Here is a 53,553-nt window from a genome sequence, read left to right on the forward strand (position 1 = left end):
AACGCTCGGTCTAAATCCCCTTCCACCGCTCTTTGATTTATTCCCGGTCTTCAAGTTCGGTAATGGGAGCTTCCAACTGCCCCCTCTCCTTATGAGAGACCGTATTCACCTGTCAGGTTGATTGTAAAACTTGTTCCGCTCAGAGTCAAGTTTTTCCCTACAATTATTGGGAGCAGGAGCTTCAAGCAATTCCCTTTCAGAGCTCCCAATCCCAAAAGCCAAAGCAAACTACACTAACTTGGGCAGCTGAAGCTCTAAAACGGAATTGCCGTATGCCGAATTACACAGGCGTCTGGTAAAATTTGAAGTAAGGAGGAGGAATTGAGAGTAAGAACCGGAAGGGAAATCCGTCCGGAGAGCAGGCTTCTCGACGACCTGCTGAAAGAGATTGTTAAAGAACGCCTCAAGCACCGCATCTACGTTATAAAGTGGGTGCTTGTGGATACCAAGGGTTACTCCCTGTCCGACTACGACAGGTTTATCAAGTGGATTAACGACTTCCCGAAGGGAAGGAGAATCCACCCCGGCCTGCTCATAGACATTCTTACCGACCTCGGAATTCCCTACCAGGAAGTCTTCGAGGAAGCCCTCCGGAGAAGGGCACGGATTCTCAAGGAGAGAGAGCAGATTACCCATCTCTGATTACCCCGTCCATACGTTTTCTCCCAAAGCGGACTCTCTGCCACACGGCAGAGTCCGCTCCCTTTTCTGTAACGAGGGCCTCTTTTCTGAGGCGGGGCGGAAGCTCCTTGAGAACAGTTTCAAGGTCATCTACACCGACGGTAAGGAAAAGCTCCCCGGAGTAGTAGTCGAAGTGAAACTCACCTACTACTCCGATGCTCCTCAACTTCCAGAGTTCCCTCTTGAGCTTCTTAACCCGCTCTTCCTCGATGTTCGCCAGACGGATAACGCACCGCTTTTTCCTCGTCCTCAGTCTCAACTTGCCCTCCCAAGGTAGAGGTTTCTAAAGACCCGCTCCATGTTCCAAAAGCTCGCGGGACTGTCCTTGAGAGCAAAGCTAATCAGTAGGCCAATCGGGTTGACGTTGACCCTGGGACCGTAGCCCGAACCCGGCCGCAGGGAGAGAAGCTCGTAGATGTAGGCCGGGACGAACCAGTAGGAGCCGTAGATGTCCTTCAGGGCCTCGTACCGCCCCTCAACCCTGCCGAGGATTCCGGTGTCGCCGGCAAGCTTCATGACAGGGGCCGCAAGCTCTTTCAGGGCTTTGAGTATCCGCTGAAGCTCTTGTTTGTCAAGCCTTTCGGCCAATTTGTTAGTACTCCCTAACTTCGCCGCCTTTTGTTTGTCTTTTAAAACTTTAGGGTCTTTTCCCGTAGTTTCCGGTTTCTGTCGTTGGGTAGCGGTTTTACCGGTGACTTCCGCACATCTTCCTTCCCTCTCTCTTAGCTTTTTGTTATTTGACGAATTTTGAATATTATGTTTCTCTCCACCACCATATATATTATTAGATGTTGGTGGATATATAGATGTAGTAATTCTTTTCTTAGATGTAGTAAGGGACTCTTGGGCTTTTGGCTTACTTCCTCCTGCCGGTTTTTGGTGTCCGTCTATTGGGGAATTTTTCAGGTTGGTGTCCGTGTATTGGGGAATTTGGTGTCCGTCTATTGGGGAATTTTTAGGGGGTGTCCGTCTATTGGGGAATTTCTCTGAAAGGTGGCTTCGTGTTGGAGATTTTTCAGGGAGAGCAATGCTCCACTCCTTGAGGAAGGGGTGGGAGAGGGAGTAGAGCTGTGCTATCTCAAGGAGAGTCTCGTCCGGCCAGTGAACGGGGGAGCGGACGAAAAACTCCGTCCCTTTCCTTGAGGTTTTAACAGAGAGAACTCCTCTGCTTACGAGCTCCTCTGTTAGTTTCCCTACCGACGCCTTGTCTATCGAAATGGCTCTGGCTATACTCCTCGTGCTCGCAACTGCTTTACTGGTCTCTTTATCTTTGAGGTAGTGCAGGTAGAGGTAGAGAGCCTTGGCCTGTGCCGAGACGGGGAGCAGGAAGGCAATCTTCGGAACGGGGAAGAACCTGTTGTCGGGGTAGATAAAGGAGAGGTCCTGAGGCAGAACCAGCTCTACCTCGGTTCTTCCGCCCCTGCCCCTTTTTCCCTTTATCCACCTGACGAACTTATCGGGGTGCTCTCCTCCCGCCTCAACTACCGCAAGGCGATTGAGAGTTTCTATCTCCTTAAAGAGTTCCTCTATCCTTGACTTGCTCTTTGTTGAAAGGACTCTCCGGAGTTCCTCGGTGGTGGTTCTGGCTGTGCTCCCGTTAAAGCAAAGGGCATAGAGGTAGCCCATTCCGATTAGGAATCTTGCCTTCCACTTGAACCTGCTCCCTGCCTTAAAGAGAGCAGTTGGATACATCAGGAAAGAGGGGTTGGCGGCCCTGAGACGGACGGTAATGGTGTTGACTTCTTCAGGTTTGTGGCTTACAATTTCTTTAGGCATTTGTTGCCTCCTTTGTTTTTTGGGCATTTTGCCCTCCTTGTTTGGTTTGAGGTTTTCCCCGGCTGCCACCGGGGAAAACAATTCTTCCCTACGATTCTCCACAATTATACCAAAGCTCCCTTAGCGGGAGCTTCCCTTTTTTTCCAATCCACTCAGTATTCTCTGTAGTTTTAGAGCATATTGCCTATTATACTTTGGCGTTGTTGAGTGGTAGGTTGCTATGCCCTCCCAGCTCCAGCCGTGCTTTTTCACTTTGTTCACAAGGATTTGGCAGGCCTTGAGGTAGCTTTCGGGGAGCAGGAAGGCCTTTTCCGGGGGAAACCGGTGGACTGCGTAGTTAATCTGGAAGGGCCCGAGGTCGATGTTCCTGAAACCTCTCTTTATCAGTTCCCTTGCGGTATAGACGCACAGCTCGTAACTCTTACAGTCGTAGGAGTTCTCTCCCAGCTTCCGGAGCCACGGTATCTCAACTCTCACCGGGGAGTTTATCCTGATTACGTATGGGTAACCTGCCCTGCCCACTTCGGCCTTTGATATTGCCCACATCACTGCGTAGGGAACCGGACAGAGGGCGACCGCTTCTTTAAGAGTTAAGGCCGACGCCGAAGGGAAACCTGCGAGCAAGCTCGTCAGCAACAGCAGCAACAGCCTCACTCTCATTTAACCCCTCCTGAGCCATCTTTATAGCCAGTTCCTCCATGAAGAGGGCTACTCGATGGGAGTCTGTGGTAAAGAGCCAGTCGTGGAAGGGAGTAATGACCGGTAGGAGGACGGCACTCTTGTTTTTCCTGCCTCCGTAGTTCTTGAGGGCGAGGTGAAACTCCCTCTTGGGCCTGAGAAGCTCATCAACGCTGTCGGGGTTGGAGGTGTCGAAATACCTGAGGTCTTCTTCCCTGAAGGGAATCAGCCCTTTCTCTCTCAGCTCCTTCAGGTCTCCGTAAGGTTGGTTCATTGTTATAAAGATGAAGGTGCTCTTCAGGATTGCCGAGAGGTCAACTCCCCCTGTTTCTCCCGTGAAGTCCTTGAGATACTGGGAAATCAAGACTGCACCTGTCCCCAGTTTTCTGTAGGTTCTGAAAATTGTAACGAAGAAGTTTGCAATCTCCGGAGAAGAGAGAAAGCTCCAGATTTCGTCCCCCACAAAGCACTTGTGCTCCTTCCTGTTCCTGTAAGAGTAGTAGTTGACGTAGGAGAGGAAGACCATCAGGAGCGTTTCTACGAGGGCGGTGTTGTCCTGAACAGCTCCGAGCTCCAGGATAGAGACCTGAGCGTCTTCGTTGAAAGAGGTAGGGCGGTTGAAGAACTTGCCCAGCCCGTCTTCCTCGGTGTAGGCCGCAAGGATTGAGTAGAACCTCTGGGCCGTCTCCCTCTGGGTCTGAGTGGTGCCGAAGTCCTTTAAGAACCTCCTGAAGTCCCCCAGCAGGGGAACGGAAGAAGTCCCTCCTCTTCTCAGGAACTCGCTCACAGCTTCTGTGAGGACTCCCTCCTCGACGACGGTGAGCTTCCTGTCCCGTCCCAAAACTGCCCGCAGGAACGAGAGCAGAAGCCTGAGCTTCTCCGCCCTGTACTCCTTCTCCTCGTCGCTGACGGCCTTTATGGTCGTCCCGTCAAAGACGTTAAACGATACCGGATTCTCCAATGTGACTCTGTAGTAGTCTCCCCCTGCGTACTTGCAGAGCTTCACGTAGCTGTCCTGTTTGTCTATTACCCAGAGCTTTACTCCCTGGGCTATGAGGTCGGAAATGAAGTAGTTAGCCGTGTAGGACTTACCGCTTCCCGTGTCCCCCGTGATGATTGCGAGCCAGGCGTTGAGCATTGCGTCAAAGAGGGAGAAGTTAACGAGGTCTCCCTCTCTGGTCAGGAAGAGGGAGGAGGGCCTGCTTTCTGAGCCCGGAAACCGAATGGGCCCGAGGGTGTAGGAGTAGTCGCAGGCGTTAGAGAGCATGGTTCTCCTGCGGTATTCTGTGGCGTTTATCCTTGCAGGCAAGGACTGCAAGAGGGTGTGAACGGGCGTGTACCTGTCCACCTCTACCTCGTCCTCTCCAAAGAGGGAGACCTCCTGTCCGTCTTCCCCCCTCACCTTGACTCTCTTCAGCCTCTTGAGGTAGCTCTGGACCTCTACCGGAGTGCCTCCGTAGAGGACTCCGTTGAAGTCAAAGAAGATAGGGCGGTCTCCCCTGTGGATTCTCCTTTCAAACTCCATCAGCTCGTCGTATTTGTCCTGAACCTCTGCATCTTCCGGAGACTGGCGGTAGGCGTTCTTAATCATTCTCTTTGTGATTAGTTCGAAGCTCTTTCCGAGAACCTTCTGGGAGAAGTAGATTGAGAAGTTGAGAACGCAGTCGCCCTCCCAGTAGTCAAGGAGGAACCTTCCCATCTGCCCTACCGTGAACTGGGTCAGTTTTTTGAACCTTATCGGGTAGGCCGGAGTTTCGTCTATCCTCAGGTAGGAGAGGCGGTTCACCTTGTCGTTTACCACCTCGCAGTATGACTGAGAAACAGCGTCTGGAATGGACTCAAATGCCGGCGGGTTTACCAGGTAGCTCTTCCTGGGGTTGAGGACGAAGTAAAAGAGGGAGAGGACTTCTTCTTTCGTTGCCTCCCTTGCCTTTACTCCGACGCTTTCGAGGGCCGAAATCAGCTTCCCTGCTGCGTTTCTTACAACCTCCTCCGAGTCTTCCTCTCCGTAGAAGGGAAGAAGCTCCCTTACCGCCGCAGGGATTGAACCTTTCTCGGGGAGGGAGGAAACGGTTATGAAGAGTCTGGTTCTCCTGGGAACCGGGATTCTTCCCTCTGCACCGGAAGCTCTCTCTTCAATCAGGGAGATTACTCCCCGGGAGAGCTTCCGGAACCTCTCGGGCCTTTTCTGCGTGAGCTTTTCATACTCCCTGAGGAACTCTTCCACCTTACGGTCCCTGACTACCGTGATGTCAACTTTCAGGCCGTCTTCGAAGTCGGACAGTGCAGAGGTTACCGTCTCGCTGATTCGGTCGAGCTCTTTCTGTGTGAGCCCGCCGTTTTCAAAGGGAGCTTCAACGAATAGGACTCTTGCAAACCTCTCGTCGGTCGTCTTTAGGGTTCCGTTCCTGAACTCCTTGGCGTGAAGCTCTTCCCGCAGCGGCGGAGAGCTTTGTAGCGACTTGAGAAACTCTTCTACTTTCAAGGCCGGTCTCCTTGACTGTTGTCCGGTCGATTTATAATTATAGGGACAAGCTGGCAGTTTCGCTGTCAATCAGGAGGAGGAGAAACATGGAGAAGATGAAGAAGGTGAGGTTCAAGACCGTAGAGATTGAAAGGGGAGACGGCGTATGGAAGGTTGAAGGGAAAGCCTCTCCTCCCGGCTGGGAATCTCCCTTTGTCGGAACAGTATCCACGCCGACTAATCTCTCTTCCTTCTATGTCGTGGCAGAGCTTGCAAGGCTCTTCGGAGAGCGCTCGACGACTTACTTTTCCTACCTTCCCCCGAAGCTCAGAGAGATGCTCAGAACCTCTACAGAAGAGGTGATTCACACCCTCTACAAGGACGATAAGAACCGTCAGGTGGAGCTCAGGATAGTGGAAAAGCCCCAGTACTCGTTAAGGGCAAGTCTAATGTTCACCGACTACTCCACCAGAAAGGAGAGGACTTCCGTTCCCCTCAACGACCTTGACCTTTACAAGTTCAAGGAGTTCATAAAACCCGACATTAGAAAAACGGCTGTAGTTGATACCGACGGAGAGGTTCTCCTCTTTGAGAAGACCGAGGACGGGGGAGTGAAGGTGGTTAACCCCTACGGGGAGGAGATTTTCCTCGAGCCCGACGAGAGGTGCGTGGTTGCCGCCTCACTCAATACCCTCCTTTCAGAGCAGGTCCGCTACTGGGAGTTCGTCAACAACGTTAGGGCCGAGTTCCTCGAGACGGCCCTTGAGGAGGTTCTGGATAAAACCGACGAAACTGCCCTCAAGAGATTCCTATCTGAGTGCGACACCAAGAGGTGCAGGAAGCTCCTTGAACTCATGAAGGACCCCCTGTGGAAGGAGAAGCTCAGAGAGCTTCTTCACACGAAACCCAGAATGGTTGACCCTGTTATTGAGTTTGCCCGCAGAGAAGGCCTCTCCGAAAGGGCAGAGGAACTTGCCCTCGCCCTTGAGGCGGGAAGGGGAGTCTGGAAAAGGAGAGTAAAGGCCATTCGACCCTTAAAAATTTTTAAAGAAAACTACTCTCCGGAAGAAGCGGCCGTATCGTTCTGGAACGATTTCTCAAGGGAGCTTCCCCAGCCCAGAATGCGTTTCGGCCGCTACTACATGAAGGAAAGCATTCAGAACCCGATACCGGTTCTGTTTCTGCTCTCGATTTTTGAGCCCGACTAAACGAGGGAGAGGAAGGAGATGCTGGAGTATGCCTATGCCAAAGAAGAGAGGCTGTCTGAGTTTAGGTTCGGCAACGTTGTTGAGCCTTCGTTTCTAATCGATTATCTCCCTCCCAAGGCCTGTAAAGGAGGAATGAAGAGGCTCGAGGAGATTAGGAAGAGCAACGACTGGGAGCTTCTCCTTGAGTCTTTCACCCGCTCGAGAATCATCAGGGCGATTATTAAGGCCGGATACTCCTTCTACACAGATGAGCTTCAGCGGAAGAGGAGCGCCCTCTACCGTGAGCACTACGGCCTCATCTGCGAGGCCGTGAGCAGAGTAAGCGGGTTTCTCTCTGAAGATTTTGTCTCCGAGGCCACGGTCGCCTTCCTGGAGGCCCTTGACAACATTGTTCCCGGGAAGTTAAACGGTGCCAAGCCGACCACTTACGTCTTCGCTCATATCGTCAGCCGCCTTAAAGAGTTCTGCACTTCCAAGTCCGGGCTGACCGTCTATACCTACCTCAAGAAGCTCTGCGGATACGAGAACGCTTCAGAGCTTCTTGAGCAGGGACTGGTCAGAGTCAACGGAAGAGTGGTCAGAAAACCCTCCTGGAAGGTCTCCCTGACCGATGAAATCCTCGTGGGGGACGAGAGGGCCGCAAGTCCCTCTTCCTGCCTCGGGGAGCCCTCTACCCCGGCTTCACAGGAAGAGGAGCTCCTCTCTTCAGACTTCTGGAGGGTTATAAGGGGAACCGTCGGAGACGTAGGGGCGGAAGCTCTTGCAATGTATGCGAACGGTTTCAGCTTCAGGGAAATAGCAGAAGAACTCGGCCTCTCTATTTGGCAGGTCTCCGAGTTTATCAGGAAGGCGAGGAGGGAGAGGAGCCTTGAGGAGCTTCTTGAGTGAAGTTCTCTCTGCGGGCAGGTTTGCCGTAGTCTTGCCCGACCGGATTTACCGCAACCAGCTCTTCCGCTCCATCGAGGACGGTTGTCTTGTTACCCGGGCGTTCATTAAGGTTCCCCTTGAGGAAGTCAGGTTTTTCTTCTTTCACGACCTCGACCTTTTTCGCTTCCGGAAAAGGGGCCGCTACGGCAGGTTCATCTCCTTTCGCTGCGACGGGAAGCTCCTACGGGGTAGAGTCCTCTCGGAAGACCCGTCCTGGCTCCTCATAGAGCTCGGGAGAGTGCCTTTTCTCTTCAGGAAAGGCAGGAAAGGTTAGAAGTACTTCAAGGCGCACTTCATCAGCTTTATGGCTTCTCTTCTTACTCTTTCAAGCTCCTCGTAGTCTTTAAACAAAAGGTTTTTTGCCTTTGCAGTAAGACGCTGGTTGAGCTCCGGATACTTTACCAGTATATCGGGCGTTATGGGACCGATTTTTTCGAGAAGCTCAATCATCTCCTCGAAGAACTCCTTTTTGCCGCGTTTCATAAACAATGTGTCATGAATTATGGCCTTGGTTGAGCCGAAGCTCTTCTTTCTCAACGTCGGGAAGTCTCCCTCCCCTTTCTCGTGCAGTATCTCCAGGAGATTTGCTATTAGCGGTATAAAGCCGTGAGGAATGTAGATTAGTCTGAACTTAATCTCCTCTATCAGCGATTTAGGGGCTATTCTCAGTATCTCTCGGAGAATGCTTTCCGACACGAAGAACTTTGCCTCTGGACAACTCCTGACGAGGGAGAGTATCTTCTTCGCTGCCACTTTTACGTTCGCTCTTGACATTCCGGCTCCCTGTTAACCTTTTGTCCGTTCTTTGTCTGTCCTATGGCTGTTTTTCGGTTGGTAGAATGTAAGTGCTTGGTATACTGAAATTATAGGCAACTACTTTCAGGAGGAGACATGACCCGAACCCGAACAACTGTCCGCCGCAGGAGAGTGGAGCAGCTCCTCCCGATGACGGGACTGACGTCCAAGGCCGTTCAGGAGCGATTCGGACTTCCCCTTCCTCTTCTGGACTTCCTTGACGAGCTGGAGAAAGTTCTGAAGAGAAAAGTCTTGTCGAGGGAAGAATACGACTACTACCGCAGGCACCTCTTCACGCTTGCTATTGGGGTGAGGGAGACAAGTGAGGAACTTGCGGAAATATTTGAGGAGCTTCTGAAAAAGCTTGACGAAAAGGACGTCGGCAGGGAGATAACGCTGACGGAATACACCAAGAGTCTCTCATACTCGCGGCGGAAGGCTATCAGACACTTTACCAGCTTTCTGAGGAAGAGGTTCCGGAAGGTTGCTCCTCTGGTTATCGAGTACGAGGTTCCGGAGAAGCTCGGGCCTGCTGTGGACACTTACGGCCACTTCCGCCTCCACCACGCTCCGGGGAAACCTTATAAGTTCTTAATTGTCGGGAAAATCTACCGAAAAGACAAGGATAGGGCTTTTATTCTCGAAAGAGAGAGAGTGGTCGGGGAGATAGATGTTGAACCTTGAGAAGATTTTAAGCGTAACGAACGGTCATCTGAACGCAGAGAACTCGCTGGTTTTCCCTCTGTTGAGAAGGTATTATCTGAAGGGTTACCGTGTCGTCCTGCCGGGCAACACTCCCGACGGAACCGTCAGAGGGCTGCTCTTTTGCAGGCCCTCTGACGGTAAGGTGAGCTTCCACCTCTACGGGGTTCACTTCCACCAGCCCTTCCGTAAGGACTGCCCTGTTATCGTTGTGAAGTCTTACCTGGACTTTGTCGCAGTAAAAGAGGTAAGCGGGGAAATAGGGGTCAATCCCGTCCTTGCGGCTGCCTCAATCGAGGAGGCAGCTGTGAGGTATGACCTGGAGGGATTCAAGGTTGACAGGCCGGTTTACGGAAGGTTTCTGCTCCTTCCCGTAGAGGAGTTCGGCGGGCTGTGGAAGATGAAGCTCAAGTATCCTAAGACGTTCCGATACCGCCTGCTCCGTCTTATGGAGCAGGCGGCGGAACTTGAGAACGAGTTTTTGAGGCTCTCTGAGATTTAGAAGCCCTCAAACTCCTTGGCTATGTCCTTGAGGGGGTTTGAGGAGCTTCGGTCGGTTTTCGGTTCGGGCTCGGGTCTCCGGGCCGGTTTTGGGCGTTCCGGAGTTTCGCGACGCTCCTGCTTCGGAGGAGCTTCATTCCTGCGGGCAGGGTCGGAAAGCTCGCCGGAGAAGGCAATCTGCAATATCTCTTCCCTGTCGAAATTCGAGAAGGCCCACTTAATCAGGGCTTCCACGAGGGAGCTTTTGAAGCCCTTGGGCACTAAAGAGAGAAGCTCCCTCGTTTCTGCGTCTATGTATAGCTGTATAGGTTTTCTGTCTTTCTTATCCATTCAGCACCTCCAAAAAGCCCCTTACGTTCGAAAACTCAGGAGCTTCCGGGATTATCAGGGCCATCTCTTCCTTAAATTCCTCGGGGATAAAGTATCCACCTCCACCGGCCACAATCCGGGAGCTGGCCCTTGTCCAGCTCTCCCCGAGCTCTTTCTCGATTTCGGAGAAGAGCTCTTCAGCGTAGAACTCTTTTTCGCTCTCTATAATCGAGGAGAAGTCGTACTCCCTTCCGAGGAGCTTAATCTTCCCTCCCCGCTTCATCATCTCGTTTGCCTCAATTTCCGAGATGAGCTGGCCGGTCTCTTCTCTGATTCTCTGAATCACGTTGCGTATTATCCTTGAAGTTCCGTAGCCCGGGAAGCCTCTGAAGAATTCCTTTCGAGGCTTCCCGTTCACGTAGAACGATAAGTCGACAGTATTAAACCCTATGTCGACCACGAAAACGGCTTCGTCGGTTTTCTTGGGGAAGACGTCCCTGTATATTCCGTACCCCTGAGGGAAAACGTAGACTTCGGAGAAGGAGTATCTCTTTCCGTTGATTTCAAAGCTGGAGATTCTCTTCTTGAGGGTTTCTATGTGCTCTCTTTTGTAATCGCTGATGGCGACCGATACCGCAATGGCGTCAAATTCCTGCCCGGAGTCTCTTATCATCTTTGCAATGAGAAGCGGGGCGTAAGTGGGAATAAACCCTTTTTTGCGGGTCGAAATCGGTTTGCCGGCGAAGAATGCCTCTTCGCCTACAAGATACCTGACCCCCTCGAATACCATCTCGTCGGAAGTCCCCTCCACCTCTACTTCCGTCTTGAGGGCGGGGCCGAGTCTGACGACTGCTGTAGGGAACTTTCTGAGCTGAAGCTCACCGTCCTTGAGAAAGCCGTATTTAGTGTCCCCGTAGCCTATGTCTGTTATTAGGGCTTTCATCTGCACCTCCTTCCCAGTGGTTTTCCCTACGATTATACATTGTTTTGTAATGTTTGGCAATGTGTTTGTTTGTTGTTGTTTGTTGTGTAATGTGTTGTGATGTTGTGTTAGGCCTGCAATGTGGGGTGTTTTAAGGGGCACCCTTTCTCCCTACGCCTCGCCATGTTTTTGTTGCTTTTTGTTTGTTGTTGTTTGTGTTTAGTTGTGTTTGTTTGTTGTTGTTGTGTTATGTGTTGTATTGTGTTGTTATGTTGTGTCGGGAGCTTCCGTCTTTTTGCTCTCGGAGCGAAGCTCTCTGCGGAGCTTCCACAGAATCCTTTTCAGCCTCTTCTTGCTGACCTCTATTCCGAGCTTCTGGAGCTTCGCCTCCAGGAGGAAGAGGTAGTACTTGTGGAAGATGTTGGTTCCTCTCTGGTAGTCGGAAAGAATTATGGCCTTTATCGCTTCGGGCTCCTCTTCCTTATCAACGTGGACATAAATAGTTTTTCCGCCGTAACCGAGGAGTTTCAGAAGCTCTTCGATTATCCTATGCTCCGGAGGAAAGGTGACGAACCTTGCGTCGGGAACTCTTACGATTCCGTTCTCTGCGAGCTCAAGCTCTCTGTTCACAACCTCGACGAGCTTCTCGATGAACTTCTTCCTACTTATGCTCACTTTTCCTCCCTGTTTCCGAAAAATCCCGATAGTTTTCCCTATAATTATAGGCGGAGGTACCGATGGCGATAAAGCTCATAGGTTCCGGGGATTTTCTCTTTGAAGGCGGTCGTCAGACTCGCTCCGGGGCTCCTCCTTTTGAAGGCTTAGTCTCCCTGTCCCCGGAGGAGCAGGTGCAGCTGGCCGTTATCCTGAAAAGAAAAGGCGAGAAGGAGTATCTCAGGGCCGGAAGCGTCGACTTCGCCTTTTACTTCAAGGAGAACGGTTCCTGCAACCTGGTTATCCGGGACTATGTGGACAGGAGAACCTCTTACTTCCCCCTCTCTCCGGTAGAGCAGGAGGAACTCAGGAGAATGATTCTCGTCTCCCTTGACGGCACGGACCTTTCCCTCTACCTGGAGGGAAACCTGATAGAGAAGGGCCACGGGGAAGAAAGGGTAAGAGTAAACGGCGTTCTTGTCCCGACCGAAGAGTGCTGGAGATTGGCCACTGCTCTTGAACTCGGGGCAAGGTACAGCTTTCACACTGGTTCGCTCTCAATAGAGGCGGGCTTTTCCTACGAAATCAGCAAGTATGTTCTCTCTTCGGAGAGTGCTCTGAAGCTCCAGGCGGTTTTTGAGTCCGCCTCTTTGGAATTCAGGCCCTACTTCGTGGGGATATGATGAAAACTGCGACTCTTGAGTCTGTTCTCAGAGGGTTTGAAGCTCTTCTCTCCATTATCGAGGACGGCCGCTCGCCTACTCCAGAGGTTTACGCAGAGTACTACGAGAAGGCTTCCGGCAGGTGCGAGACCGTCGCCCTTGCTGTTATCGAGAGCTTCCAAGCTTTTGGGAAGCTCCTTGAAGAGGTAATAGAGGGTGAGTGCAGGCTTTCGCAGAAGCTGGCAGAGCTTGTCGGGAAGAGAGGCTTGACCTTTGCGGTTGAGCTTTTCAAGGATTGTCTGACCGGAGTCTGGAATAGAAGAGCACTCTCTTACTACTTTGCCAAGGTTGTCCTGCCTACTCTCTCCGAGAGGACCTGGAGCCTCGCCTTTATAGACCTCAACAACTTCAAGAAGATAAACGACACCTACGGTCATCTGGAAGGGGATAGAGTCCTCCGCGAGTTCGCCCAGCTCCTTTCGGGGGCCTTTTCCGGGAAGGGAGAGCTTGTATGTAGGTACGGAGGAGATGAGTTCGTTGTGGTTTCTCCCTGCTCTCCGAAGGAGATGGGACGGAAGCTCGAGGAACTTCTTGCCTTTTCGGACTTTGCCGTCGGCGTTACGGCGGTGAGTCCGGGAGATTCCCTCAGCAGCGTTATCGACAGAGCCGACAGGGCAATGTATCGCTCAAAAAAAACGAGGAAGGTGGAGTACGCATGAGACCCAAGTTCTTCTTCCAGAAGATTTACCGCCCGGACGGCTCTCTTTTAGGCGTAGAGCTTTTCGTGAGGGATTTCACGGTCTCTCCGTTTACCGACCTCTTTATTTTCCACTGCGCCCTTGAAGAGGTGTCCGTCAGGGACATTCCGGTTCCGGTTCACATCAACCTGTTTGCCTCCTCGGTCAGGTTCGTCCGCTGGGACGAGATAGCCGAAGTTTTCGGAAACCGTATCGTCGTAGAGCTGGTCGAAAAGGACGTGCAGCTGCACCTGACTGCGATGGATTCCCTGGTCCACTCCGGCATTACCTACGCCCTCGACGACTTCGGGAACGGCTCGGCAAACTACTCTGTTCTCAGGGAGCTTCACTTTCCGGTGGTAAAGGTTGACGTTGAGTTTACTCCCGAAAGGGTGATTCAGGAGCTTAAAGAGACCTTCGGCGTCCCCTGCGTCGTTGCCGAGAAGACGACCTCGTGCCCCTACGCCGACGCCCTTCAGAGCTTCAAGCTCCACCGCCCCGAACCCATAGAGAACCTGGAGGAGAGCCTTGCCCTGGAGATTCAGAAAAAGGCCTAAGGTCTTCAGGAGCGATAGGGAAATAGCGGAGTGGGTGGGCTACCCCTACCAGAGCGGGGACGTCTTCCTCGGATACGGCCTCTCCCTTGAGAGGAGAGGCCCTGAAAAGTGGGAGCCCGTCTTTGTCTTCGTTCCCCGGAGCCTCTCTGTGGCCCACGGTCTAATTCACGGTATGACCAGGCACGGTAAGTCCCGCCTCCTTGAGAGGCTTGCTTACAACGACATTCTGGAGGGCCTCTCGGTAGTCGTGATAGACCCTAAGGGAGACTCGGGACTCCTTGAGACCAACCTCTCTGCCTGCATAAAGGCAAACAGGCTCAGGGATTTCATGTTCTTCTCTCCCATTTACCCTGAGCTCTCCCTGCGGGCAAACTTCCTCTACGGGCTTACTCCCGACGAAATCGTTGACGTCGTTATAGCAGGCCTTCCCCAGAGCAGGGACGAGTTCTTCATAAAGATTGCAGAGGAGACCACCAGAGCGATAGTCCACGCCCACTTTGCCCTCGGCAGGGAGGAAATCAGGTTCGTTGACATCTTCTCAAACATTCCCCAGGAGGAGCTCAAGAAGATTGAAAACGAAATCACGGAGAAGATTGCAGAGGGAGTCAAGGAGAGGGAAGACGCAGAGCTCTTGATGAAGGAGATTGCCAACTCCCCGAGGGACTACTACTCCAAGGTTGTCTCCACTCTGAGGACCTCTATATCGGCCCTCTGCGTCGGGCCAATCGGGGAGCTTGTGGGCAAGGCAAGGGGCAACCCCATATACGAGAGGCTAATGAACGGAGAGCCGATGGTTCTCCATGCCTACCTCGGCTCCCTCCTCTCAAAGGGCAGGGCCTACGTTCTCTCAAGGCTTCTGCTCTCAACGATGGTTATCTACGCAGGACGCTACAACTCGGCCAATAAGAAGTTCAACCCCATGCTGAGAGTCCACGCCGACGAGGCCTCAAACGTTTTCTTCCACGGTATTGAAGACCTCATAAACAAGGTGGGCGGCACCAACTTCTCCTGCTGGTTCTACACCCAGTCCTTCAACGACATAGTGGCAAGGGTGGGGCAGGAAGTAGCGGGAATGATGTTTGACAACACCCACACGAAAGTTGTCTTCAAGGTTGACGACGCCAACACCATAAAGAGGCTGGTTGAGATAGTTCCCGAAGTGGAAAAGCCCCGCTACTTCGTCAGGGACGGCATAGACGTCATGGGGGGCGGCAAGGAGCCTCTAATTCAGCCCTCCCAGTTCGGCCAGCTCCCCGTCGGAGTCTGCTACGCCTACACCGAAGGCAAGTGGTACCGCCTCTACAACCCCGTTCTGGTTGAGGACACCAAAGAGGCCATTGACGGGGTGGTTGCCTACGCAGAGAGGTTGGGGAAAGACCCCTCGGCCTACATCGTTGAGGTTCGCCCCCCCGTGAAAGTTGAAAACCTTTTCAGGTAGGAGGAGAGGTGCTGGTAATCGTTGAGTCTCCCACCAAGGCAAAGAAAATCCAGTCCTTTTTAGGCAAAGGCTACACGGTTAAGGCCAGTTTAGGCCACGTCAGAGACCTGCCCCCAGACGAATTTGCAGTCTCAATAGAGGCTTTAGAGCAGGGGAAGTTTCCCTTCAAGTTCAAAGTCCTTGCGGGCAAAGGCAGAGTGGTTAAGGAGCTTCAGAGGCTCGCCTCCGGGGAGCTCGTTCTCTGTGCCTCAGACCCGGATAGAGAAGGGGAGGCCATCGCTTGGCACTTAGCCCAGCTACTCAAAGAAAAGGCTAAAGAGGTTAAAAGGATTGAGTTCCACGAAATAACGAAGAAAGCCCTCCAAGAGGCCGTAAAGAGGCCCAGGGAGATAGACCTCAACAGAGTCCGTGCCCAGTTCGCAAGGAGGGCGATAGACAGGATACTGGGCTACCTGATTAGCCCTGAACTCTCAAAGGAGCTGGGCAAAAGAGGCCTCTCTGCGGGCAGAGTTCAGTCAACCGCTTTGGCAGAAATCGTCAAGAGAGAGCGGGAGATAAAAGAGTTCGTCCCCAAGCCCTACTGGGTGGTTGAGGTAGAGCTTGAGAAAGACGGCAAAAAGTTCAGGGCAAGGACTGAGAAGTTCTGGGACAAGAAAGAGGCTCAGGAAAACCTCAGGTTCCCCACGCTCCTTGTAATCAGGGCCGATAAGAGAAAGAAACTTGAAAAGCCCAAGGCTCCCTTTACAGCCTCAGCTCTCCAGCAGGAGGCCAACCGTCTCTTTAAGTGGAGCCCTGAATACACTATGAAGGTGGCTCAGGAGCTATTTGAGAACGGTTACATAACCTACCACCGTTCAGACTCCCCGAGGCTGTCTGAAGAAGCCGTCGGCTTTTTAAGGAACCTAATCCCCCGCCTTTTCGGCAAGGACTACCTTCCTGCAAAGCCTTTCGTTTATAAGGCCAAAGAGGGAGCTCAGGACGCCCACGAGGCAATTAGGCCGACTAAACTCACCCCGGAGGGAGCTCCCGAAAACCTCAAGGACAGGCTCACTCCTCAGCAGCTAAAGCTCTACACCCTTATCTGGAAAAGAACGCTTGCCTCACAAATGAAAGAGGCCGTCTGGAATACTCAAACGGTAGTTCTGCAAAACGACAGGGGAGTCAAGTTCACGGCAAAGGGCAAGACCCTCGTCTTTGAGGGCTGGAGGAAGGTTTACGACGCTGAAGTGGAGGAAGACGGAGAGGGAATTCTTCCAGAGCTCAGGGTCGGGGAGAAGCTCCCTGCGAAGCTCAGGCTCAAGGAGGACAAGACAAAGCCCCCGGCCCGCTACACCGAAGGTTCTTTAGTTAAGTGGCTGGAGAAAACTGGAGTGGGCCGTCCCTCAACCTACGCTTCTACGGTGAAGACCCTGAAGGCAAGAAAGTACGTTGTCGTTAAGGGCGGCAAGATGGTTCCAACGGAGACGGCCTTCCGGGTGATTGAGTTCCTTGAGGAAAAACACCCGTGGATACTCTCACCTGAGCTGACCGCCCAGATGGAAAAACAGCTTGACCTTGTGGAGCAGGGGAAACTTGACTGGAGAAAGCCTGTTCTGGAGACGGTGGAGAAGGTTAGGGAGCTTCTGCCTCTCCTATCGGAAGAAAGGGACGACAGGCCTACCGAGAAACAGCTTGAGTTTGCCCGCAGTTTGGCTGAGAAGCTCAAGAAAGAGCTCCCTGCCGACGTTCTCCTCTCCAAGAAGAAGCTCTCAAAGTGGATAGACGGGGCAAAGAGGGAGCTTGCCAAGGAAAAGGCCAATGCTCCGCTGTCTGAAAAACAGGTTGCCGTCATAGAGAAGCACGGCGACGAAAAGGTCAGGGAAGCCCTCCTGAGGGGCGACTACGCCTACTGCCGAAAGTGGCTTGACGGGTTTTTCAGGGAGCTGAAGAGGAGCGGGAGGAGGAAGAAGAAGTGAGGACCTGTTCCTGCGGGCAGGAATTAACCGAGGAGGTTTCGGCTTGACGGTTGACGACGCAGTGAGGCTGATAGCTTCCGCCGTCAAGGATAGAGACGTTACCAAGGCTCTTGAAACCGCCATGTGGCTTGAGAGGGAAGTGGTTAATACCTCTTTTAAGAGGGCCGTTATTGTGGTCATCGCGGCCCTGAGAACCGTCCAGACCGTTAATACGCCTTACACCTGGAGTATTTGTGATTCGGCCGTCAGGAATCTGGAGAAGAGCTTCCGCTCCCTGTATATGAGACGGCCTTAATCGGCAGCGGCCGCTATTACCTGGGTGTAGGTATCCCCGTTAATCTTCTGAATCAGCACTGCTTCGTATGTTGTTCCTTCCTTCGGTTCTATCTCCAGCGGGAAGTACACCCTCGGAAGCTCTTCGAGGGAGGTTTCCACCCTGTAGGTCTTACCTGAAGTTGAGGACTCTACCTTCACAACCCGGAACCTTTCGTAGATGACTCTGCGGGCAGTCGAGGAGTTTTTCAGGTTCTCTATCTCCAAGTTCACGAGCTTGCGGGCAAGCTCTGAGTCGTCTATCTCTACTCCGACTTCCCTGAGCCTGTTGTTCTTCGACAGGAAGTTATAGCTGGTTATCGTGACCGAGTTCTCCCCTGCGAGGACCTTGTGGTGGACGTTATCCGCAAAGAGCTTCACCCTGCCGTTCGCCTTTGAAAGCGTTCTTGCAAGGAGCAGGAGTCCCTCGTCTCCGAACCTTACCGTGTTCCACTCTCTACCGATTACCAAAAAGAGGGTGGAGTCTTCCCTCTCAAGGAAGGCCTCAATCTCCGGAAGCCTCTTTTTAACGGCGTCCTCGGTGATAAAGGGAGAGGTTAGAAAGACTTTTCTTTCAGAGGCGAAAACCCTTGCAAAGAGCTTGTCGTGTTCATCGCTTGAAACAAGCCTGTAGTTGTTTACCTTTCCGGTTCTGAGGTACTCCTTCATCTGCTGAAGCAGCTTCTCGGCTCCGGTTAGAGACCGAATTACCTCTCTCGGTATGGAGCTTCTGAGCCTGCTTTCAAGGGTGGCTACCGTGTTCTCAAGGCTCTTCTTTTCAAGTTGCAAAAGGCTGAGCTGTTCCATCAGTCTTGAGTTCTCAGAGAGCTGGACCTGTAGCTGCCTGCTCTTCCGCTGAAGCTCCTCTTCGTATTTCCTAACGATTTCCTCCTTCTCCCTGACGAGTCTGTCGAGTTCCTGCCGGAGGGAGGAGGCCTCTCTGAAGATTACCTCTTTCTCCCTCTGTAGAGATTCCAGGGCTCGAAGCTCGTCTTCTCTGGAGGCCAGTAGCCTTGAGAGGGCGGCTCCTGTTACGGTTCCTATTACTGCTGCTGCGATTATCTCTAACATGATTCCCTCTGAAACACCAATCTTCCCTATAATTAATAGGGAGAAACCGAGCTCTTTGGAGGAAGAAATGAGGAGGCACCTCGGGCTTGTCGTGTTTGCCCTAATTCTGTTTGCTGCGTTCTCGCAGAACGCCTGGGCTTTGAAAGATTTTAATACCGTTCAGGAGGGACTGAACTCCTGGGCCAACGACTTGGTTGAACTACTCGGAGGGCCAGGAGGGGCAGTCCTTGCAGGAATAGGAGCTATAGGCCTCTTCTTCGAATCGAAGTTCACAGAGAGCAAGCTCCTAATGTTCGGAACGTTCATGATTACGATAGCTCCATTTCTGATTGCCTTGGTACTGAAGACCCTGTACCTTTAGGGGGCGTTTTGAAGAAGAACTTCAAGTATCTCTTTGAGGACAAAAAAATCTTCGGCTTCTATACTGACGAGCTCTCGGTTGCACTTCTAGCCGGAATAGCGGTTGCCTTGCCCGTTTACGCGTTCTCAAGCGATTCCGACCTGGTTATTTTCCGGAAGCTCGGGGGCTTCTTCCTGCTTTCCATAATCGCCTTCGTAGCCTCTGTCGTACTCTCAACGATGAGGGCCGTAAGAGGTAACGACGATAAGACCTTCTACGTCAAACTGCTCGGTAGAGATGAATCTCCCAAGACCTTGAAAGGGAAGTTCGCCAAGTTCGTTCTGTATCTGATTGTCGTGGACAAGGTGAAAGGAAAGGAGCGGATAACGAAGACGAGAGACTACTCTCCGTAGGAGTCTTGAATGGAGAAAAAGCATCTTCGGGAACTTCTCGAGGAGATTTACGGCGGGCAAACAAACGCCCTTGAGAGGGCCGGAAGACTTATAACCGCCTGGAAGGTTGCTACCGGCGTATTTGCCTTTGCCTTTCTGATTACCCTGGGAGCTCTCCTGTGGACGCTGACCCACCCGTTTGAGATTTCGGTTAAGGGGCTTCCCGTAAGGGGAGTCGGCGGTTTTGGAGTTGACGTGGTAACTCCAAAGCAGTTAAAGGAGTTCGGCAAGAACGCAACCTATCTGCTGTGCAACCTTAACGAAGACAACCTACCGGACCGTTTTGACGCCCTTGAGACGATTTCCACTCCCGACTGGGCAAGGGAGATTAAGGCCCTCCTTCCCGATACCGAGAGGAAGTTCAGAGAGCTTCAGATGACCCAGACCTGCTCGGTTGAGGACTCGATGGTTGAGGTTAAACCCCTTGCGAGGGACACTTTCCTCGTTAAAGTCCCGGCCAGAATGCACTACTGGATAAAGGGAAGGGAGACGCAGGGCGTTCGCTACTACACCTTTGTTGTCAAAACCTGCCCCGCCACCGGAGAAAATCCTTACGGTTTCTGCATAAAGGAGTGGGAGATAAAAGATGTTGATTAAGCCGCTGATGAGGTTCCGGGACGAGTCGGTGGGCGGAGTAAGGGAGGGAGCTCTCACTGAGGCTGACGTTCCGGACAGGAGAACGATTTACTATCAGGCCAGGATTGACGGCAGAACCTACTCGGGGATAAGGGTTTTCCACCGTCTCGGAGCCCACCTTACCCTCTGGAGGGTCAACCTTGAGGAAATGAAGGAAGAGCTTCTTGAGGGTTGGGAGAAGGTGGTTGACTTCGTGGAAGGGAGAGAGGTTTCCATCGAGCCTTTTAGGCCCGTGAAGCTCTCGCTTATCTACGGCGAGGGAGACTTCTCTCCTTACAACTACTGCACCGTAAGGACGTTTACCGGGAGCTTCACCTTTGTAGAGGCTGACACCGAGGAGTCTGCAAGGTTCGGTTTTCCGGTCAGGGACCTGAAAGGCAGAGACCTTGAGGTGGCCTCGGTGCTCTTCTCGCCGCCCCTGCACTCTTTCCTCTCCCTGAGAGCCCTGAACCTGCTGAGGTAGCTGTGAGGAAGCTCGGAGCTATCCTGCTACTGCTCCTGCTCTTCTTTGTCTCACCTGCACGTGCAGGGATTACCGATACGGACCTTAAAAACTGGCTTGATTTCAATTGTATAGACTTCAGGATAAAGGGTATCTGCGTAAGGCACCACCACTTTCACATTCAGGTGGGCCTGAGAATCTCCTACTACCTCCCCGTGGCTGTTGTGGAAGCTCCTCCTAATCCATATCAGACTGAGCTTGCCTTTTTGAAGCCGATAATGCAGCTTTCAAAGCCTCTCGTCGATAGGTTGATGGAAAGTCTTCTCGGCCAGGACTACTACGAGTTTGGCGGGAACGTCTGCGGCGTTGAGGACACCTACTACAGAGAGGTTCACATTGTCTCCTTCCCGGGGCTCGCAAATCCGGTTCTTCAGTTAATAGCCACCTGCGACCGACCGCCTTCCCTTTACTTCCTCTGGTTGTCTGAGACGGACCCGATTCAGTGGAGGTTCGGTGTAAAGGACTACATATCCGCCGTGGCTTCGATTCCGGCAAAGATAAACTCTCTGGTTAACACGCTTTCGAGCTTCTCCAGCTCCATCTCCTCCTCCTCTCCCTCGGCTCTGTTCCAGTCCCTAAAGGATAGGTTGCGGGGACTGGAACAGAAGCTCTCTTCCTACAAGCCGGAAGACTTTAAAGAGCTCTTTAAAACGCTTCAGCAGGGAGCTGACCTCCTGTCGAAGAAGATTCCGGACGGCGGGTGGGGCAGTAAGTTCCCCCACACGGGCTATGTTCACGATATTTCTTCGACAGTTGCCTACCACCTTATGGCCGTAAGGGCTTTAGACTACGCTTTTCCCCTCAAGCCCAGGTGGGGAGTTGACAAGTTTCAGGAGGTCTATCCGGAACAAACCGGCTGTTATACCTTGGGGAGTGACCGGGTAAAGACCGAGTACGGGAAGCTCCTCAAGGGTGAAACGCTGGTTTGGATTTATTGGTATAGGTTTGAGTGCTGTTTGTTTTAGGTGCTAAAAGAGGTAAGCAATGGTGTGGGAGAAGCTGCTGTTACCCGTTGTTGAGTTTAGGGAAGAACACTTCCCCATAAAGTAGGGCTGTATTCAACATTGTAACCGCATTCAATCCTCTCAAAAGAGTAAACTGAAACTTCATTGTTTATACGTCATCGTTTATATATACCTGCGAAGAAGATTTCACTTCACTTTGTTTTCTTTGTGAGGGTGCTTATATTAAACAATAATAATACTCTGATGGGGCGGCCCCACCCGCCCCAAATAAAAAGGAAGGAGGTGTAACCATGAAATGGTGCTTGCTTTTCAAGGTGATTCTACTTGCCTTGGAGTTTGTCCACTGGCTCTGCTGTTAGAGCCAGTGGGAACCGGGCCTGGGCCCGGTTCCCTTTCAATGTAACAATTTATATTGAATATAAATGATTTTCCACTCTTAGTTTTCCACTCTCAACTTCAGAAAGGTTATAACGTTAGAATCAAAATCTCTACCGAAAAGATAACGAGAACTGCAAGCGTGAAGAGAAGCATCAGCCCTACCGTGTAAAGAATCTCCCTAAGAGTAAGGCATTTCATACATCTTCCTCCTCAGGGACCTGACTTTCCACTTGAAGAGGAAAACAGTCAGAAGCGGTATGAGAAGGGTGGCCATTTCAATCTTCTCCGAGAAAGCGTTCATGATGAAAACTGCAAGGTAGTAGATTAGCCATTGGGCGTTTTCGGGAGTTGCACCGTACTTGTAGAGGAGAACGGCCAGTATCCCGAGGATACTACCGGCGGTTGTCAGCATAAGGCCGACGGCGTTGATGTAGTCTTTTCGTGTCAGGAACATTAGACCCAGCCCGAGCGAGAACAGTAAAACTGCTCCTGCAACGATTCCGATGTGGAAGACTTCAAAGTGGCTCTGGATAAAGTCGTAAACTCTGGGCAGGAGCCAGCTCATAACTCCTTCTCCCTTGAGGCTCACTATTACCATTCTGACTATTGAAAGCAGCAGGAGAACCGTAAGTCCAAGCCAATAGCCCATGAGGAAGTTCTTCACCCTTACGAAGAGATACCCTTCCGGGTAAATGATGTACCTCTTTATGAACATTACAGGGACGGCAGAGAGAATGGCCGCCGTGGCAACGGTTACGACTATCTTGTACGCGGGACTCTCAAAGAGGAGCTTCTCAACCCTCATAGAGTCCGGACTGTATTTCACCCAGAACTCTATTATCAGAAAGAATAGGAGGGCTGCCAGAGAGGTTATGTGGAAGAAGAACGCCACGAATATTCCCTCTCCCTGGAGTTTGAACTTCAGGGGGAGAGTAGCGGACTTCTCTCCTTCTCTTATCGGCTCACCCAGAAGGCTCTCTTTGAAGAGCAGGTCGTCAAAGTGGGCAACGATTCTCAGAAAGCGTTTTTCTTCCTTGTTCCTGGGCTTTTTGTATTCGAGGTTCTCCTCTATCGCTATCCGTCTTGCCTCTTCGTCGTGCACCCGATTACCTCCACCGTTTTACCTATCAGGTAGGCGAGTCCGAGCGCTCCGATAGCCGCTCCTATGTAGAGGAAGTCCTTTATCAGGTCGATTACGGCCCACCAGAAAAGTGTAGACTCGGGAATTATGAGGCTCCCGATACCCGAACTCCCGGTACCCGAACAAACGGGGAGGCTCTCCTTCCACCTGTTCAGTTCGGGCGTTAGGAGAAAGGGGAGAAGTATCAAGAGAGAAAACGCCGGAACCAAGTATCTCTCCCTCATCTTTCCTCCGGGCTGAATGGGTATCTCGTCAGGTAAACGATTCCTTTTTCAGAGTCGACTATCACGGTGATGTCCTCGCCGGTGGCTATTTTGAACCTGCCGCACCTGTAGAAGGCCCTGTTTGCCTGCTCAACAAACGGTAGTATGCGCCTTATGTCTTGCGGGCCGTAGGCGTAGGAGTTCTGAATGATTAGTTCGACCTGAGACAGGCAGGTTGGGTAGGGAAGCTCCCTGTAGTGCGGTTCCTGCCCGCAGGAATTGCACGCTCCGTAGGAGCTTCCGGCTATCACCAGCCCCGCAATAACTGCTATTGCGGCACTTCTCACTCCCACTGTATCACCTCCATAATAATTATAGGGACGAAACCTATAATTTAATAGACAAAGCGACGGGGCAAAGCTGTGAAGAGAGTTCTGCTACTTGTATTGCTGTTGACGGTTACGGCACAGGCTAAGGATTTCAACTACGGCCTGTGGGGAGATAGGGCGCAGGTGGAAAAAAGGCAGCAGGTTAAGAAGTCCGTGAAGAGCGTTCCTGCGGGCAGGAATCACAAAGAAGAGACCTTCTCCTGGCAGGACTTCCTCCCTGAGAACCTTCCTCGTCCCTTCCGGAAGCTCCTTGAGAACCCCTCTCCCGAGAACGTCCGCAAGTATTGGAGAGCCTACGAGGAGTTTGTCAGTCGTGTGGCCGAAGCGGAGAAGCAGGTGAGACTGCTTCAACTTGAGTTTGCCCGCAGGATTTCTTCAAAGTATCAGCTCTACTACTTCTTCTCTCCCTCCTGCCCTGCATGCCGCCGCTATTCCCCGCTCCTTTTTGCCTCTCTGCTCCGGGAAGGTTTCAACCTTCCCACTAAGGCCTTTGTCGTCGGAGACCTCAACAGCGGCAGGCTCTTTGCGGCGGCACTCGGAATAGCAGAGGTAAGGCAGGCTACTCCGGAGCTTCTGTCTCAGCTCGGAGTATCTGCTCTTCCCACGGCCGTTCTACTTGAGGGAGATAGGGTTGTGGCAGAGCTGACCGGAGCTGAGGTTCTGAAGCTCGTAAACTTCCTGAAGGAGAAGAGAGATGAGGCGATTGAGTCTTCTGTTGACACTTCTTCTAACCGGTAGTGCCTTTGCAGACCCGTTGACGGGTGTCAAGGGCTTTGAATACAGGGCTTATAGAACCTCTCCGCCCTCGAATATCGCAAACCTGAAAATCGGAACGAGCAGCCGGCTCTCGTGCGACGCGCTCGGTTTTACAACAGACTACTCAGCCGTCTGGGACAACGTGAAAAACATTGCCGACACGGTGGTAAGCAACAAGAAAACGCTCCTTTTGGGAGCTGCTCAATACCTACTCGCAAAGGTGGCTCCGTCCCTGTATTCCGTTCTTGCCAAGCTGAACTCCATGGCAGAGCTTGCCCTCAAGTACAACTTCGACGCTTGTGCCCTCTACAAGAAGGCCCAAGAAGAGGCGAGTAAGAACGGTAAAGGGCTTGAGGGACTGTGCATGTCTGTTGTCGGAGACCCTGACATATGTTCTGCCCCCGGGAAGGCCCTTGAGGCCGTTTTCGGCAAACGTAAGGTTGACGTAGTTGACGAGATAGTCAAGGACCCGGATACGGCCGACCTCATAAAGGCCGTGATAGGAACCGTTGTCTTTGAGGCCAACGGAGGTTCTCTGGAGACCTCCTACTACTCTCCCGCCTGGCACCTTGCGGACGTTTACTCTGCCTTTTACAAGACCTACTACGACAAATACCGGGAAATAGCAGAGAAGATTCACGACGGGAAGCTCTCGGCCGACGAGTACTACAGGGACTACGGGCCCTGGATAACGGTAGGCGGGGAGATTGACCTTAAAAAGGTGAAGCTCACCTCTTCCGGAATCGACCTGACGGACGCAAAATACGGGGGCTATCAGATACCCTACGACTTCTTCTATCAGGTTGCCCACTTCAGTCCGTCGGTGGCTTTCGCCTATGTAAATCAAATGGCCCAATACGCTGCCGCTCTTGACCTACAGAGCTTCCTCTCCGCCGTTGAGGAGGCCCTGTCTGCGGGTAGCAACTCTACCGGTAAAGGGGGCGTTCTCGAAAACAAGGCCCTGCTGGACAGGGTAGAGAAACAGTACCGAACCTTTGCAAGTAGCTTCGGTCAAGCCAGCAGAAGGAACATCATTGCCCTTGAGCAGTCTGCCGCCGAGAGATACAGAACCATGATTGCCGATTCTCTGAAAGTTCCATCGACGGGAAGGAAGCTCATGGAAGCTATTATGCAGGGGCCGGGGTAGTCACAGCAGTCTCTTGAGGTCGTTTGCGAGCCCTATAAGAACAACTGCTGCAAGTAGAGCGAGCCCGATTAGGTTGAAAACGGCTCTTGCGACCGCCGGCACCGGTCTGCCGCCCCTGAGAGCTTCCGCAAGGTGAAGCAGAATCGCTCCACCGTCGAGAACCGGTAGCGGCAGCAGGTTAAAGTAGCCCAGTTGCAGGCTAATAAAGCCTGCATAAAGCAGTAGGGCGGTGATTCCTTGGTGAACGGCCCTCTGAAGCTCCTGGGTTGAGAGTATCGGCCCGCCGATACTCCTCAGGGATACCTTGCCGGTTGCAAGTTTGTAGAGCGTCTTAAAAAAGAGTGCAGACAGCTTTGCGTACTCCTGCAAGCCTTTCTTCAGAGCTTCAGGAAGCGGGTAGCTAACTTTCCTGTAATTCAGAAAAACTCCCGAGATTCTTCTGTGGAACTTCTCCATAAAGACGGGCTTGAGCGTTACGGAGAGCCCCTTGCCGTCTCTAAGAATCGTGAGTTTAACCTCCTTGCCCGATTCCACGGCCTTCTCAAAGAGACTCCAACGGAACGGCTCTCCGTTGACCTTCAAGATTCTGTCGCCGCTCTTTATTCCGGCCTCGTAGGCAGGCGAACCCGGTAAGACTTTAACGACTTTCGAGTCAGGAATCACCACTCCGGAGAGGTAAACTGCCGTGAAGCAGATAACGGCAAGCAGCAGGTTCATCAGCGGCCCTGCCAGGGCTATTACTATCCTCTGCCACGGAGGCGTGTCGGGGCTTTCGTTGGCCGTTTTAACGTAGCCGCCGAGGGGAATCAGGCTTACTGCAAATTCCGTGTCGCAGCAGCGGAACTTCAGTACCTTCGGCCCGAAGCCTATGGAGAAGGTCTCCACTCTCACTCCGAAGGCCCTTGCGGCTATGAAGTGGCCGAGCTCGTGTGCAAGTATCAGAAGCTCGAGTATTGCAAGAGCCACAAAGATACTCATAGAAACCTCCCTTGCGGTCGGAAACCCTGCTTTTCAACTTTAGTCGGGGGTAGTTGACTGCCTACCTTCAATTTGTAGGCTTCCGGAGCTGCTTTCCTTAAAGTCCCTTAAACTCCAGCCTCTCCACCGCCTCAAAGAGCTCCTCATCAGCTATCCCTATATAGCCGGCGGTGGTGTTCAGATTGCTGTGCCCCATTAGAGTCCTTATTACCTCAGGCCTTACTCCCCTCCTCGCAAGCTCTGTTCCGAAGGTGTGGCGTAGCCTGTGGGGGTGGAAGTCGGCTATTCCTACTCTTTTCCCAGCCTGCCTGAGCTTTCTGTATAACCTGTAGTAGGGAGAGGAGCTCCACTTAAAGAGGGGGAAGAGGTTGAGGTTCTCCTCTATCTCCCTGCTTACTCCTGCGGGCAGAGGCACGACTCTCTCTTTGCCCCCCTTACCCTTTACTCTCACAATCAACCTGTTCCCCTCCCTCTGAAAACTGAACTTACTCAGGCTCAAGACCTCGCTCGCCCTCAAACCTGCGTAGGCCATCAGCAGGGCGGCGAGGTAGGCTTCCTTGTCCTTTTCCTTCAGGTAATCAAGGAGCTTCCGAAGCTCCTCCCTTGAGATGGGCTTGGGCTTTTTCTCCTTTGGCTTTGGTAGGTTTCTCCTTGGAATGGAAGGCAGGGTTATTCCCTTGACTGCCTCAACGAAGTCCCTGAAGTTGCTCCAAGCAGCCAAGCTCTGCTCTACCACGCTGGGAGAGTGCTTTTGTAGGGCGTGGTAGAGGAGCTCTTTCCCGGTCTGTCCCTGCAAGTCCTCAACTGTTTCGGCTCCCAAGACCTCAAGGGCTTTAATCAAGTCCCCCACACGCTTTTTATACATTCGGTAGGTGTGGGGACTCGTGGAATTGTGCAGGGCAAGGAGCCAGTCGGTATAGAGCTCTGAGAGCTTCATCTGTTCTCTACTCCTCAAAACAGGTAGATTGCCTTTCCTCCTTCAGGTTCCCAGACGCCAGACACTCCGTAGTAGATTACCGTCTTGCCGTTGCAGTCTAACTGCACTCTGTTGGGCTCGTCGGGGCAGTATTGGGCTTTTACCCGGTAAAACCGCCTTTTCTTCTCTAACAGCTCCTCTTCCTTTTCGGCCGTGTAGCACTCTTTAGGAAGCTCCCTGTCAATAGAGAGCCAGCCTTCCTTGTAAGAGTGGCACAGGTAGTAGGAGTAGCCGAAGAAAACGGCCGTGGCTACTCCCAGAAAGACCCAGAACGCTGACCAGAGAACCTTATCCATTTCTCTTCTCTCTTTTCCCGTATTCCGTTTCAAGCCACTTGCCGAAGGCGTAGGTAATAAGGCTCACGAAAAGGGCTATCACTAAAGGTAGCGGGTGAGAGTTAGGAATACAGAGCTCTATCACTCCCATAAGGCTGAACAAAACCACTCCCTCAAAGGCTACTTTCTGGAGCTTTCTCCCCATCAGGTAGCAGTCGTCCCTTTCCCTGAAGTCCAGCACAAGAAAGGGAAAGAAGATAAGAACCACCCCCAGCGTCGTCTGAAAGAGGAGTGCAGGCAGGTGCGGTTGGGAAAGCAGGGATTGGGGAGCAAGGAGTATCGCCCCGAAGGAGACTAAAAAGGCCATAAAAATAGCACCTTCCCTGCACATTACTAACCTCCCAGCACGATTGTTAACTGCCCAACGGCCACCGCTCCTATTCCCCACCTGCCCAGCGGGGTTATCCTTGAGTTGAGCTTCAGGTCTCCCGCAACTGCCGCAGTCCCGCCCAGCACAAAGAGCCCTCCCAAAAACACGGCGGGGGAGCTCTCAAAGAGCCCCTTTGCTACCGCCGCAGTTCCCGCCGCAACCTCAATCAACCACAGGGCTGTGGCAGTTCTCCCAAGCTCCAGCAGGAATTCCAAAGCCTCCTTCTCCTTCACCTCTACCTCTAAAACGGCCTTTCTCTCTTGAGTTCTATTCCTGCTCCTTTCAGGTTGTCCTTGTGCCACACGGGAATACCAAGCCCCTCAAAAAACTCCGTAGCCCTGATTAAGTCCGTCCCCTTCGGGAGCTTCAGGGGGTTAGTTTGAGCCCCGAAGATTACCCACCCGATTTTCCTTACCTCTCTCCCCTTTGGAGCTCTCCACGGGGCTAAAAAGGGCTCAAAGCTCACAAAGAGGTTGGGAGTGTCAGCCTTTACAAGCTCCCTTACCCTCTCTTCAAGCTCTTTAGGATTTGTAGCCGAAATTCCCAGCCACAGGTTTGGGGGGAGCTCCCTTCCCTTGAGAACCTTGAGAGCTCCCTTTGGCCTTTTGGTGAGGATTAAGAAAACCCTCTCCCGTTCCTCTTTAATTCTCTCTAAAACCTTCTCCGTCCATTCCTCTTTCCAGTCGGCCAAATCGCTCATTGAGTTAACAAAGATAACACGGCCTTTAAGAGGGCGGGAAAAGTTTTTAGGTAGCCACACGGGTTTAAACTCCTTGAGCCTCTCGGCCTCTTTCTGGGAAAGCCCGTTCCACCTTGCCACCTGTCCAGAAAACCTTTTGGCGAATTTACGGGCGTAGCAGAAGGGACAGGAGTAGGTGCACCCCCAGACGGGGTTCCAGACGCTATCCGTCCAGTCAATCTTGGTGGTCATTTTCTACCTCTTGGAGTTCTTTTTTCAGCTCTTTCCTTATTCCTTCAAGGCTAACTTTCCGGTAAACTGGGTCTTGTGCACGGTTGCCCTGTAAAAAAACGGCTGTAGAGTAAGAGTCCAGTTCCTCTGGAGAGGGAATAAAGGTCTGAACCAGCTCCTCAAAACCGTTCCTTATTAGTCCCTCTTTAAGAGAGGAGATTGCACAGGAAACCAGCGATACCTCACTTGACCTTGCCATTTCCTCTATCGTGTCCTCGTCAAGGCCGATAAAGTAGGCGTAATCCCTTTTAAGACGACGGAATTCGTTATAGTTGAGCCGCAGAGTTGAGAGGGTTAAGGGAAATACCAGCCAGTCGGGGTTCTCCTTTTTGACTTTCCTCATAAACCTCAACCAATTTTTGACACGATTGAGCCTTTTCCTCTCAAGGTCTTTAACCTCTACCTCTGGCAGGGGCTCTGTAAGGGGAGTAATTCTGGCGGGAGTTAGAGGATAGATGGGTTCTAAATACTCCACTATGTCCTCGGTAGAGCCCTGAAGAACGGGAGCTTTCCAGACGGTATTAAAAACCTCAGCCGGCTGGCACTCCCACGGAGAGTCGCAGGTTGCCCTTTCGGGGTAAAAAACGACTATCAGGTCTGACGCTCCTTTGATTAGAAACTGCCTTCCCTCAAGAACATCGTAGGGGTGCTCCATTCCTGCGAAAACCGGAGCAAGGAATACTTTTTCTCCAAAATCAAGGTAAATCATCTTCTTACCTCCACGTTCAGTTCTCCAACCAGCCTGCTTATTTCGTTTACCGCCTCTAATGCCTTCTTTAGGGGCATTTCTGGGGAGAGCTCTCCAGCCTTTTCCAGTATCAGTTCCTTCAGCCTCTCCCTTTTCCACCTGCGGTAGGCCTCTCCGTCTCTGACGGCATTCCAGAAGACCTTCTCTATCCTGCGGGCAAGGTCGGGAGAGGCACTTACTCCCTCTTTCAGCTCTACTACAAGTCCCTCCAGTCCCTTGTGGTAGAAGAATTCCTCTACTTCGTCTATCTCCTCTACTACACGGTTGCAGGCAAAGGTGTAGAGGGAGGAGGGAAGAGTTCTCCCTTCGTATCCTTCGTAAAACAGTCTGAAAACTTCATTGTGGAGTTCTCTGGACAGGAGTTTCTCCGCCATTCCTTTCCTCCTTTTTAAAAGAATTCTTCAATTACTTTCCAGTTTCCTTTGGTAGCACTCAGAGAAAGCCTGTTCCAGTTCCCTTTTGAGTTTACTCTGGAGCTTATCGCCATACCTACGAGCAATTATTTCGCAGGCAGATTGGGCAGAGTCGTAGTCAATACTCTTGTCCTGTTCCTGGATAAAGTTTATACAGGCATCTTCTATGCTTTGCACCAGATTTGGAAGTGCTTCATATAAGTAGTCCGCCTCTGTCTTGATGAGGCACATCTTCGCATCTGCCAGAGTTTTACTTTGAATACAGTTGCAAAGGGCGTTCACGGCCTTTTCCTCCAGCTTTGGCCCGTATTTTTTAAATTTCATTTCTATGAATTTCTGATGCTGGAGGATTTTTTCCGCTTTAGCTGTTTTTTTGATGTTTACATAGATGAGGCCTGCGTAGATTGTTGCGGTTATTACCGTAGCAACAAAGACAGCAGAGACAATTGAGGGTTTTGCCCGCAGCATCTTGCCCTCCCATAACTACGGTTTTGGCTCAGGTTTTGGAAAATATTCGAAGGGCGTGTCAGATAAGTTCCCTTATCTGACGCTCAATATAATGCCCACCTGTGCAGGTGGCAAGTGTTTCGATGTAGATTGAATAAAAACTCTAAACGCAGATGTAAGTTAGAGAGACCAACGCCAAATATAATGTTTGTTGTGTTCATCTGAACAGGAATTGGACTTGACGCTGTTCGCCGTCTGGAATAGAATTAGAGGTAGAGGACAGGAGCAGGGAGGCTGAAAGCGATGAAAACGATTCTTCTTTCTGGGCCAGCTGGGGCGGGGAAAACCGCCCTCGCTGAATACTCAGCCCGCCAGCAGGGGGCGGAGCTTATTTATTACCTCTGCCACGAGTGGAGCGTGGCAGAGGATTTTCTTTTTGAGATTTCTATCCCGGCTGTGGCCAAAACCATGGCCGGGATAGAGACGCCCTCCAGCTTCTACAAGGAGGGTGTATTGGCGAGGGCACTCAGGCTCTCGCAGAGCAGGAGGGTTGTTCTCCTGCTGGACGAAATAGACAAGGCGTCCAGCAGGATTGATGCCCTCCTGCTGGACTTTCTTCAAAACGCCCGCCTCCCGCTCCCGGAGGGCGGGTTTCTTTTTGGTAATCCAGACAACTTACAGGTCTGGATTACCAGCAACGGCCAGAGGGAAATCATTGACCCTCTGGCCCGCCGCCTTTTTAAGCTGGAGCTGGGCTTTCTGCCCGCTGAGGTGGAGGCCCAGCTCCTCGCTGGAACGCCGTCGGAGTTTTATCTTGACGGCGTTCGCCGGTTCATACTCCGCTACATGGAGTATGAGCCGGTTATTTACGAAGCTCCCACCCTGCAGAAGTTTGTGGCAAAGGTGGGTGCTTATATTCGTTCAAAGGGGCTGGATATAAGCCTCTTTGAGCTAAAACAGCTCTACCTGAATCTCCCGGTGTGCGAGAACCGGGAGGAGGTAGAGCTTCTCGTCAAGGGCTGGCTCTGCCGTAACGAAGAGTATGAGCTGGCCCTAAAGGAGAGGTTTGTCGGGCTTGCCAATCTGGCGAACGCTCTCCTTGACCTTTACAGGAGGGAGGCGAAATGAGGAAAGTAGTAGAAAAAGCTCTCCCTTCAAAGTGGAACGGGCGGTGGGAGCTTCTCGCCGCCGCCCTGAGAGAGGTCGGAGAGGAAGTTTCCCCGACCTTTTTCCTGATTTCAGAGGGCCTGACGGTCTCTTATAGGGGGCTTGAGTTTTTCTTTGTTCCCTTTGGGGAGACTATCGGGTATTTCGTTACGGTGGCTTCACCTGAAGACCACCGCAAAATCCAGAGCCTCCTGAGCAAGCTGTCTGCTTGGCTCAGGAGGCACGAGGAGGGCCGCCGTCTTCACAAAATAGAGGACGATACCGTCGTTGAGTCTTCCTCTCAAACCTGCGACGACTGCCACGGCGGCGAGTCGCAGGCAAACGAAGTTGAGGGCGGAGAGGCCCGCCCAGAGGGCCAGAGAAGTGAGGGGGTTGAAAACAGTAGTGCACAGCAGCCCTCTCACTCCTCTGGCTCGGGGCGCGGGGAGGCTCTGAAGGAGAGGCATTCGCCTTCGTGCGAATCTACCTCTCCGGAGGAAGCCGAACCGCCCGGGCCAGAGGCGGGGTTGGGAGGAGTCCCCGATAGAGGCACCGACTTCTCCTTAAAGTCTGCATCAGCAGACTTTAAGGATAGACTCGTCGGTGCTGAAACCTCCCCGTCGTCCCTCTGGAGTTCCTCAGAGACCGGCGGCTCTGAGGAGCTTAACTCCGCCCAAAAGGGTGCAGAGGAGGGCGACGATGAGCTTACCGATGCAGGCGAGAGAGAGGGGGAGCGGGCTGGCCAAGAGGCAGAGAGGCCACCCGCCGGTGAGGCCAGTTTCGCTCACTCTCAGCAGGTTGACCCTGCTGAGAGTTCCAACCCCTCTGAGGAAGATTATACTTCCTCTCTCATAGAGGAAGTTTTGAATATAGAGGTTGAACCCGCCCGTGCACCGAGGCGGGACTTCAATCTCCCCTATCTTACCGAGCCCAGCCCGCTTGAAAGGTGGGCTGGTAAGGTGAATAAGAGGAAGTTCAGGGCCCTCAAAAAGATATTCAAGCGGGCTGTGGATTTCGTCTCAAACGGGAGGGCCACTCCCAGGATTGACTCCAAAAAGGCCCTCCTGAACATGCTCAAGGGCCGTTCTCCATACACGGCCTTTAAAACTGACATGGAGAACGGCCGGCTTCTGCTGATGGTTGATGTTAGCGGGAGCATGCACTCGTTCCTTGACCTCGTTCCGTATTTCGTTGAGCTTGCAAAGCTCTGGAGGGACGAGGTCATTCTTATCATCAACGAAAATGCCTTTCCTGCCACCGTGGTAGTGGACGGCGTTGAGGCTACCTTCTGGGAGTGTAGGTGGGAGAAAGTTCACCTGTTCTACGACGAGCTTATAAGGAAATACAACATCAAGCTCGTCGTAGCCCTTACGGATTGGGACGGAGTTTCAGTTTACAGGAAGCTCCTCGAAAAAACTCCGGCCCAAATGGTGGCACTTGATACTTACTGCTGTGCCACCTACGATAAGCCGATTAAGCCCAATCCGGGGAGCTTAGAAAAATACCTCCCAAATGAACTCTGGGGGGTTAAAGATAAAATCGCCTACTGGTATGCAGTAGGCGATTGGGACGGCGTAATCACCGTTCTGAATGAAGAATTGTAGGAGGTTGCTATGAAAGTGCCCGCAAGAACAAACGACCTCGTTGAGGTTGCCAAAGTTAAAGTGCTCAAGGGCGACCCGTTTGAGCTGAAGTTTGCAATCAGGACTGTTGCCCGGGAGAACTCCCTTTATCACCAGCCCGTAGAGCTTGTTATCGGCGGCAGGCCTGTGAGCCTACCAAACGCTCCCAAAACACTTGGGCAATGGCTTTTCGGCCTGCCAGACTACGCAGGCCATTATAGGCAAAGGGTAGAGGGAGACGAGGTTGTTATCCTTGCTCCTGACCTGCCTGAGATGAAAGAACTCCTCTACGGGGCCCTCCAGAAGCTCAAAGAGGAGGGGTTAGTTGAATGGGGGGCAAGATGAATGCGGCATTCTCTACGACGCATGGGCAGTCGTTGAGTAAAAATACTTACAAGGAGGTTAAGTAGATGGAAGGAAAGAGCAGAATAGCAGTTAGCGAAATCGTCAAGGTTCTAACAGAAAGCGGGGCGGTGAAGAGTAGAACCACCGCCTACGACTGGATTGAGAAAGAGACGGTGGGGTTCGGTCGTGTGGTGGAAGAAGGCCAGAAATACTGGGAGGGGGACTTTTCAAAGCTCTTTAACTGGCTCAGGAATAAGCTGGGGGAGAAAGAGGTAGTTAGGGAGATAGTAGAAAACGGTGTTCCCCTCTCCAAATACGAAGAACTCGTTAAGGAACTCCGAAGGCTGGAAAGGGAGGTAGCAGAGAAGGAGGCAAGTCTGAAGATTTTAGGAGAGAGAGTAGCTCTCAAGGAACAGGAGAAGAAAGCTCTTGAGGAAGAAAAGCGTAGGCTCAAGCAGGAGGTTGAGAAGCTCCTGAAGGAGCTCAAGGAGAAGGAGAAAACCGTAAGGGAGCTGGAGAGGAAGCTCAAGCTCAAGGAGCTTGAACCGATAGTCGGGGAGCTTCCCGCTGAAAAGAGGAAGGCTCTCTTGAAGCTCCTGGAGGAGCTTCAATGAAAGAGCTTCGGGAGCAGGTAAAAGAGATTCTGAAAGCCCACGGCTCTGACCTTGACGGGGCCGTGAAGGCTCTTGTTAAACTGATAGAGAAGGAATCGGAACGTAAGGCTATACTGCTAATATCAAAAACACTTGCAAGGAGAGGATATGGCCAGTTTCAAAAAGAGGCTATTGAGACGGGGAGGGGAAGTTGAAAGCAATAGAGCTTCTCGAAAAGCACTACCCGGATACTCTGAAGGTTCTTGAGGGCAAGTTCCCGGAGTTTGTTGAAACTGCCCGCAGAGTAGAGGTAATCCCATGGCGGGAGGAGTTCCAGGTAGCCGATAGGAACCCTGAAGTTATTGATGAGATAGAGTTCTGGGAAACCCTTACCCAGAACGGATTAGTCAGTTTGGAGGAGGCCCGCAATAGAGTTGACGCTATTCTCAAAGAGAAGGGCTACTCCTCTAAAACCATGGGGATAGCCTTTATAGAGGCCGGAGAGGTGAGCTTCAGGACTGAGGTTCCCCCACTATCGGTTCTGCTCCACGAAATCGGACACGTCCACTTCAGGGAGCCCGACCCCGTGTGGAGCTCCGTTTACGGAGGGGGAGAAACCCTCTTTTGGCTCGCCCTCAAGAAGGACTATCCCATAGGGGAGGAGGAAATCAGGCGGTTCCACTCCCTCTTTAAGAGGGCCCAGCAGGGAGAGCACCTTGAGGTGGCCAAGGAGGTAGTTGAGAAGGTAGCCTCCCTGTGGGGAAAGCAGATAGTTCCGGCCTTTTACCCGATTTGTCTCGGGGCGGGCTGGTTGCCGAGTTACTTTGAGGAAGTCGCTCCGGAGCTTGACCCCTTTGACCTGACTAACCCTGAGTGGGAAAAGGTTCTGCCCCACAGGAACGACGTGGTTTCCTTTTTCGTCAACCTTACGGAGGGAGTTCGGTTCGGAGACCCCTTCTGGGTGGAGTATGCAAGGAGACTGGGGATTTTGAAGTGAGCTCAGGCAGAGCTTCGAAGCTCTGCCTAATTCCCTTTCTCTTCTTCTTTGAGCTTCTCTCTTAAAACGGCTCCAAGGGCGATTGGAGTTGAAAAAGATGTGCCTTCAACTGAAAGCTCAACCCCGTTAGGCCAGCGGAAAATTACTCTGCCAGGGGCTATTAGCTCTCCAACCTGAAACTCTCTGGCTCCAACGGTTGTAATGTTCGGCAGGATAAAGGCAATCTGTTTGGCAAGTTCGAGGTCTCCAAACTTCCAATCTTCATCAAGGTTCCCTGCTGCTTGGAAAACGCGGATACCGGACTTGTCAAGCTTTGTTAGAGCCTGGGAGATTTGGTATTCATATTCAAAAGAGCATATTCCTCTCTTTTTTACCTCAAGGGAAATGTTGACTAAGACTAATTCCCTATCAAATTCTCGAGGAATTTGGATTAAAGCTTCCTCCCATTCTTCTGCCTTCTTCCTTACAAGGTGATATTTGAGCTCTTTTGGTAGGGCAGTTTTGAGAACCTTCTCTACCAGTTCCCCGTGAGTGAAGTAACAGGGAAGTAGGAAGACCATTAAACCGAGTGCCTTATTTGTGAAACAGTAGCGAAGCTTCTTGTTCTTATTCCCGAAAAAGTCTATAACCACTACTGTGGCCTCTTTAGTTTTGAGGCCTTCCGAGAGGCGTTTTTCAAAGGCTTCTTTGGCTTGCTTATCGTGCTCGGGGCCTACCCCAAATGCTTGCGAGAGCTTTAATAGATATGAGTGAATCGTTATAGTATCCTCTTCAGGTTCTCCAAAAATGAAATCCCTCTCAGAACCATCTTCTTTGAACTTCTTCCAGCTGACGGTTGCGTTTTTCAAAGATAGACCGTGAAAGGAGTGTAGTTTGTACACGAACAAGCCCATGTAAGCTACAAAGATTATGAAGAAAAGAGAGGTTATGGAGCACTTAACCTTATACTCATCTTCTTCGCCAACTGGTTTTTTGGTTAGGAGCAAATAGATACTGAATGCCACAAGAGCGTTTAGGAGTATGAACTGAGTGATAATGGCAATAAAGCTTGCATGAATAAGATAGGACTCCGAATAAATAGCCAAGGGTAAACTAAGGCCGAGTAGAAGTAGTACTCCAGAAAGAGGATATCCACAGAGGAAGCCAACAAACTTCCGATAACCAGTTTTTTTTTCAAGTAGTGGAGAAAGAAGAGTATAGACTTTTCTGAGGGGAGAAAATAGAAAAAGCAAAGAGATAGAAGTGGATAAAGAAAGGGCCGTTACCCAAATAATAGATAACTGAACTCCAAGAAAAGTCAAATTCTTATTTGAGTTTATCGATGGTACGAACGAAATCATCAGCAATATTAATAGTAACATTGGAGCTATTACAAAGATAGCAATTGTAGAGGGAGCAGTTACGGTTATAGACTTGACAGCTTGCTTTAAATCTTTAAAGTTGAGTGTAAAGTTACGCATATTTTACCTCCTAAGTGAGAAATATAGGCAGACAATTGAGGTCTATAAGAGCTGGACGGCTTTACGCCCGTGGAGAGTTCGGTGGCACTCGTTGGAGCGGGAAGCTCCTTATTAGTTAAGGTGGCCCGGGGCAGACCACCTTCTAAAGACGGGGGCGGCGACGAGAAGTACAACGGGGAGTATTATGATTCCCTGGAGGTCTCTTTTTGGTGACTGAGTCGAGTCTCACCTTACATGCAATTTTTTCCCCGTCCCAGGTTTCTACTATTACCCATGTTTTTTCAATCTCTTCTTTCTCAACTTCTCCAGAACGCACCTCCTTGGTTAAAGTTTCCTCAGCCTCAGAAAGAGTCGGAAACTTGCCTACGGCTTTGTCGCCGCAGACCACGATTACGCTCTTGACCTCTTTTTCGCCAACTGCTTCTCTGCACTCGGGGTCGATTCTGACCACTATCTCTTCTTTAGGTAACATTTCTCCTCCATGTAAAAGGTTTAATCTACCAGCTTGTTACGGAGCTCTATTCCGAGCCTTGCTATCAGGGCTTGTTTTCCCGTAAAATCATCATCGTTGGCCCATAGGATAACCTGATAGCCCTGCTCTACCAGGGCCATTGCCAAGGCTAAAGCATGTGCATCTTCCGGCTCTTTTTCCCTATCCTCGAGAAGCTCCACAGCCTGCGGGAGCTTCTCGAGGTAGTACTCCTTATTGATGACCTCAACGAACAGCCTAATCCGGCCTTCAGCAATGTTAAGAAGCATCTCCAGCTCCTCCCCTGAGAGAGGAAGCCGCAGCTTCCTGGCAAGAGCCCTCTTGGCCCTACGGAGATTCACTTCCGTTGTCTTTAACAACCAGTTCCGCCTTCTGGCCTCTTCGATTACCCTTTTCAGGGGACTGTTCACCTGCCGACCATATTCCTGAAGGCAGGTGAAGTTGAGCAGTTGAAACAGCTTGCTGGAGTCGATGACCACAACTGTTTCTGACATCGTAACCTCCTTATTTGATTTCTGTAAAAGCTGACGGGATTGCGACGGTTACCTCTTTTCATCTCTACCTCCTCTTGCCTGCCTAAGAAGTTTGCAGCCCGCTGCATTAAGAACGTCAGAGAGGAAAAGCTTCACCGTTTCAGAAAGGTTCTTTATGTTCTCATCTGAGTCTAATCTGATAAATACACCTATAGGTTTCTTTCTCTCCATAATTAGAATAATTGGATTGTTAAACGCTTCGGCAGGTTCCCTCACTATCTCTCGCTTGTTTTTGATAGCAACCACATCTTCAAGCCATCCTCCTCTGTTCGTAATCTCATTCTTCGTAGCTTTCATAACTTCATTGCTCATAGTTCTAATCATTACTACGCCTCCTAAAGTCGTTTAAAACATCTCCAAATAAATTGAATAAATCGAATAAATTGAAAAATTCCGTGGCCACGGAATCAATACTGAATATATCCCCCGTTCGTTATTTGTCAAACATTATGTCTGACAAATAAGGTTATCTCCTAAGTCCGATTCTCGCCCTATTCTGGACAAAATCCTTGCCCGCAGAAATAACTTGCGTGATGTGCAGGAACTCCCCAAAGATAATGGTTCTCAGCATCTGAGCTCCGAACCAGAGGACTATCATTCCGGCCGCAAGAGTGATTGCCGTGTAAGAGAAAAATGCAGCTAAGATTCCTACTCCCGAGGCTTTCAGAATCAGGGCACCGAGCCTTTTTGCCAGAAGCTCGGCCATTACGGGAGTGTTCAGGAAGCTCCCGCTTAGTCCGAAGACTCCGATGAGCTCCTTCCACGCAGGACCTTGCAGAACACACACGATGACATATGCAAGAATAAATACTGCATAGAGGAGTCTTGCCCAGAGCATCTCGAGAATAATTCTGACGGTTGAGGTGACGAACTGACCTTGAACGAGCTGGGTCAGGAAGAACAGGGGGGAAAGGAAGAATATCAGCAGGTTTGTGATTCCCAGGGAAATCGGTGCAATTGTGGTTATCCCTGCAAGCAGGACGAAGTTGGCCAGCCCTGCGGCCCCCAGGAAGAAACCGACAAGCAGGTCTTTAAGGATTGAGAGAATGGCCTCTACTCCCTTCTCAGGGAAGCTCTTTATGCTGTTGACGGCACTGTGGAAGAAGTTTGAGAGCTTCTGCATGAGCGAGACCTCAACCATGGAGCTGCACACTCCGGAAGGGTCGCCCGTAACAGAACTCCACCTCTCACAGATGTTAGATACGGTGCTCTTTATCTCGGAGGCAAGCTCCTGACAGCTCTGTTTTGTCGTGGAGTCAAGGTCGTCGTTTATGTTGTCCAGCAGCATCGGAAGAACGTCTCCGGGTCCGTCGGAAGTCGCCTTCTGCCAGACATCTTCTATTACCGACGGGGAGACGCAGTTCTGGGCGAGGAAGTCTCTCAGGGCACTATTGAGTTCGGCGAGCTTCTGCTGGTCCTGGGGAGTCCACTGGCCCTTGTCCCGAAGCTCAGCTACAACAGTATCGATACCCTGTGAAATCTCCTTCTCAAGGGTCATCAGTTTGGCCGTGTGCATAAGGCCCTTTCCAACCGTATCGGTTCCAAGAGTCCGCCCAGCTTTGTCTATCAGCCACATAGTCCAGAACTGCAAATCCCCGATGAACTGCCCCACGAATCCCACAACTGCCGGGAGCTTCGCCTCGGCACTCAAGTAGAGGTCGGCGGTGAAGCTGTCGCTCCTGTTTACCGGGACCACCCACTTGAATACGTTCGTGTAATCCTTTGCTTTGCTGATGGTGTAGATGTCTATAGTCCAGGTTGTCGGCCAGAGGGTAAGGGCAGAGAAGAGGAAGACTGCAAGAGCACGCTTGATGAGCTGGCCGGGAATGTTCGGAGAGTCCTTGATTTCCGGAAAGAAGCGGAAAAAGGCGTAAACGCTGGTTATGGCTACGATGGCCTTCCAGACAGGGGACCCGTAGAGCAGGTTCACGAGGTTTATGCCGTAAACGTATATGGTGGCGTCCCAGTTGTTCAGTGCGTAGATGTCCATCGCTACTCCTGGACAAGACTGATTCTCGCCCTTGAGAGCCTTCTCTCAAGGTTTGAAAAGGGAGGAAGGGTTTTTCCGTGCTGCTGGGCGAACTTGCGGATTTTCTCCCAGTTGACCACGAGGAAAACTTCTTTCCTGCCCGCAGCATTCGGATAAGGTTTGAAGATACAGGACCTGATTATCCTGCCGTCCTCCATTCCGAACGGTCTCAGAAGCTCTGCCAGCTCCTCTAAGGTGGCCGTTCCGAGGAGCCCCTTTGCAACCTCAAGCACCCGTTCCCTGAAGAGAGCAACAAGCGGTCTTGCCGTCATTGTGTAACCGTAGAGCTTCGCCGGAGTTCTCCTGTCGGCAGGCTGGTTGATTCCCTGCGAAACGACCAGGAAGAACTGTAGGAGCTTCTCCTCCCCTATTCCCTCCTTCTCGGCTTCCTTCTTCACCTGCTCCTGTTCGAGCCTGCGGGCAGTTTTCTCTACCTTTTTTGTCTCCTGAATGGCCCACTCAAGGGCCGTTGCCTCGTCCTTTGCCTCTCCCGACTCCATCTTTGCAGCTGCGGAGTCGGCCCTCTTGAGGTAGAGGAGCAATCTATTGAGCGTTCCGGCCTCATCGGCAGTGAAGTGGTCAACCGCCGGAACGGACTGTTCGTGGTGGTATCGAACGAGGTAGGCAATGAGGTTTCCGAGCCTGACTCTCTGAAGCTCCAGCGGGTCGGCCTCCTTCACTACCTTGTCCCACTCGGAGTTGTAGAGGCCAAGCCTCGAGGCTATTTCGAACGAGTACTCCGGGTGCTGCCTCATTTCCTCTTCCGAGACGGTCGCCTTGCCTGCGTCGTGGAGCAGGGCCGAGAGAACCACCACGGCCCTTTCTTCGAAAGGAAGGCTCCCAGTAAGGGCAAAGGCAAAGTCGGCCGTTCTCAAGGAGTGCTCTAAAAGGTTCACCCTAACGCTTCCTCTCCGGAAAGAGGCTTCCCTGTGGGAGTCAAGGAACTCAAGAACTGCCTCAAACTGCTCGACAAGTCCGGCCTCTTTGAAAAAGGGAAGTCTCTTCTCGTGGAAGCTCTTGGCGAGGGGAGAGGAGAGCTTCTCCCTGTCAACCTCCGGAATCAGCTCGGCAGGGAGCCACTGCTTTGCAAGCTCTGCAAAGTCGACCACAAACCGTCCGTTTTCTTCTCTTACCGCCGACACCTGCCCTCCTTAACTTTTTCAAGGGGCGGAACGGCGTCTATGGGTTTTACGATTACTGCCTCCTTGTGGGGGTAGATGATGAAGTCGCCCTTATCCTGAGCGGGAACGTTTACTATCTCAACGGCAGTCTTTCCGGCATAGGTGCAGGGATAGACTCTACAGGGGTCGATGCCCTGTTTAACCAGTCTCTCTACCAGCTGGCGGTCGGTGGGAGGCTTATAGACGACCTTTTCCTGCCCGCAGGAAAAAAGCAGGGCTCCGCACATAACCACCACTCCCATCAACTTCTTCACAGCTCACCTCCGGAGCTTCTGGTCAGGTCGAGGTTCCTGATGTAGGGGTAGTACTTGAGACCCATCTCTTTTAGAATCTCCTCGGCCCTGCCGTTAGGTATCACGACAACCCTGTAAAGGGGTTTTTCGTCCCTTTTGGTGATTCTCCTCACCACCGTGCAGAGTCCGGTTCTTGCAACGTTTCTCGCAAGGTTTATGGCCTTGGACCTGCTCCTGGTGATGAAGATGTTGAGGTATCGATAACCCCTTGAGGTTCTCTCGGGGAGCTCGCACGTAACGTCGCTTCGCTTGAAGGTAACCCAGGGAAACTCGTTGGGCTGGCTACCGGGAACCTCCTCCACTACGGGAACCCTGTGGCTCTTCATCTCCATTTTTCTCACCTGCACTTGACTCTGGCTCTTCTCCTGTGCCTTTTGAACCTTCTGTTCAAGCCTGATTAGGACGAGCTTATCCTCAAGCTCCTTGAGCTTCCGCCTGAGCTGCTTATTCTCCCTGCGAAGCTCTTCGATTTCCCTTGAGTTCTTCCTGTAGAGGTCTATAAGGTAGTGGACGGCTTCTCCGAGCTCACGCACCGTAACGGTAGTTTTCTGAACCTGAACCTGGGCGTGAGCGGAGGCCGAAAGGGACAGAACTATCGTCAAGGCAGCTGCGAGCTTCCTCATCTCCCTTCCCTCTCCTTCATCTGCTTGAGGAAGTTGAGAATTGCCTCGGCATCCTGAGGCCTGACTCTATCGGATTCGCTCTTCCTGCTCCTGTAAACGGCCCTTACCGGAACTTCGCCGACGTTCTCCCCGGGCTTCCTCCACCTGCCCGGAACGACAATCTTCCAGACGTAGTAACCTGCCACCATGGAGCCGTCAGGAGCTTCGTGAGGCGGTATGTAAATCCGCCTGATTACCGGCGGTATCCAGACAGGCTTTGCCCAGACTACCCTCGGAGTGGAACTCCAGTCAGGCCTTCTCACGTGGGCCTCAACGTACCTCTCCTGCCTGAGCTGGAGCTGCCTCTGTTCCAGCACCATCGGAGAAACGGTAGGCTTAACCTGAACCTGCGAAGCTCCACAGGACGAAAGGGCCAGCAGAGGCAGAACAAAGGCAAGGAGTTTCCTTCTCATCGCTCATACCCCGCAAAGTCGTACTCCGTTTTCGCCGAGCTTCTGAGCCAGGACTCGGGAACCCTGACGTTTTGGGTGAAGACCAGATAGACCTTTCCTCCCGGTTCCCTGTCGGCAGTCTTGAGTTTCATAAGCTCCTGAACTTTCTGCTCTATGAGCCTCTGAGTCTGAGAGAGGGCTCCCGCAACTCCACCCCAGAAGGTATATGCAGTCGGGTTCTTTATCTCCTGAGTGGTTATGGAAGTGTTCTGGTTGATTGCGGTCGTCTTCGAGATTTCCTGCGCCCTTTGGGCCGCCTCGGCAGCTCCCAGCAGGGCCCCCGCTACAAAGGACTTTTGAACTATGTCGGGCATATGTTCTTCAAGCCTTGCGGCAAGGTGAAGTTTCCCGTCCCTCAAATCTACGGTGTAGCCCGTTACGGGAACCGTATGGAGCTTCCCGTCGGGCCAGACGCAGGAGAGCTTCACAAGCTCAACCTCTATCCTTGCAGAGTCGCCGGTCTGTATTCCCTTACCTACTCCGAGGACGACGCAGGAGTTCAGCGGGAAAGAGTAGCTGCCCACTCCGACTGCACTGCCCACGACCTTGAACCTGACGGGAACCTTGTAGCCCAGAGGGGCCATGATTCCCTGGGAGAGGACGGCCGGAACGAACATTCCGGCCGCCACGACGGTGGTGTACTTACCCCCGGTCTCTTTACCTGTCTGCTTTTCAGGCTGAGGAGCACGGGCAGGGGAACTCTTCGGAGCGGTAACGACAAGCCTCGGGGTGATTACTCTCATCTTCTCCGCTATTCGCTCTTTCTTCTCCTCACGCATCTTGAAGAGAGTCGGCTTCGGAAGGCCTATGGTAAACCGCTTTCTCTCCTCTCTCCGGTTTTCAGGAAGAGGGGTAAGTTTGCCCGCCGGCTTGGGCAGCTTCCACCCGCTTTCCTTGGGAGGTTCCTTTTTCTCGCTCGGCTTCACTTTGGGAGGGGGCGGGTTCTGCTGCTTTGCCGGCGGGCGCTGCTCGGCCGGAGGAGAAGGCGGCTTCGAAGATATGGCTTTAGCTACAGTCTCGGGCGGAACGTTTCCCGGACTTGCGTGCTTTATCGCTACGCTCTCCGACTCCTTAGCCCTCTGAGTATGAAGGGCGTTCAGGGCCTCAAAGGCTGCAAAGCCGAAGAACGCCGTAGAGAGCACTCCGAGTATTATCCAATCTCTCTTCGTCAGCTTCTTCTTCTTTTTCCCTTCTACCTCTGCCATTTGTCGCCCCTTATCACGAGGTAGAGATAGGCAGTGTAGTCTCCCGAGAGCTTCTCGGTCGCCGTGTAGGGCCTCGGAGCAAGCCTTCTACGGGAGAGGGAGACTGCGAGAACGCCGTCGGTTGCAAAGTCCTCTTCGCTGATTGTGAGAGGGTAGATTGACCTGTTTATCAGCTTTATCACCACTCCGGTTCTCACCGGAGAGCGGTATTCGTAAAGGAGTCTTGCTTCAAGAAGGTTGTTGGAGGAGAAACTCTTTAAGAGCTTCCCCTCGGGGCCGTAGCTGACGACAGTGTAGCCCGGCAGGGGCTTGGCCTCCTTAGGAAACTCGGTGTGCCTTATCATAGCGGCGATAAGTTCGGCTACGGGAGTCCTTGAAGCTCTCTGAACTGATTCCTTTATAAGGAGAGTGGCGGTTCTCTCCACCTTTGAGAGCTCCCTCTGACCGTCAACGACGACCACCTTAAGGGGGGCTCCCTTCTTTACCAGCTCCACCTGAACGGGAATGACCAGGGGCTTACCGTTCTTGTTGAGGACAACCGATAAAACGGCAGTCTTCACCGAGTCGTCTATTACCTTGAGGATTACGAAGTCGTTACCCGCCTGAACGTCAATCCTTGAGTCCTGGGGAACGGCGTAAGAGACGGGATAGGGAAACTTCACCGTAACGGGCCTGTTGAACTCTGCCCGCAGGAATAGAACCTGGTTCTGCCGGGTGAGAACCACTCGCTCAACCGGCTGAACCGACTGAGCCAAAGCCTGAACCGGTAGAACGATTAAGCTTAAAACCGTCGCAGCAGCCACCACACCGGTTTTCATCTCTTCTCTCCCAGGTCCTTGAGTAGAAGGTCGCTGTCAACTTTAAGCCTATAGTACTCGTCGTATTCCCTCTCCTTCCTCGAGAGGGCCTTTTCAAGGTTCTCTATGGTGCGGTCAAGGTAGCCGATGTAGAGCTGGTAGTTAAAACCCTCAACTCCCCCTGCCTTGAGGCTCTTCTCGGCATACAGTCGGGCTTCCTTGAGCTTTTGCAGGGAGAGCTTCAGGTAGTCGTAGGCCGATAGCTCCACCGCCGAAGCTGCGGAGCTCAGGCTCACCAGAAACACCGCCGTTAGCACGGTCTTCCAGTTCATCTTCTCTCCTCCGGCGAATCTCACCATAATTATAGGGAAATTTCCCTATAATTTAGGTGAGTAAGAAGGAGGTTGCCGATGAGGAAGACGCTCACGCTCCTTGCAGCGGCCGTGCTGGTCGTTCCGACAATGGCTACGGCCGCTACGGTCGTCGGAAGGGTGGACAACTACCTCATCTTGAAAGGGAAGAACGGCTACAGGATAGTCTCCGAGGAGGAGCTTCAAAGGCAGAGGGAGGAGAAGCTCCGCAGGGAGCGGGAAGCTCAGATGAGGAAGCTCGCTGCCCGCAGGCAGGCCCTATTTGAACAGATAGTCGAAAAACTGATGCACGGAGCCGGACGCCCCGTTTACTCAAGAATAAAAGGATTTGACGTCGAAAGGGTTCTCGACGCGGGACCTTACTTCGGGGCGGTAATTTCAGGCTCTCCCGACCCCAAAACCCTGAGAAAGGCTTTCAAGTTCGTTAAACGAGTAGGGAACAAATACTACGTGGTAGGAGAATGGCAATGAGGAAGCTGCTGACACTTCTGACGGCCACGGCTCTTGTATCCTCTTGCGGAGGAGTATCGGGACTCTCCAAGGTGAAAGAGCCCAAGATAACTCCTAAGCCTACTTACTCTTTCGGAGAAGTAACGCTTCCGAAGGATCCCCTTGAAAGTTTAAAAAAGATTAAAGTTCACGCCGACTTCAAGGGAGTTCCCGTCAGCGTTGCGGTCAAGGCCATTTGCAAGGCCAAGAAGTTGGCCTGCAACCTTACGGGATTTAACAGCCAGTTTCCGATTACCATTGAGAACTTCAACGGCTCCCTCTACGACCTGCTCAAGGTAATCGAGAGGACCACCCGCTTTAAGTTCTCCTACGAAGACGGCGTTCTTACGGTGGTCAACGCCGACTCAAACGAGTACGCAAAAGAGGTAGAAAGGAAGCTGGCCCGAGAGAAGCTCAAGGTTGAAGGGCCCAAGATTACCCTCAACCTTCAGGGAGTTCCCCTCTTTACCGTCTTCAACGAAATCAACGCCGCAACGGGCTACACGGTAGTTCCCGACAGGGACGTTGACCTTACCCAAAAGGTCTTCGTTGCCGTCAAGGACCTTCCGCTCGACAAGGCCCTCAAGGTAATCCTTTCACCGCTGGGCTACTCGTTCACCATAGACCCGGAGAACAAGGAGATTAAGGTCTCCGCTCTCGTAACGAGAGTCTTCAGAATACCCTACATACCCAAGCAGGTGAGCTTCAACTTCTCCGCAGGCGAGTCCTCAACCGTTGAAGGCAGCACTTCCGGAACCACGACCACCTCATCGTCGAGCGGAAGCTCCGGAACAAATGAGAAATCTGTAACGATTCAGACGGACTTCTGGAGCGAGCTTGAGAAAAACATAAAGAACGTGGTCTCAAAGAGAGGCTCTTACTTCGTGAACAAGACCGCACGGATAGTAACGGTAACCGACACTCCGGAGAACATCGCAAAGGTCGAGAAGGTAATCAACTCCCTCATAAAGGCCGTATCCCAGCAGGTTCAGTTCAGGGTGGCCATCTACGAGGTCACCTACTCGGACGAGTTTCAGAGCGGAGTTGACTGGTCGGCGGTGTTCGGCTCCCAGAACCTCCAGATTACCACCGGTCAGAGCACGGGATACGTCTTTGACCTGTCGGGCTATTTCAAGGCAGGGAAGAGCAATCCCTTCAACTACCTCGTGAAGCTCCTCTCCCGCTACGGAAAGGTCAAGACCATTTACGACAACTACGTCAGGACGCTTTCGGGAGAGACGGTTGCGATAGTGCCCGGGGAGACCTACAGGTTCCTTGAGAGCATAGAGACCCAGTCTCAGGCCGACACCAAGCTGGTGACTCAGGTTCCCGTCTTCAAGGAGCTCTCCCTCGGCATTCAGCTCTACATAACTCCCCTGAAGAGGGACGACGGAACCACCCAGTACGAGCTGGACGTGACCAACCGCTTTATCAAGAGCCTCAAGACCTACACCTTTGACAACAACACCTACACCGTTCCGGAGCTGATAGGAAGGACGGATATATCCCTCACCACCGTAATACCCAAGCACCACTTTGAGGTGATAACGGGAATCAAGCAGTACAAGCTCGACAGCTCCCAGTCCGGCGTTCCGGGACTGATGGATATTCCCGTGGCAGGGGAGCTTTTCAAGGGAAGAAGCAGGAAGGCCACCCTCTCTGAATACATAGTGGCCATTTACTCCTATTAGGGGGAGTCGTGAAGTTCAGTCTCGCTGCACTGAAAAAGAAAAGGGAAAAAACAGGCGGTAAGGGCAAGGAAGGCATCTGCGTTAAGGTTAACAAGGTCTGTGCCTACAGGAACGGAGAGTCCTTCCGGCCCTCCAGAGAAAGGTGCTACTCCCTTGTCGCCGAGGACTTCACTCTCAAAATCCTCGGGAAACCCAAGGGCTTTGCGGTAAAGGACCCGACAAAGGGCACCTGGCTGTGCTGGATTCCCAGGAGCAACCACTACCCGCTGTTTCCTTTCCTCATCGAGTTCACCAAGCTCAAGCTCAAGGAGCTCAAGGAGGCCTCCACGGCGCTGTTTCTCATCGACACTCCCTGCGGCTACGCCCTTATCAAGGTCAGCCCGAGACTTCCCGAGGTCGGCAAGAAAGTATCGGTGAGAATCATTCCGAGGGAGGAGGAGAAGCTCTTCAAGGACCCGCAGATACAGGACGTCGTTGATAGCTTCTTCCTGAAGCCCTACTTCGTCTTCGTAAACAACGAAAGGCTCAAAGAGATTCTAATCCAGAAGGTAAAGACCGCCCAGAAGCCAAGGGAAGTCATAGAGAGCAAGCTGAGAACCGTAGAGAAGAGCATTACGGTAGTCGAGGACCTTATCCCCCTGATTATCAGAGAAGCCCGAAAGAGTCCGGAGCTTGTAGTCCCCAGAGAGCTTCCCGTCAGAGCGATAATCGCCGCCGTTCTGGCCGTCGCCCTGGCCTTCGGAGGATACACCTACTACCAAAAGAAAAAGGAAGAGGAAGAGGCTCTCAGGGCAAGGCTGGCGGCTCAGGTTAACCGTCCGTGGACTCCCTCTCCGGCTTTTAAGAGAACCCACCTCGCCTACCTTTTCATGCCGACGTCGTTTGATGTGCTGAGACTGATGAAGTCCCTTTACCCGCCGGAGGGCTACAGAACGATTTACGGGGCAATCTCGGAAAAGAGCATAAAAATCGAATACGAAACCCCCTACCTGGTAGAGGGGGGAAGGCGAGTAGGCGACTACTTCGTCCTTGAGAAGGTATTACCGAGAAACCCGAAGCCCAGCTGGGCCTCGCTCAGAGGTAAACCCCCCTCTACCATTCCGACTATGAAGGAAGTAGTGAAAAGGTACTCCGATAGCATCAGGAACATAAAGAAAGACAACATAGACGGAGTTCGGGTGCTGTCGGCAGAGGTATCTGTAAGGAAGGTTCTGACTCCCCGGAAGCTCGCCGAGGAGCTCGCAAAGGCGGCGGCCACTCCGATGGACATTGAGGAGATAAGGTTCAAGCTGAGAAGCGACGGACTATACGCTTTCAGCCTGAGAGCAAAAGTCTACGGTCTGGAGGAAGGCAATGAAAGGTAAGGTTATAGCGGTTGCTCTACTTGCGGCAAACACTGCTCTGGGAGCCACAATTGCTCCGACTCCTCCGGTTCCCAAGGGAACGCCGGTTAAGGTGAAAAAGCAGGAACAAGCAGTTCACAGGCAAAGACCTGTTCCTGCCCGCAGGAACGAAAAACAGGTCGTTCTACCTGCTCCCGAATTCCTCTACAAACCCCCCGAGGTTGACAAGTTCGAAAAGGAGCGGGAGGAGCTTCTGAGACAGAAAGACCTACTTCAGATAAAAGTCGACATAGCACGTCTCAAGGCCGAACTTCAGAAGTACCAGCTCGCTCCCGTCGAGCTGAAGCTGAAGCTCGAGAAGTCTGCCGGAATCAGGCAGGCACCACAGGCCCGCGTCACTGCTCCCGCTACAGCCACAAGAGTTAACCCTCAACTGGAGCTTCAAAAAGAGTACCTCAGGATGCAGATGGAGCGGGAGAGGCTTCAGAACCTCGAGAGGAAGCTCTCCCTGCTCCAGAACCTCTTTACCGGAGTCATGAGCGTCGGCGGGCAGAAGGTTGCTTTTGACTCCATGGGAAGGAAGTACACCGTAGGCTCTACCGTTTACGGCTGTAGAATAGTGGACATACTCAACGACGGAGTTGTAGTTGCCTACGACGGGCACGTCTTCAAAGTTCCGATTTCTGCAAGCACCCCCGAAAAGAGCAAGAAGACATCTCAGTCGCAGATAGCTTCCGGACCTTCTGCCCAGCCTGCACCGCCTCAGGTGCCGCCTGCACCGGTTCCGCCGCCCCCGCCGATGGAAGTTCCACCCGTTCCCGTACAGTAGGAGGAGGCCGTGTATTACCTGCTGTTTCTCTTTCTGCCGATGCTTTTCATATTCGGCCTGCCGCCTGTCAAGACGGTGGACACGACAGAGCAGGCCTACAGCTACGCCCGCAACTACCTGATAAGCTACTACTACGCCCACAAGGACTTCCCTCAGGCTCTTTCCATACCCGGTTACCCCTTCATCACCTACTCTCACGGCGGGACTCCCACCTCTACAACGGGAGTCCCCGCCAATCAGCCCTGGGCAAAGGTCGTCTTTGCGGGCAGGGATAGGCAGTTCGGAACCGCCGACGATAGAGTCTTATCCCTGACGGCCTCAATGCTTGAGTCCACCAAGTACGAAGACCTCTACCGCAGGGCAAACGTCCTCGAGCAGGCCGCTTACTCCGTATGCCAGAGGAGACTCTCTCAGGGAATAACCCCCATATGGCCCGCCAGCTTGGACGAGGTAATCAGAGAGGCCAACCTGCCCGCAGATTACAAATACACCCCCTTCGGAGCCACCTACATCTACGACCTATCTTCCTGCCGAACCGATTCCTGCTACTGCACTCAGGCCATCGTCAGAGCTCCCTAACGCTCCCTCTTGACACGGAACAATTGCCGAAACAAATTAAAAGACGAACCGAATTAAATGAGGGAGCGTTAGGAATGGAAGAAAAACTGAAGAAAGTTGAAAAGCTGTTAGAGCAGGCCCTTGCGGAAATCCAGAGGTTGAGGGCTGAACTTGCGGGCAGGAAAACTCCGCCCGCCTCGGAACTGCTGAAACTCAAACTGATTGCGGAGCTCCTCAAAAGGGGCGGAGAAGTCTCAAAAGAAGAGCTCCACGAAATCTGGAAGAAGATGGGGAAAGACCCCAGAGGACTCGGCGGGTTCTTTAAGGGCAAGAACCCGATAATGGTGGAGACGGCCAAGGGAACCGTCTCCCTAACCAAAGAGGCCCTGAGAATTGCCCACGAATACAAGGACTACATGAAAGGCTACGGAATAGAGTTTGAGGAGGTAAACGGCCATGCGTAGGAAGTTAATAACCGCAACCGCACTTATACTAACCTCTCTTCTTGCCTCCTGCGGTGGAGGAGGCGGTGGTGGAAGCTCCACCACGACCAGCTCCACCACCACCTCAACTACCAAGGGGCTAACCGTAGTCCCTGCAACTACCAAAGCAGTAGAGGTTGACCCTGCTTACCTGTTCAGGGCTACCTCTCCCACTCTTGTGTGTGCAAACGGAACCGTAGTAGTTAACCCCGACACAGTTTCAGACACCCAGCTCCACTTTCCTCTACCCTCTACGGGGAGCTTCCAGGGCTGTGTAGTGGCCTTCACGGCTCCCACAGGGCAGGTTATCTACACCAGCCTCTCCGCCGTAGAGGGAACGGGAGGAACGGTAGCCCTCAACTCCGACCTTACCCTCTCTAAAGTAGATGGAGACTTAACCCTTCAGCCCCTTGCCGACTCAGACGGAGACGGAGTAGCAGACACCTGTGAGGGCAAGGTAGTTGACCACGACAACGACTCCGTAGAGAGCGAGCCCGTTTACGACAAGACTGTCATAGTCGTCCTTGAGGGAGACGACCTTGGAGACAGCTCCCTTACCAGTTACCTTGAGGACAACTACGCCGACCTTGTGGCAGGCATCAAAGCGTCACAGCCTCAGAATACACGCTTTGTAGTCATCTGGGACGGAGGGCAGAAAAACGGCCTTGACGGACAGAGCGACGTCTTTATCCTTGACCCTCAATCGGGCAAGGACTTCACCACTCTGACTAACGACATCTCTCAGGTTCTCTCCGGAGCTTCCGTCTCCCAGTTCGGCTCCGACGGGCTTCTCTACTGGTATGCTCCCTCTGACAACCTCTCCAACCACCTCAAGGAACTGATAGAGGTAGCAGTTAAGCTCTTCCCTGCAAAGAGCTACGACCTTATCATCAGCGACCACGGAGACGGCTGGGTGAGCCTTCCCACTCCCACCACGAGGACGGTTCTCTTTGAGAGTTTCAGCGACGGCAATCAGACTGGAACTACTTGGCTTGGAACCAAACAGTTTGCCGATACCGTTCTTGCTCCCCTTGCTAAAGAGGGCATAAGGTTCGACCTGATTGGCTTTGACGAGTGCCTGATGGGAGAGCTTGCTACCCTGACTCAGATAGCTCCCTACGCTCAGGAGATAGTAGCCTCTCCCGAATTTGAACTGGGAACGGGCTGGGGAAGCGTATGGAAGAACCTGCCCTCGTGGTATGCACAGGGACTTGACAGCTGGACGATAGCAAAGAACATCGTTGACGGCTACTATCAGTATTACTACGACAATCCTCCCAACGTGGCCCTTGCCTACCCGCAGGTGGTTGCCCTGACGGCAGTTAAGAGTGAAGCTCTTAAAGAACTTGCACAGGCTTTTGATACCTTCGCAGGGAGCCTCTACCAGACTGCTCTGAATGAGAGGGATAATGGGCAGATGTATGAGTATTTCTATTCGCATTTCGGGAATAATGACCTTAATACGTATCAGGGAGTTTTTTGGTGGCTAAATACTTCCGATTATACGGGAGGCGATACCATAGCCCAGGAGCTCGATAACGCAACACAGGAGTATGCTGGTTACTACGGAGGCTCTCAAGGAACAGATACTCTTGGTTTTGACCTTGTTCAAACCGTATCAGCTATCGGATATACTGCAAGACTTGTTGAACTGGGTTACACTAATTTTTACGCAATGCAAGGCTTAGCTTACACTCCATATAACAGTCAATACGCCCTCACCCCTTCCTTTGCCCCCGACACGGTTCAGAACGCTCTCAACTTCCTCTCCACCTACAACTCCGTTAAGAGCAGTGACGGTCTCTACACGAAGTATCTCCAGCTCAACATGGACGGAACGGTTGACACGAACGTAACAGGTTCGGGACTCTCTCTCATCTACCCCTACACCTCTCCCGACTACGCTACCTCTCCCAAGTTAGAGCTTTGCAACTACTCCAACTTCGTGGAGAGCTACAACTCCACTCTGCCTAACTACACGGCCTTTGTTAACACCGTCTTTGGTGTGATGTGGCAGGCAGTTAAGGACGCAGGGCTGGACAGCCAGTTTGCTTGTGATGTGGGAAGCGGAAATGTAGTGTGGAGCCAGTAGGAGTTAGAACACCTTTGTGGGAGTGGGGCGGTAGCCTCGCTCCTAAAAACAAAAAAAAGGAGTGGGACAATGAGCTGGTACAACAAAGATGACCTTCGCAGGAGAGGCATCGACAGATTCTTCGTGTCGTGTGACGAGGAGTATGAAAAGGAAAAACTTGTTAAGTGGACAGTAGACAAGTATGCGTTGTCAAAAGAAGTAGCAACAGAACTTGTGGAGAAGTGTTGTAAAAAAGTTACCGCTCCTCGAGATAGGAAGGCGTTTGAGGAGTGTATCTACCTCGAAGTTCTTAAGAAATTTCACCAGGAGTAGGGAGCGTCCCTACTCCTCCCATAACAAAGCTGAGTTTGATGGGGGAGTAAGACTCTCAGGAGTTTTTATGTCTTCACAGGCATCCTTTTTCGCTTCAGGAACTGCTAACGACGGTATTGCTTTGGGAAGAGCAATAACGGGAGCAATAAGACGATGCAAACTGGCAGGCTACGACGGCGGGATAATTGTTCAAGCTGGCATAGGCGGGTACTCAGGCGAGTTCACGGCATATGCAGTAGCAGAATGCTATGAGAAGTGAGCAGCTCAAGCTGCTCACTTCTTAATTATAAGACCGTTACTATAGTCATAATCATCTCTCAAACAGAGACCGTAGCTTCCAATATATTTATACCCGGGAGCACAACCGTAGTATGCTTTCCACCAAGTAAGGCCGCCACCTCCCGTTACACCTATTTTTTTCAGCTCATCCGGCACTCTTGGTCCGTAACGCGGGTCAAACATTCCGGCATAGGCTACAATTCCCTTTGAGTCGTAAAGAACAGCATACCTCTCCCACCAATGCTTCTGATAGGGAATTTTCTTGACAGCAGACGGGTAACCGCTTGGGATTCCAACAAAGTAGGTCAGCGGATAATAAGTATCCGCAGCATCTATAATTGTTTTCGCCGCAACAATTCCTCCACTGGCTCCATCAAACTCAGCTTTGTTATTGGTACTTATCGGAGTAAGCCCCGCAGTCTTCGAGGTTATAGAGGTATCCATAGTAGTAAAGGCCTTTTTCATACCGTTCGGGTTCAGGTACATGTCGTAGAAGGTTTGGTCAGCACGTTGTTTGAACTGTTGCATTTTGGTTTGCTGGTAATTGTTATAACTGGAATAAGGGTCGTAAGTAATACTTTGACCATTTGCTAAACCTTGAGCAAGACTTTTGTAATTTGCTCCCGCGTTCCTGTAATACCAATACCTGTAATCCCTTATAGACAACCCGGTCTGTCCCTCTGCAAGGTTCTTAACGTTCCTACCAGCGTAGTTGTAGTAGTAATACCTGTAATCCGTTATCCCCAGACCAGTCAGACCCTGGGCAAGGTTACGATAGTTCCTGCCCGCAAACTGAAAGAGGTAAGT

The 53,553-nt window shown here is 52.0% G+C and carries 68 protein-coding genes (1 of these 68 only partly in view); 34 read left to right on the top strand and 34 right to left on the bottom strand.

Annotated features, from left to right (window positions below; genetic code table 11):
• Window positions 1–321: 321 nt before the first annotated feature.
• Complete coding sequence (locus THEAM_RS08825) at window positions 322–642, top strand: hypothetical protein (protein WP_013524890.1); 321 nt, start codon at window positions 322–324, stop codon at window positions 640–642.
• Here the strand turns inward: THEAM_RS08825 and THEAM_RS08830 are convergent.
• The 4 genes from THEAM_RS08830 to THEAM_RS08845 form a co-directional block, all read right to left on the bottom strand.
• Window positions 629–940, bottom strand: coding sequence for a hypothetical protein (locus THEAM_RS08830; protein WP_013524891.1), 312 nt, complete (start codon window positions 938–940; stop codon window positions 629–631). The two genes, THEAM_RS08825 and THEAM_RS08830, sit on opposite strands and share 14 nt — an antisense overlap.
• Window positions 937–2,457, bottom strand: coding sequence for a helix-turn-helix domain-containing protein (locus tag THEAM_RS08835; protein ID WP_013524892.1), 1,521 nt, complete (start codon window positions 2,455–2,457; stop codon window positions 937–939). Before THEAM_RS08835 ends, THEAM_RS08830 begins: the two co-directional genes overlap by 4 nt.
• 120 nt (window positions 2,458–2,577) lie before the next feature.
• Window positions 2,578–3,117 carry a lysozyme family protein gene (locus THEAM_RS08840; protein WP_157629696.1) on the bottom strand — a complete coding sequence of 180 codons (540 nt, stop codon included), beginning with the start codon at window positions 3,115–3,117 and terminating at the stop codon, window positions 2,578–2,580.
• Window positions 3,041–5,620, bottom strand: a complete 2,580-nt coding sequence (locus THEAM_RS08845) for a TraG/VirB4 family ATPase (RefSeq protein ID WP_013524894.1) — start codon at window positions 5,618–5,620, stop codon at window positions 3,041–3,043. The genes THEAM_RS08840 and THEAM_RS08845 overlap by 77 nt, the downstream gene beginning before the upstream one ends.
• Window positions 5,621–5,706: 86 nt before the next feature.
• Here THEAM_RS08845 and THEAM_RS08850 point away from each other — a divergent pair, with 86 nt between their 5' ends.
• From THEAM_RS08850 to THEAM_RS08860, 3 genes are read left to right on the top strand one after another with little or no spacing between them, the layout of a single operon-like run.
• Window positions 5,707–6,807 (top strand): hypothetical protein, encoded by a 1,101-nt coding sequence (locus THEAM_RS08850; protein ID WP_013524895.1) that lies wholly within the window; start codon window positions 5,707–5,709, stop codon window positions 6,805–6,807.
• Window positions 6,808–6,825: 18 nt separating this feature from the next.
• Window positions 6,826–7,695: a S4 domain-containing protein gene (locus tag THEAM_RS08855; protein WP_013524896.1), complete on the top strand. Its 870-nt coding sequence runs from the start codon at window positions 6,826–6,828 to the stop codon at window positions 7,693–7,695.
• Entirely contained in the window at window positions 7,676–8,008 is a 333-nt protein-coding gene (locus THEAM_RS08860; RefSeq protein WP_013524897.1) for a hypothetical protein, read from the top strand. The genes THEAM_RS08855 and THEAM_RS08860 overlap by 20 nt, the downstream gene beginning before the upstream one ends.
• Here the strand turns inward: THEAM_RS08860 and THEAM_RS08865 are convergent.
• Window positions 8,005–8,508: a hypothetical protein gene (locus THEAM_RS08865; protein ID WP_013524898.1), complete on the bottom strand. Its 504-nt coding sequence runs from the start codon at window positions 8,506–8,508 to the stop codon at window positions 8,005–8,007. The genes THEAM_RS08860 and THEAM_RS08865 overlap by 4 nt on opposite strands.
• 153 nt (window positions 8,509–8,661) lie before the next feature.
• Here THEAM_RS08865 and THEAM_RS08870 point away from each other — a divergent pair, with 153 nt between their 5' ends.
• Both THEAM_RS08870 and THEAM_RS08875 read left to right on the top strand, forming a co-directional pair.
• Entirely contained in the window at window positions 8,662–9,213 is a 552-nt protein-coding gene (locus THEAM_RS08870) for a hypothetical protein (RefSeq protein ID WP_157629699.1), read from the top strand.
• Window positions 9,200–9,733 (top strand): hypothetical protein, encoded by a 534-nt coding sequence (locus THEAM_RS08875; RefSeq protein WP_013524900.1) that lies wholly within the window; start codon window positions 9,200–9,202, stop codon window positions 9,731–9,733. Before THEAM_RS08870 ends, THEAM_RS08875 begins: the two co-directional genes overlap by 14 nt.
• On the opposite strand, the gene THEAM_RS08880 is transcribed toward THEAM_RS08875, so the two are convergent.
• The 3 genes from THEAM_RS08880 to THEAM_RS08890 form a co-directional block, all read right to left on the bottom strand.
• Window positions 9,730–10,062 (bottom strand): hypothetical protein, encoded by a 333-nt coding sequence (locus THEAM_RS08880; protein ID WP_013524901.1) that lies wholly within the window; start codon window positions 10,060–10,062, stop codon window positions 9,730–9,732. The genes THEAM_RS08875 and THEAM_RS08880 overlap by 4 nt on opposite strands.
• Entirely contained in the window at window positions 10,055–10,984 is a 930-nt protein-coding gene (locus THEAM_RS08885) for a ParM/StbA family protein (RefSeq protein WP_013524902.1), read from the bottom strand. Before THEAM_RS08885 ends, THEAM_RS08880 begins: the two co-directional genes overlap by 8 nt.
• A 246-nt stretch (window positions 10,985–11,230) precedes the next feature.
• Complete coding sequence (locus THEAM_RS08890) at window positions 11,231–11,638, bottom strand: hypothetical protein (RefSeq protein ID WP_013524903.1); 408 nt, start codon at window positions 11,636–11,638, stop codon at window positions 11,231–11,233.
• Window positions 11,639–11,700: 62 nt separating this feature from the next.
• Here THEAM_RS08890 and THEAM_RS08895 point away from each other — a divergent pair, with 62 nt between their 5' ends.
• From THEAM_RS08895 to THEAM_RS08920, 6 genes are read left to right on the top strand one after another with little or no spacing between them, the layout of a single operon-like run.
• On the top strand, window positions 11,701–12,300 hold the full coding sequence (locus tag THEAM_RS08895) for a hypothetical protein (RefSeq protein ID WP_013524904.1): 600 nt from the start codon (window positions 11,701–11,703) through the stop codon (window positions 12,298–12,300).
• On the top strand, window positions 12,300–12,998 hold the full coding sequence (locus THEAM_RS09520) for a GGDEF domain-containing protein (RefSeq protein ID WP_049767059.1): 699 nt from the start codon (window positions 12,300–12,302) through the stop codon (window positions 12,996–12,998). Before THEAM_RS08895 ends, THEAM_RS09520 begins: the two co-directional genes overlap by 1 nt.
• Window positions 12,995–13,573, top strand: a complete 579-nt coding sequence (locus tag THEAM_RS08905; RefSeq protein WP_013524906.1) for an EAL domain-containing protein — start codon at window positions 12,995–12,997, stop codon at window positions 13,571–13,573. The genes THEAM_RS09520 and THEAM_RS08905 overlap by 4 nt, the downstream gene beginning before the upstream one ends.
• Window positions 13,545–15,011, top strand: coding sequence for a type IV secretory system conjugative DNA transfer family protein (locus THEAM_RS08910; RefSeq protein WP_013524907.1), 1,467 nt, complete (start codon window positions 13,545–13,547; stop codon window positions 15,009–15,011). The genes THEAM_RS08905 and THEAM_RS08910 overlap by 29 nt, the downstream gene beginning before the upstream one ends.
• Window positions 15,012–15,019: 8 nt before the next feature.
• On the top strand, window positions 15,020–16,966 hold the full coding sequence (gene topA / locus THEAM_RS08915) for a type I DNA topoisomerase (RefSeq protein WP_013524908.1): 1,947 nt from the start codon (window positions 15,020–15,022) through the stop codon (window positions 16,964–16,966).
• A 43-nt stretch (window positions 16,967–17,009) separates the two neighbouring features.
• Window positions 17,010–17,261: a hypothetical protein gene (locus THEAM_RS08920; protein ID WP_013524909.1), complete on the top strand. Its 252-nt coding sequence runs from the start codon at window positions 17,010–17,012 to the stop codon at window positions 17,259–17,261.
• Here THEAM_RS08920 and THEAM_RS08925 read toward each other — a convergent pair.
• A complete protein-coding gene (locus tag THEAM_RS08925) occupies window positions 17,258–18,349 on the bottom strand; it encodes a hypothetical protein (RefSeq protein WP_013524910.1) in 1,092 nt (363 codons plus the stop codon). The two genes, THEAM_RS08920 and THEAM_RS08925, sit on opposite strands and share 4 nt — an antisense overlap.
• Window positions 18,350–18,416: 67 nt before the next feature.
• Here THEAM_RS08925 and THEAM_RS08930 point away from each other — a divergent pair, with 67 nt between their 5' ends.
• The 5 genes from THEAM_RS08930 to THEAM_RS08950 are packed head-to-tail and all read left to right on the top strand — an operon-like array spanning window position 18,417 to window position 21,244.
• Window positions 18,417–18,710 (top strand): hypothetical protein, encoded by a 294-nt coding sequence (locus tag THEAM_RS08930; protein ID WP_013524911.1) that lies wholly within the window; start codon window positions 18,417–18,419, stop codon window positions 18,708–18,710.
• An 8-nt stretch (window positions 18,711–18,718) separates the two neighbouring features.
• Window positions 18,719–19,102, top strand: a complete 384-nt coding sequence (locus THEAM_RS08935) for a hypothetical protein (protein ID WP_013524912.1) — start codon at window positions 18,719–18,721, stop codon at window positions 19,100–19,102.
• Between the two features lie 9 nt (window positions 19,103–19,111).
• Window positions 19,112–19,738, top strand: coding sequence for a hypothetical protein (locus THEAM_RS08940; protein WP_013524913.1), 627 nt, complete (start codon window positions 19,112–19,114; stop codon window positions 19,736–19,738).
• Window positions 19,728–20,240 (top strand): hypothetical protein, encoded by a 513-nt coding sequence (locus THEAM_RS08945; protein ID WP_013524914.1) that lies wholly within the window; start codon window positions 19,728–19,730, stop codon window positions 20,238–20,240. The genes THEAM_RS08940 and THEAM_RS08945 overlap by 11 nt, the downstream gene beginning before the upstream one ends.
• Before the next feature lie 2 nt (window positions 20,241–20,242).
• Window positions 20,243–21,244, top strand: a complete 1,002-nt coding sequence (locus tag THEAM_RS08950) for a TraU family protein (protein WP_013524915.1) — start codon at window positions 20,243–20,245, stop codon at window positions 21,242–21,244.
• Between the two features lie 556 nt (window positions 21,245–21,800).
• On the opposite strand, the gene THEAM_RS08955 is transcribed toward THEAM_RS08950, so the two are convergent.
• From THEAM_RS08955 to THEAM_RS08965, 3 genes are read right to left on the bottom strand one after another with little or no spacing between them, the layout of a single operon-like run.
• A complete protein-coding gene (locus THEAM_RS08955; RefSeq protein WP_013524917.1) occupies window positions 21,801–22,724 on the bottom strand; it encodes a hypothetical protein in 924 nt (307 codons plus the stop codon).
• Window positions 22,697–22,987 carry a hypothetical protein gene (locus THEAM_RS08960; protein ID WP_013524918.1) on the bottom strand — a complete coding sequence of 97 codons (291 nt, stop codon included), beginning with the start codon at window positions 22,985–22,987 and terminating at the stop codon, window positions 22,697–22,699. The genes THEAM_RS08955 and THEAM_RS08960 overlap by 28 nt, the downstream gene beginning before the upstream one ends.
• The gene (locus tag THEAM_RS08965) at window positions 22,984–23,319 is read right to left on the bottom strand and encodes a hypothetical protein (RefSeq protein WP_013524919.1); all 336 of its coding nucleotides are present in this window, start codon (window positions 23,317–23,319) and stop codon (window positions 22,984–22,986) included. The genes THEAM_RS08960 and THEAM_RS08965 overlap by 4 nt, the downstream gene beginning before the upstream one ends.
• Before the next feature lie 69 nt (window positions 23,320–23,388).
• On the opposite strand from THEAM_RS08965, the gene THEAM_RS08970 reads away from it, so the two are divergent.
• Window positions 23,389–24,093: a thioredoxin domain-containing protein gene (locus THEAM_RS08970; protein WP_013524920.1), complete on the top strand. Its 705-nt coding sequence runs from the start codon at window positions 23,389–23,391 to the stop codon at window positions 24,091–24,093.
• On the top strand, window positions 24,050–25,258 hold the full coding sequence (locus tag THEAM_RS08975) for a hypothetical protein (RefSeq protein ID WP_013524921.1): 1,209 nt from the start codon (window positions 24,050–24,052) through the stop codon (window positions 25,256–25,258). The genes THEAM_RS08970 and THEAM_RS08975 overlap by 44 nt, the downstream gene beginning before the upstream one ends.
• Here THEAM_RS08975 and THEAM_RS08980 read toward each other — a convergent pair whose 3' ends face one another.
• From THEAM_RS08980 to THEAM_RS09020, 9 genes are all read right to left on the bottom strand, one after another.
• Window positions 25,259–26,236 (bottom strand): M50 family metallopeptidase, encoded by a 978-nt coding sequence (locus THEAM_RS08980; RefSeq protein WP_013524922.1) that lies wholly within the window; start codon window positions 26,234–26,236, stop codon window positions 25,259–25,261.
• A 97-nt stretch (window positions 26,237–26,333) separates the two neighbouring features.
• Window positions 26,334–27,173: a tyrosine-type recombinase/integrase gene (locus THEAM_RS08985; RefSeq protein ID WP_013524923.1), complete on the bottom strand. Its 840-nt coding sequence runs from the start codon at window positions 27,171–27,173 to the stop codon at window positions 26,334–26,336.
• Window positions 27,174–27,187: 14 nt separating this feature from the next.
• Window positions 27,188–27,508: a hypothetical protein gene (locus THEAM_RS08990; protein ID WP_013524924.1), complete on the bottom strand. Its 321-nt coding sequence runs from the start codon at window positions 27,506–27,508 to the stop codon at window positions 27,188–27,190.
• Window positions 27,501–27,878 carry a hypothetical protein gene (locus THEAM_RS08995; protein WP_013524925.1) on the bottom strand — a complete coding sequence of 126 codons (378 nt, stop codon included), beginning with the start codon at window positions 27,876–27,878 and terminating at the stop codon, window positions 27,501–27,503. Before THEAM_RS08995 ends, THEAM_RS08990 begins: the two co-directional genes overlap by 8 nt.
• 2 nt (window positions 27,879–27,880) lie before the next feature.
• The gene (locus THEAM_RS09000) at window positions 27,881–28,150 is read right to left on the bottom strand and encodes a hypothetical protein (RefSeq protein WP_013524926.1); all 270 of its coding nucleotides are present in this window, start codon (window positions 28,148–28,150) and stop codon (window positions 27,881–27,883) included.
• 8 nt (window positions 28,151–28,158) lie between these two features.
• Complete coding sequence (locus tag THEAM_RS09005) at window positions 28,159–28,848, bottom strand: DUF5131 family protein (RefSeq protein WP_013524927.1); 690 nt, start codon at window positions 28,846–28,848, stop codon at window positions 28,159–28,161.
• Window positions 28,832–29,596 (bottom strand): hypothetical protein, encoded by a 765-nt coding sequence (locus THEAM_RS09010; RefSeq protein ID WP_013524928.1) that lies wholly within the window; start codon window positions 29,594–29,596, stop codon window positions 28,832–28,834. The genes THEAM_RS09005 and THEAM_RS09010 overlap by 17 nt, the downstream gene beginning before the upstream one ends.
• Complete coding sequence (locus THEAM_RS09015) at window positions 29,593–30,009, bottom strand: hypothetical protein (protein ID WP_013524929.1); 417 nt, start codon at window positions 30,007–30,009, stop codon at window positions 29,593–29,595. Before THEAM_RS09015 ends, THEAM_RS09010 begins: the two co-directional genes overlap by 4 nt.
• Before the next feature lie 27 nt (window positions 30,010–30,036).
• Entirely contained in the window at window positions 30,037–30,516 is a 480-nt protein-coding gene (locus tag THEAM_RS09020) for a hypothetical protein (RefSeq protein ID WP_013524930.1), read from the bottom strand.
• Between the two features lie 282 nt (window positions 30,517–30,798).
• Here THEAM_RS09020 and THEAM_RS09025 point away from each other — a divergent pair, with 282 nt between their 5' ends.
• From THEAM_RS09025 to THEAM_RS09050, 6 genes are all read left to right on the top strand, one after another.
• Window positions 30,799–31,623, top strand: coding sequence for an AAA family ATPase (locus THEAM_RS09025; protein ID WP_013524931.1), 825 nt, complete (start codon window positions 30,799–30,801; stop codon window positions 31,621–31,623).
• On the top strand, window positions 31,620–33,245 hold the full coding sequence (locus THEAM_RS09030) for an ICP22 family protein (RefSeq protein WP_013524932.1): 1,626 nt from the start codon (window positions 31,620–31,622) through the stop codon (window positions 33,243–33,245). Before THEAM_RS09025 ends, THEAM_RS09030 begins: the two co-directional genes overlap by 4 nt.
• Window positions 33,246–33,254: 9 nt before the next feature.
• Window positions 33,255–33,608: a hypothetical protein gene (locus THEAM_RS09035; RefSeq protein WP_013524933.1), complete on the top strand. Its 354-nt coding sequence runs from the start codon at window positions 33,255–33,257 to the stop codon at window positions 33,606–33,608.
• A gap of 65 nt (window positions 33,609–33,673) precedes the next feature.
• Complete coding sequence (locus tag THEAM_RS09040) at window positions 33,674–34,222, top strand: hypothetical protein (protein ID WP_013524934.1); 549 nt, start codon at window positions 33,674–33,676, stop codon at window positions 34,220–34,222.
• Entirely contained in the window at window positions 34,219–34,416 is a 198-nt protein-coding gene (locus tag THEAM_RS09045; RefSeq protein WP_013524935.1) for a hypothetical protein, read from the top strand. Before THEAM_RS09040 ends, THEAM_RS09045 begins: the two co-directional genes overlap by 4 nt.
• Complete coding sequence (locus THEAM_RS09050; protein ID WP_013524936.1) at window positions 34,413–35,198, top strand: hypothetical protein; 786 nt, start codon at window positions 34,413–34,415, stop codon at window positions 35,196–35,198. Before THEAM_RS09045 ends, THEAM_RS09050 begins: the two co-directional genes overlap by 4 nt.
• A gap of 26 nt (window positions 35,199–35,224) precedes the next feature.
• On the opposite strand, the gene THEAM_RS09055 is transcribed toward THEAM_RS09050, so the two are convergent.
• The 12 genes from THEAM_RS09055 to THEAM_RS09110 form a co-directional block, all read right to left on the bottom strand.
• A complete protein-coding gene (locus THEAM_RS09055) occupies window positions 35,225–36,658 on the bottom strand; it encodes a S8/S53 family peptidase (RefSeq protein WP_013524937.1) in 1,434 nt (477 codons plus the stop codon).
• A gap of 142 nt (window positions 36,659–36,800) precedes the next feature.
• Window positions 36,801–37,130: a hypothetical protein gene (locus THEAM_RS09060; RefSeq protein ID WP_013524938.1), complete on the bottom strand. Its 330-nt coding sequence runs from the start codon at window positions 37,128–37,130 to the stop codon at window positions 36,801–36,803.
• 20 nt (window positions 37,131–37,150) lie between these two features.
• The gene (locus THEAM_RS09065) at window positions 37,151–37,642 is read right to left on the bottom strand and encodes a PIN domain-containing protein (RefSeq protein WP_013524939.1); all 492 of its coding nucleotides are present in this window, start codon (window positions 37,640–37,642) and stop codon (window positions 37,151–37,153) included.
• Between the two features lie 48 nt (window positions 37,643–37,690).
• Complete coding sequence (locus THEAM_RS09070) at window positions 37,691–38,005, bottom strand: hypothetical protein (protein ID WP_013524940.1); 315 nt, start codon at window positions 38,003–38,005, stop codon at window positions 37,691–37,693.
• Window positions 38,006–38,147: 142 nt separating this feature from the next.
• On the bottom strand, window positions 38,148–39,671 hold the full coding sequence (locus tag THEAM_RS09075; protein WP_013524941.1) for a hypothetical protein: 1,524 nt from the start codon (window positions 39,669–39,671) through the stop codon (window positions 38,148–38,150).
• 2 nt (window positions 39,672–39,673) lie between these two features.
• Entirely contained in the window at window positions 39,674–40,852 is a 1,179-nt protein-coding gene (locus tag THEAM_RS09080) for an HD domain-containing protein (RefSeq protein WP_013524942.1), read from the bottom strand.
• Window positions 40,840–41,145, bottom strand: a complete 306-nt coding sequence (locus THEAM_RS09085; protein WP_013524943.1) for a hypothetical protein — start codon at window positions 41,143–41,145, stop codon at window positions 40,840–40,842. The genes THEAM_RS09080 and THEAM_RS09085 overlap by 13 nt, the downstream gene beginning before the upstream one ends.
• A complete protein-coding gene (locus tag THEAM_RS09090; RefSeq protein ID WP_013524944.1) occupies window positions 41,142–41,807 on the bottom strand; it encodes a coiled-coil domain-containing protein in 666 nt (221 codons plus the stop codon). Before THEAM_RS09090 ends, THEAM_RS09085 begins: the two co-directional genes overlap by 4 nt.
• On the bottom strand, window positions 41,804–42,259 hold the full coding sequence (locus THEAM_RS09095; protein WP_013524945.1) for a hypothetical protein: 456 nt from the start codon (window positions 42,257–42,259) through the stop codon (window positions 41,804–41,806). The genes THEAM_RS09090 and THEAM_RS09095 overlap by 4 nt, the downstream gene beginning before the upstream one ends.
• Window positions 42,256–43,503: a TrbI/VirB10 family protein gene (locus THEAM_RS09100; RefSeq protein ID WP_013524946.1), complete on the bottom strand. Its 1,248-nt coding sequence runs from the start codon at window positions 43,501–43,503 to the stop codon at window positions 42,256–42,258. The genes THEAM_RS09095 and THEAM_RS09100 overlap by 4 nt, the downstream gene beginning before the upstream one ends.
• Window positions 43,491–44,321 carry a TraK domain-containing protein gene (locus THEAM_RS09105; protein ID WP_013524947.1) on the bottom strand — a complete coding sequence of 277 codons (831 nt, stop codon included), beginning with the start codon at window positions 44,319–44,321 and terminating at the stop codon, window positions 43,491–43,493. Before THEAM_RS09105 ends, THEAM_RS09100 begins: the two co-directional genes overlap by 13 nt.
• Entirely contained in the window at window positions 44,318–44,632 is a 315-nt protein-coding gene (locus tag THEAM_RS09110) for a hypothetical protein (RefSeq protein ID WP_013524948.1), read from the bottom strand. The genes THEAM_RS09105 and THEAM_RS09110 overlap by 4 nt, the downstream gene beginning before the upstream one ends.
• Window positions 44,633–44,710: 78 nt before the next feature.
• On the opposite strand from THEAM_RS09110, the gene THEAM_RS09115 reads away from it, so the two are divergent.
• From THEAM_RS09115 to THEAM_RS09155, 9 genes are all read left to right on the top strand, one after another.
• Window positions 44,711–45,142, top strand: coding sequence for a hypothetical protein (locus tag THEAM_RS09115; RefSeq protein WP_013524949.1), 432 nt, complete (start codon window positions 44,711–44,713; stop codon window positions 45,140–45,142).
• Complete coding sequence (locus THEAM_RS09120) at window positions 45,139–46,851, top strand: type II secretion system protein GspD (protein WP_013524950.1); 1,713 nt, start codon at window positions 45,139–45,141, stop codon at window positions 46,849–46,851. Before THEAM_RS09115 ends, THEAM_RS09120 begins: the two co-directional genes overlap by 4 nt.
• An 8-nt stretch (window positions 46,852–46,859) precedes the next feature.
• The gene (locus tag THEAM_RS09125) at window positions 46,860–48,215 is read left to right on the top strand and encodes a hypothetical protein (protein ID WP_013524951.1); all 1,356 of its coding nucleotides are present in this window, start codon (window positions 46,860–46,862) and stop codon (window positions 48,213–48,215) included.
• Window positions 48,205–49,023: an intermediate filament family protein gene (locus tag THEAM_RS09130; protein ID WP_013524952.1), complete on the top strand. Its 819-nt coding sequence runs from the start codon at window positions 48,205–48,207 to the stop codon at window positions 49,021–49,023. Before THEAM_RS09125 ends, THEAM_RS09130 begins: the two co-directional genes overlap by 11 nt.
• Window positions 49,024–49,032: 9 nt before the next feature.
• Window positions 49,033–49,602, top strand: coding sequence for a hypothetical protein (locus tag THEAM_RS09135; protein ID WP_013524953.1), 570 nt, complete (start codon window positions 49,033–49,035; stop codon window positions 49,600–49,602).
• Window positions 49,603–49,676: 74 nt separating this feature from the next.
• Window positions 49,677–50,045 carry a hypothetical protein gene (locus tag THEAM_RS09140; protein WP_013524954.1) on the top strand — a complete coding sequence of 123 codons (369 nt, stop codon included), beginning with the start codon at window positions 49,677–49,679 and terminating at the stop codon, window positions 50,043–50,045.
• Window positions 50,038–52,155 carry a clostripain-related cysteine peptidase gene (locus THEAM_RS09145; protein ID WP_013524955.1) on the top strand — a complete coding sequence of 706 codons (2,118 nt, stop codon included), beginning with the start codon at window positions 50,038–50,040 and terminating at the stop codon, window positions 52,153–52,155. Before THEAM_RS09140 ends, THEAM_RS09145 begins: the two co-directional genes overlap by 8 nt.
• Window positions 52,156–52,224: 69 nt before the next feature.
• Window positions 52,225–52,467 carry a hypothetical protein gene (locus THEAM_RS09150; RefSeq protein ID WP_013524956.1) on the top strand — a complete coding sequence of 81 codons (243 nt, stop codon included), beginning with the start codon at window positions 52,225–52,227 and terminating at the stop codon, window positions 52,465–52,467.
• A 67-nt stretch (window positions 52,468–52,534) separates the two neighbouring features.
• Window positions 52,535–52,726: a hypothetical protein gene (locus tag THEAM_RS09155; protein WP_041440273.1), complete on the top strand. Its 192-nt coding sequence runs from the start codon at window positions 52,535–52,537 to the stop codon at window positions 52,724–52,726.
• Window positions 52,727–52,740: 14 nt separating this feature from the next.
• On the opposite strand, the gene THEAM_RS09160 is transcribed toward THEAM_RS09155, so the two are convergent.
• Window positions 52,741–53,553, bottom strand: the 3' portion of a protein-coding gene (locus THEAM_RS09160) for a hypothetical protein (RefSeq protein WP_013524957.1). It continues 405 nt past the right edge of the window; the window shows 813 of its 1,218 coding nt (coding positions 406–1,218); its start codon lies beyond the right edge, outside the window; its stop codon occupies window positions 52,741–52,743.

It is taken from the genome of Thermovibrio ammonificans HB-1, assembly GCF_000185805.1.
Taxonomy (GTDB): domain Bacteria; phylum Aquificota; class Aquificia; order Desulfurobacteriales; family Desulfurobacteriaceae; genus Thermovibrio; species Thermovibrio ammonificans.

Coding starts and splice junctions, on each gene's coding strand:
- THEAM_RS08905 (WP_013524906.1), top strand. CDS start 12,995: ATGAGACCCAAGTTCTTCTTCCAGAAGATTTACCGCCCGGACGGCTCT.
- THEAM_RS09035 (WP_013524933.1), top strand. CDS start 33,255: ATGAAAGTGCCCGCAAGAACAAACGACCTCGTTGAGGTTGCCAAAGTT.
- THEAM_RS09130 (WP_013524952.1), top strand. CDS start 48,205: ATGAAAGGTAAGGTTATAGCGGTTGCTCTACTTGCGGCAAACACTGCT.
- THEAM_RS09095 (WP_013524945.1), bottom strand. CDS start 42,259: ATGAGAAGGAAACTCCTTGCCTTTGTTCTGCCTCTGCTGGCCCTTTCG.
- THEAM_RS09040 (WP_013524934.1), top strand. CDS start 33,674: ATGGAAGGAAAGAGCAGAATAGCAGTTAGCGAAATCGTCAAGGTTCTA.
- THEAM_RS08880 (WP_013524901.1), bottom strand. CDS start 10,062: ATGGATAAGAAAGACAGAAAACCTATACAGCTATACATAGACGCAGAA.
- THEAM_RS08835 (WP_013524892.1), bottom strand. CDS start 2,457: ATGCCTAAAGAAATTGTAAGCCACAAACCTGAAGAAGTCAACACCATT.
- THEAM_RS08995 (WP_013524925.1), bottom strand. CDS start 27,878: ATGTGCAGGGAAGGTGCTATTTTTATGGCCTTTTTAGTCTCCTTCGGG.
- THEAM_RS08960 (WP_013524918.1), bottom strand. CDS start 22,987: ATGAGGGAGAGATACTTGGTTCCGGCGTTTTCTCTCTTGATACTTCTC.
- THEAM_RS08925 (WP_013524910.1), bottom strand. CDS start 18,349: ATGTTAGAGATAATCGCAGCAGCAGTAATAGGAACCGTAACAGGAGCC.
- THEAM_RS09120 (WP_013524950.1), top strand. CDS start 45,139: ATGAGGAAGCTGCTGACACTTCTGACGGCCACGGCTCTTGTATCCTCT.
- THEAM_RS09520 (WP_049767059.1), top strand. CDS start 12,300: ATGAAAACTGCGACTCTTGAGTCTGTTCTCAGAGGGTTTGAAGCTCTT.
- THEAM_RS09100 (WP_013524946.1), bottom strand. CDS start 43,503: ATGGCAGAGGTAGAAGGGAAAAAGAAGAAGAAGCTGACGAAGAGAGAT.
- THEAM_RS09075 (WP_013524941.1), bottom strand. CDS start 39,671: ATGGACATCTACGCACTGAACAACTGGGACGCCACCATATACGTTTAC.
- THEAM_RS09010 (WP_013524928.1), bottom strand. CDS start 29,596: ATGATTTACCTTGATTTTGGAGAAAAAGTATTCCTTGCTCCGGTTTTC.
- THEAM_RS09055 (WP_013524937.1), bottom strand. CDS start 36,658: ATGCGTAACTTTACACTCAACTTTAAAGATTTAAAGCAAGCTGTCAAG.
- THEAM_RS08855 (WP_013524896.1), top strand. CDS start 6,826: ATGCTGGAGTATGCCTATGCCAAAGAAGAGAGGCTGTCTGAGTTTAGG.
- THEAM_RS09015 (WP_013524929.1), bottom strand. CDS start 30,009: ATGGCGGAGAAACTCCTGTCCAGAGAACTCCACAATGAAGTTTTCAGA.
- THEAM_RS09150 (WP_013524956.1), top strand. CDS start 52,225: ATGAGCTGGTACAACAAAGATGACCTTCGCAGGAGAGGCATCGACAGA.
- THEAM_RS08975 (WP_013524921.1), top strand. CDS start 24,050: ATGAGGCGATTGAGTCTTCTGTTGACACTTCTTCTAACCGGTAGTGCC.
- THEAM_RS08930 (WP_013524911.1), top strand. CDS start 18,417: ATGAGGAGGCACCTCGGGCTTGTCGTGTTTGCCCTAATTCTGTTTGCT.
- THEAM_RS08980 (WP_013524922.1), bottom strand. CDS start 26,236: ATGAGTATCTTTGTGGCTCTTGCAATACTCGAGCTTCTGATACTTGCA.
- THEAM_RS09155 (WP_041440273.1), top strand. CDS start 52,535: ATGTCTTCACAGGCATCCTTTTTCGCTTCAGGAACTGCTAACGACGGT.
- THEAM_RS08895 (WP_013524904.1), top strand. CDS start 11,701: ATGGCGATAAAGCTCATAGGTTCCGGGGATTTTCTCTTTGAAGGCGGT.
- THEAM_RS08940 (WP_013524913.1), top strand. CDS start 19,112: ATGGAGAAAAAGCATCTTCGGGAACTTCTCGAGGAGATTTACGGCGGG.
- THEAM_RS09105 (WP_013524947.1), bottom strand. CDS start 44,321: ATGAAAACCGGTGTGGTGGCTGCTGCGACGGTTTTAAGCTTAATCGTT.
- THEAM_RS08850 (WP_013524895.1), top strand. CDS start 5,707: ATGGAGAAGATGAAGAAGGTGAGGTTCAAGACCGTAGAGATTGAAAGG.
- THEAM_RS09070 (WP_013524940.1), bottom strand. CDS start 38,005: ATGATTAGAACTATGAGCAATGAAGTTATGAAAGCTACGAAGAATGAG.
- THEAM_RS09025 (WP_013524931.1), top strand. CDS start 30,799: ATGAAAACGATTCTTCTTTCTGGGCCAGCTGGGGCGGGGAAAACCGCC.
- THEAM_RS09030 (WP_013524932.1), top strand. CDS start 31,620: ATGAGGAAAGTAGTAGAAAAAGCTCTCCCTTCAAAGTGGAACGGGCGG.
- THEAM_RS08985 (WP_013524923.1), bottom strand. CDS start 27,173: ATGAAGCTCTCAGAGCTCTATACCGACTGGCTCCTTGCCCTGCACAAT.
- THEAM_RS09140 (WP_013524954.1), top strand. CDS start 49,677: ATGGAAGAAAAACTGAAGAAAGTTGAAAAGCTGTTAGAGCAGGCCCTT.
- THEAM_RS09060 (WP_013524938.1), bottom strand. CDS start 37,130: ATGTTACCTAAAGAAGAGATAGTGGTCAGAATCGACCCCGAGTGCAGA.
- THEAM_RS08990 (WP_013524924.1), bottom strand. CDS start 27,508: ATGGATAAGGTTCTCTGGTCAGCGTTCTGGGTCTTTCTGGGAGTAGCC.
- THEAM_RS08875 (WP_013524900.1), top strand. CDS start 9,200: ATGTTGAACCTTGAGAAGATTTTAAGCGTAACGAACGGTCATCTGAAC.
- THEAM_RS09045 (WP_013524935.1), top strand. CDS start 34,219: ATGAAAGAGCTTCGGGAGCAGGTAAAAGAGATTCTGAAAGCCCACGGC.
- THEAM_RS09065 (WP_013524939.1), bottom strand. CDS start 37,642: ATGTCAGAAACAGTTGTGGTCATCGACTCCAGCAAGCTGTTTCAACTG.
- THEAM_RS08885 (WP_013524902.1), bottom strand. CDS start 10,984: ATGAAAGCCCTAATAACAGACATAGGCTACGGGGACACTAAATACGGC.
- THEAM_RS09115 (WP_013524949.1), top strand. CDS start 44,711: ATGAGGAAGACGCTCACGCTCCTTGCAGCGGCCGTGCTGGTCGTTCCG.
- THEAM_RS09020 (WP_013524930.1), bottom strand. CDS start 30,516: ATGCTGCGGGCAAAACCCTCAATTGTCTCTGCTGTCTTTGTTGCTACG.
- THEAM_RS08945 (WP_013524914.1), top strand. CDS start 19,728: ATGTTGATTAAGCCGCTGATGAGGTTCCGGGACGAGTCGGTGGGCGGA.
- THEAM_RS09110 (WP_013524948.1), bottom strand. CDS start 44,632: ATGAACTGGAAGACCGTGCTAACGGCGGTGTTTCTGGTGAGCCTGAGC.
- THEAM_RS09090 (WP_013524944.1), bottom strand. CDS start 41,807: ATGAGGAAGCTCGCAGCTGCCTTGACGATAGTTCTGTCCCTTTCGGCC.
- THEAM_RS09005 (WP_013524927.1), bottom strand. CDS start 28,848: ATGACCACCAAGATTGACTGGACGGATAGCGTCTGGAACCCCGTCTGG.
- THEAM_RS08840 (WP_157629696.1), bottom strand. CDS start 3,117: ATGAGAGTGAGGCTGTTGCTGCTGTTGCTGACGAGCTTGCTCGCAGGT.
- THEAM_RS09145 (WP_013524955.1), top strand. CDS start 50,038: ATGCGTAGGAAGTTAATAACCGCAACCGCACTTATACTAACCTCTCTT.
- THEAM_RS08865 (WP_013524898.1), bottom strand. CDS start 8,508: ATGTCAAGAGCGAACGTAAAAGTGGCAGCGAAGAAGATACTCTCCCTC.